The organism is Trichocoleus sp. FACHB-591 (assembly GCF_014695845.1).
In the GTDB taxonomy this organism is placed as follows: Bacteria; Cyanobacteriota; Cyanobacteriia; order FACHB-46; family FACHB-46; genus Trichocoleus.
On record NZ_JACJPA010000108.1, the window covers coordinates 113,166 to 163,212 of the forward strand.

45 protein-coding genes (1 of these 45 running past the window's edge) are annotated in these 50,047 nt (G+C 49.5%); 22 read left to right on the plus strand and 23 right to left on the minus strand.

The genetic code is table 11. From position 1 onward, the window contains the following. The 5 genes from H6F90_RS22610 to H6F90_RS22630 all read left to right on the plus strand — a co-directional run. Window positions 1-67, plus strand: partial view of a polyamine aminopropyltransferase gene (locus H6F90_RS22610; RefSeq protein ID WP_190554397.1) — the end only. Its footprint begins 1,553 nt before the window's first position; only the last 67 of its 1,620 coding nucleotides appear in the window; the start codon falls outside the window, past its left edge; it ends in the stop codon at window positions 65-67. 16 nt (window positions 68-83) lie between these two features. Next, on the plus strand, window positions 84-677 hold the full coding sequence (locus H6F90_RS22615; RefSeq protein ID WP_190554398.1) for a DUF4178 domain-containing protein: 594 nt from the start codon (window positions 84-86) through the stop codon (window positions 675-677). Continuing rightward, window positions 667-1,110, plus strand: a complete 444-nt coding sequence (locus tag H6F90_RS22620) for an S-adenosylmethionine decarboxylase family protein (RefSeq protein WP_199296103.1) — start codon at window positions 667-669, stop codon at window positions 1,108-1,110. The genes H6F90_RS22615 and H6F90_RS22620 overlap by 11 nt, the downstream gene beginning before the upstream one ends. 144 nt (window positions 1,111-1,254) lie before the next feature. Then, entirely contained in the window at window positions 1,255-4,587 is a 3,333-nt protein-coding gene (locus H6F90_RS22625; protein ID WP_190554399.1) for a PAS domain S-box protein, read from the plus strand. Between the two features lie 18 nt (window positions 4,588-4,605). Then, the gene (locus H6F90_RS22630) at window positions 4,606-5,274 is read left to right on the plus strand and encodes a DUF6882 domain-containing protein (RefSeq protein WP_190554400.1); all 669 of its coding nucleotides are present in this window, start codon (window positions 4,606-4,608) and stop codon (window positions 5,272-5,274) included. A gap of 6 nt (window positions 5,275-5,280) precedes the next feature. Here the strand turns inward: H6F90_RS22630 and H6F90_RS22635 are convergent, their stop codons facing one another. Then, window positions 5,281-5,859, minus strand: a complete 579-nt coding sequence (locus H6F90_RS22635; protein WP_190554401.1) for a GNAT family N-acetyltransferase — start codon at window positions 5,857-5,859, stop codon at window positions 5,281-5,283. A 65-nt stretch (window positions 5,860-5,924) separates the two neighbouring features. Beyond that, complete coding sequence (locus tag H6F90_RS22640; RefSeq protein WP_190431249.1) at window positions 5,925-6,314, minus strand: hypothetical protein; 390 nt, start codon at window positions 6,312-6,314, stop codon at window positions 5,925-5,927. A 224-nt stretch (window positions 6,315-6,538) separates the two neighbouring features. Between H6F90_RS22640 and hslO the strand changes: the two genes are divergently transcribed. Both hslO and H6F90_RS22650 read left to right on the plus strand, forming a co-directional pair. Beyond that, complete coding sequence (hslO, locus tag H6F90_RS22645; protein ID WP_190554402.1) at window positions 6,539-7,435, plus strand: Hsp33 family molecular chaperone HslO; 897 nt, start codon at window positions 6,539-6,541, stop codon at window positions 7,433-7,435. A gap of 164 nt (window positions 7,436-7,599) precedes the next feature. Then, window positions 7,600-9,684: a chromosome segregation ATPase gene (locus H6F90_RS22650; RefSeq protein WP_190554403.1), complete on the plus strand. Its 2,085-nt coding sequence runs from the start codon at window positions 7,600-7,602 to the stop codon at window positions 9,682-9,684. Here the strand turns inward: H6F90_RS22650 and H6F90_RS30205 are convergent. The 5 genes from H6F90_RS30205 to H6F90_RS22685 form a co-directional block, all read right to left on the minus strand. Next, window positions 9,681-14,009, minus strand: coding sequence for a glycosyltransferase (locus tag H6F90_RS30205; protein WP_199296104.1), 4,329 nt, complete (start codon window positions 14,007-14,009; stop codon window positions 9,681-9,683). The genes H6F90_RS22650 and H6F90_RS30205 overlap by 4 nt on opposite strands. 17 nt (window positions 14,010-14,026) lie before the next feature. Continuing rightward, entirely contained in the window at window positions 14,027-16,276 is a 2,250-nt protein-coding gene (locus tag H6F90_RS22670) for a tetratricopeptide repeat protein (protein WP_190554404.1), read from the minus strand. Window positions 16,277-16,339: 63 nt separating this feature from the next. After that, the gene (locus H6F90_RS22675; RefSeq protein WP_190554405.1) at window positions 16,340-18,667 is read right to left on the minus strand and encodes a glycosyltransferase family 41 protein; all 2,328 of its coding nucleotides are present in this window, start codon (window positions 18,665-18,667) and stop codon (window positions 16,340-16,342) included. 35 nt (window positions 18,668-18,702) lie between these two features. Beyond that, entirely contained in the window at window positions 18,703-20,217 is a 1,515-nt protein-coding gene (crtD, locus tag H6F90_RS22680) for a C-3',4' desaturase CrtD (RefSeq protein ID WP_190554406.1), read from the minus strand. Window positions 20,218-20,507: 290 nt separating this feature from the next. Then, window positions 20,508-20,681: a hypothetical protein gene (locus H6F90_RS22685; protein ID WP_190431255.1), complete on the minus strand. Its 174-nt coding sequence runs from the start codon at window positions 20,679-20,681 to the stop codon at window positions 20,508-20,510. A 63-nt stretch (window positions 20,682-20,744) separates the two neighbouring features. Between H6F90_RS22685 and H6F90_RS22690 the strand changes: the two genes are divergently transcribed. Together H6F90_RS22690 and H6F90_RS22695 are read left to right on the plus strand one after the other, a co-directional pair. After that, window positions 20,745-22,052: a pitrilysin family protein gene (locus H6F90_RS22690; protein WP_190554407.1), complete on the plus strand. Its 1,308-nt coding sequence runs from the start codon at window positions 20,745-20,747 to the stop codon at window positions 22,050-22,052. Between the two features lie 20 nt (window positions 22,053-22,072). Beyond that, the gene (locus tag H6F90_RS22695) at window positions 22,073-22,978 is read left to right on the plus strand and encodes a fructosamine kinase family protein (RefSeq protein ID WP_190554408.1); all 906 of its coding nucleotides are present in this window, start codon (window positions 22,073-22,075) and stop codon (window positions 22,976-22,978) included. A gap of 28 nt (window positions 22,979-23,006) precedes the next feature. Here the strand turns inward: H6F90_RS22695 and H6F90_RS22700 are convergent, their stop codons facing one another. Beyond that, window positions 23,007-23,591, minus strand: a complete 585-nt coding sequence (locus H6F90_RS22700; RefSeq protein WP_190431258.1) for a DUF3611 family protein — start codon at window positions 23,589-23,591, stop codon at window positions 23,007-23,009. Between the two features lie 681 nt (window positions 23,592-24,272). Between H6F90_RS22700 and H6F90_RS22705 the strand changes: the two genes are divergently transcribed. Beyond that, complete coding sequence (locus tag H6F90_RS22705) at window positions 24,273-24,635, plus strand: PadR family transcriptional regulator (protein ID WP_190431957.1); 363 nt, start codon at window positions 24,273-24,275, stop codon at window positions 24,633-24,635. A gap of 168 nt (window positions 24,636-24,803) precedes the next feature. Then, window positions 24,804-25,337, plus strand: a complete 534-nt coding sequence (locus H6F90_RS22710; RefSeq protein ID WP_190554409.1) for a cofactor assembly of complex C subunit B — start codon at window positions 24,804-24,806, stop codon at window positions 25,335-25,337. Between the two features lie 174 nt (window positions 25,338-25,511). On the opposite strand, the gene H6F90_RS22715 is transcribed toward H6F90_RS22710, so the two are convergent. Continuing rightward, window positions 25,512-25,829, minus strand: coding sequence for a DUF3155 domain-containing protein (locus H6F90_RS22715; protein ID WP_190431260.1), 318 nt, complete (start codon window positions 25,827-25,829; stop codon window positions 25,512-25,514). A 353-nt stretch (window positions 25,830-26,182) separates the two neighbouring features. Here H6F90_RS22715 and H6F90_RS30855 point away from each other — a divergent pair, with 353 nt between their 5' ends. Continuing rightward, window positions 26,183-27,685, plus strand: coding sequence for a GAF domain-containing sensor histidine kinase (locus tag H6F90_RS30855; RefSeq protein ID WP_190554410.1), 1,503 nt, complete (start codon window positions 26,183-26,185; stop codon window positions 27,683-27,685). 160 nt (window positions 27,686-27,845) lie between these two features. Here the strand turns inward: H6F90_RS30855 and H6F90_RS22725 are convergent, their stop codons facing one another. From H6F90_RS22725 to H6F90_RS22740, 4 genes are all read right to left on the minus strand, one after another. Further along, window positions 27,846-29,105, minus strand: a complete 1,260-nt coding sequence (locus H6F90_RS22725) for an S-layer homology domain-containing protein (protein ID WP_190554411.1) — start codon at window positions 29,103-29,105, stop codon at window positions 27,846-27,848. A gap of 378 nt (window positions 29,106-29,483) precedes the next feature. Further along, entirely contained in the window at window positions 29,484-29,915 is a 432-nt protein-coding gene (locus tag H6F90_RS22730; RefSeq protein WP_242016724.1) for a surface-adhesin E family protein, read from the minus strand. Window positions 29,916-29,939: 24 nt separating this feature from the next. Continuing rightward, window positions 29,940-31,220 (minus strand): ARC6/PARC6 family protein, encoded by a 1,281-nt coding sequence (locus tag H6F90_RS22735; protein WP_190554412.1) that lies wholly within the window; start codon window positions 31,218-31,220, stop codon window positions 29,940-29,942. A 236-nt stretch (window positions 31,221-31,456) separates the two neighbouring features. Next, the gene (locus H6F90_RS22740) at window positions 31,457-33,046 is read right to left on the minus strand and encodes a glycoside hydrolase family 57 protein (protein WP_190554413.1); all 1,590 of its coding nucleotides are present in this window, start codon (window positions 33,044-33,046) and stop codon (window positions 31,457-31,459) included. 157 nt (window positions 33,047-33,203) lie between these two features. Here H6F90_RS22740 and H6F90_RS22745 point away from each other — a divergent pair, with 157 nt between their 5' ends. After that, window positions 33,204-34,016 (plus strand): hypothetical protein, encoded by an 813-nt coding sequence (locus H6F90_RS22745; protein WP_190554414.1) that lies wholly within the window; start codon window positions 33,204-33,206, stop codon window positions 34,014-34,016. 230 nt (window positions 34,017-34,246) lie between these two features. Continuing rightward, window positions 34,247-35,614, plus strand: coding sequence for an EcsC family protein (locus H6F90_RS22750; RefSeq protein WP_190554415.1), 1,368 nt, complete (start codon window positions 34,247-34,249; stop codon window positions 35,612-35,614). Window positions 35,615-35,619: 5 nt separating this feature from the next. Here the strand turns inward: H6F90_RS22750 and H6F90_RS22755 are convergent, their stop codons facing one another. Further along, window positions 35,620-35,868, minus strand: a complete 249-nt coding sequence (locus tag H6F90_RS22755) for a VOC family protein (protein ID WP_190554416.1) — start codon at window positions 35,866-35,868, stop codon at window positions 35,620-35,622. A 150-nt stretch (window positions 35,869-36,018) separates the two neighbouring features. Between H6F90_RS22755 and H6F90_RS22760 the strand changes: the two genes are divergently transcribed. Then, complete coding sequence (locus H6F90_RS22760) at window positions 36,019-36,411, plus strand: hypothetical protein (RefSeq protein WP_190554417.1); 393 nt, start codon at window positions 36,019-36,021, stop codon at window positions 36,409-36,411. A gap of 93 nt (window positions 36,412-36,504) precedes the next feature. Further along, window positions 36,505-37,362, plus strand: a complete 858-nt coding sequence (locus tag H6F90_RS22765) for a slipin family protein (RefSeq protein ID WP_190554418.1) — start codon at window positions 36,505-36,507, stop codon at window positions 37,360-37,362. Window positions 37,363-37,486: 124 nt separating this feature from the next. On the opposite strand, the gene H6F90_RS22770 is transcribed toward H6F90_RS22765, so the two are convergent. The 4 genes from H6F90_RS22770 to H6F90_RS22785 all read right to left on the minus strand — a co-directional run bounded on the left by H6F90_RS22770 (window position 37,487) and on the right by H6F90_RS22785 (window position 39,564). Further along, window positions 37,487-37,978 (minus strand): YajQ family cyclic di-GMP-binding protein, encoded by a 492-nt coding sequence (locus tag H6F90_RS22770; RefSeq protein ID WP_190554419.1) that lies wholly within the window; start codon window positions 37,976-37,978, stop codon window positions 37,487-37,489. Window positions 37,979-38,013: 35 nt separating this feature from the next. After that, on the minus strand, window positions 38,014-38,427 hold the full coding sequence (locus tag H6F90_RS22775; RefSeq protein WP_190554420.1) for an MAPEG family protein: 414 nt from the start codon (window positions 38,425-38,427) through the stop codon (window positions 38,014-38,016). Window positions 38,428-38,446: 19 nt separating this feature from the next. Further along, entirely contained in the window at window positions 38,447-38,950 is a 504-nt protein-coding gene (locus H6F90_RS22780) for a DNA recombination-mediator protein A (protein ID WP_190431271.1), read from the minus strand. An 83-nt stretch (window positions 38,951-39,033) separates the two neighbouring features. Further along, window positions 39,034-39,564 carry a PadR family transcriptional regulator gene (locus H6F90_RS22785; protein ID WP_190554421.1) on the minus strand — a complete coding sequence of 177 codons (531 nt, stop codon included), beginning with the start codon at window positions 39,562-39,564 and terminating at the stop codon, window positions 39,034-39,036. A gap of 132 nt (window positions 39,565-39,696) precedes the next feature. Here H6F90_RS22785 and H6F90_RS22790 point away from each other — a divergent pair, with 132 nt between their 5' ends. After that, window positions 39,697-41,157 carry a carotenoid oxygenase family protein gene (locus H6F90_RS22790; protein WP_190554422.1) on the plus strand — a complete coding sequence of 487 codons (1,461 nt, stop codon included), beginning with the start codon at window positions 39,697-39,699 and terminating at the stop codon, window positions 41,155-41,157. Between the two features lie 9 nt (window positions 41,158-41,166). Here H6F90_RS22790 and H6F90_RS22795 read toward each other — a convergent pair whose 3' ends face one another. Then, complete coding sequence (locus tag H6F90_RS22795; protein ID WP_190554423.1) at window positions 41,167-42,258, minus strand: DRTGG domain-containing protein; 1,092 nt, start codon at window positions 42,256-42,258, stop codon at window positions 41,167-41,169. An 86-nt stretch (window positions 42,259-42,344) separates the two neighbouring features. Continuing rightward, window positions 42,345-42,719 (minus strand): type IV pilus biogenesis protein EbsA, encoded by a 375-nt coding sequence (gene ebsA / locus H6F90_RS22800; protein ID WP_190431275.1) that lies wholly within the window; start codon window positions 42,717-42,719, stop codon window positions 42,345-42,347. 367 nt (window positions 42,720-43,086) lie between these two features. On the opposite strand from ebsA, the gene H6F90_RS22805 reads away from it, so the two are divergent. After that, window positions 43,087-44,061 (plus strand): radical SAM protein, encoded by a 975-nt coding sequence (locus H6F90_RS22805; RefSeq protein ID WP_190431276.1) that lies wholly within the window; start codon window positions 43,087-43,089, stop codon window positions 44,059-44,061. Continuing rightward, the gene (locus H6F90_RS22810; protein WP_190554424.1) at window positions 44,015-45,481 is read left to right on the plus strand and encodes a glycosyltransferase family 2 protein; all 1,467 of its coding nucleotides are present in this window, start codon (window positions 44,015-44,017) and stop codon (window positions 45,479-45,481) included. Before H6F90_RS22805 ends, H6F90_RS22810 begins: the two co-directional genes overlap by 47 nt. 81 nt (window positions 45,482-45,562) lie before the next feature. On the opposite strand, the gene H6F90_RS31630 is transcribed toward H6F90_RS22810, so the two are convergent. Further along, window positions 45,563-47,959: a DNA polymerase III subunit gamma/tau gene (locus tag H6F90_RS31630; protein WP_199296105.1), complete on the minus strand. Its 2,397-nt coding sequence runs from the start codon at window positions 47,957-47,959 to the stop codon at window positions 45,563-45,565. A 315-nt stretch (window positions 47,960-48,274) separates the two neighbouring features. Continuing rightward, on the minus strand, window positions 48,275-48,538 hold the full coding sequence (locus H6F90_RS30220) for a hypothetical protein (protein WP_199296106.1): 264 nt from the start codon (window positions 48,536-48,538) through the stop codon (window positions 48,275-48,277). A 51-nt stretch (window positions 48,539-48,589) separates the two neighbouring features. Here H6F90_RS30220 and H6F90_RS22825 point away from each other — a divergent pair, with 51 nt between their 5' ends. Genes H6F90_RS22825 through H6F90_RS22835 form a run of 3 tightly spaced genes read left to right on the plus strand, consistent with a single transcriptional unit; the run spans window position 48,590 to window position 49,585 of the window. Continuing rightward, window positions 48,590-49,024 (plus strand): transposase family protein, encoded by a 435-nt coding sequence (locus H6F90_RS22825; protein WP_190554425.1) that lies wholly within the window; start codon window positions 48,590-48,592, stop codon window positions 49,022-49,024. After that, entirely contained in the window at window positions 49,024-49,362 is a 339-nt protein-coding gene (locus H6F90_RS22830) for a hypothetical protein (protein WP_190554426.1), read from the plus strand. Before H6F90_RS22825 ends, H6F90_RS22830 begins: the two co-directional genes overlap by 1 nt. After that, window positions 49,334-49,585: a transposase gene (locus H6F90_RS22835; protein ID WP_190554427.1), complete on the plus strand. Its 252-nt coding sequence runs from the start codon at window positions 49,334-49,336 to the stop codon at window positions 49,583-49,585. The genes H6F90_RS22830 and H6F90_RS22835 overlap by 29 nt, the downstream gene beginning before the upstream one ends. Window positions 49,586-49,859: 274 nt before the next feature. Here the strand turns inward: H6F90_RS22835 and H6F90_RS22840 are convergent. After that, on the minus strand, window positions 49,860-50,047 hold a 188-nt coding region (locus H6F90_RS22840; protein ID WP_304941011.1), incomplete at its 5' end, for a transposase family protein.

Consider the following 50,047-nt stretch of genomic DNA (forward strand, 5'->3'; position numbering starts at 1 on the left):
CAATCGCTTAGCGAACCCAGTGCTGGTGAAGTATCAAGCTGATCCACGTTGGGCTGCTTATCACTAAGGAAGAGAGGTGGAGGATGATCACATTAGTTTGGCTTGGCGTGATTGCAGTGGTGGTAGTTGGTGTCGTTTTGGTCGTGCGCCAATCCCAGGGGCGTTTACCCAACCCAGGCGATCGCGCTCAACTACGCCCTCTCGCCCGCACTATCTTCAGCTTAGAAGTGGGAGATATTGTGCAATACATGGGCACCGACTGGGTCGTGGAGGGCAAGCTCACCTACGACAGCAAGGGCTACACCTGGTTGGAATACTTGCTGCAAGACGGCGATCGCCTCCGCTGGCTTTCGGTAGAAGAAGACGATCAGGTGGAAGTGAATTTCTTGGAGCCAACGCAAGGGTTAGATATTCCTAGCACGCCTCCGACTCAACTGACGTTTGGTGGTGTTGCTTATCGGCAAGTGTCAGCAGGTACAGCCCGAATGACTCGTGTAGGAACTACCCTAAACCGCCAAGCCGAACAATGCCGTTACTTCGACTACGCCGCCTCTGATGACCAAGTGCTCTCAGTGGAAGATTGGGAAGGAGAGCTGGAAATCACGGTAGGCAATCGCATTCGTCCTACGGCTCTGACTCTGCTACCTGGAGATGGCCGCCGAGTTTATGGTGTCTAGGTTTCTCCTCTTTTACGTTTCTCTGATTTTTCCAATTTTTATAGATGATTGGCGATCGCTCATGACCTCCCCTACACTTAGCTCTCACCATCTTTCTGCGATTCTTCCCGCTGCTGCTGTTGTGTATCACTGGACAGAAGCTGATTTTCTCAGTTTGCTAAAAAGTGTCGTTGGGCAAGTAGGGCTAACAATGGTAGGAGAGGTGGCGTTTACCTTTCAGCCCCACGGCGTTTCTGCGATCGCCCTGTTAGCAGAATCCCATGTGGCTCTGCACTTCTGGCCGGAGAAAGCCAAGGTCACGGTTGACATTCACGTTTGCGATTTTGAGCAAGGCAACCAGGTCAAAGCCGAACAATTGGCGCAACTGCTGAGCTTACAAATTACCGGAAAGAGTTGTGTAGAGCATTGGCACTGCTTGTCAATCACCAGTTAACCCTGCTGTAGGGAAAATGAAGGCTGTTGCAAGTCGATGCGTGGGTAGCTTTTTTTACCTCTTTTGGCTGTATGTAAGCCGATTTGAACTTAGGGGGAATTATGAAGGATAGCATCCGCCTAGCGATTCTCGGCACTACCAACCATGCAGACTTCGGTAAACGATTTAACCTTGTCCCAAAGCTTTCTGATGAAAGTGATTAATGGGATGCCTGACCCCATCTTTATCAAGGATCGTCAACACCGATGGCTGTTTCTCAATGATGCCTTCTGCGAGTTTTTGGGTCATAGCCGCGAGATTTTGCTGGGTAAATCAGATTACGACTTCTTCCCGCAACAGCAAGCAGAGGTCTTTTGGCAACAAGATGAGCTGACCTTCACGACGGGTAGGCCCCAGGAAAACGAGGAAAGCTTTACTAATGTCTATGGAGAAACCTATGTCATTGCCACGAAAAAATCAGTCTTTGTGGATGACACAGGCAACACTCTGCTAATTGGCAGCATTCGCGACATCAGTGCAGCGAAGCGTGTCGAAAACGAACGCAAGCAAATCGAAGCTGAGCGTCAACAATCAGCTCTGGCTCTACAACAGCGCGAAGAGCAGGTGCGCTTATTCATCGAACATACCCCTGCGGCAGTGGCGATGCTCGATCGCGAGATGCGCTACCTGATGGTGAGCCGCCGCTGGCTAGAAGACTATGGTTTAGGCGATCGCGACATTCAAGGTTGTTGTCACTACGACCTCTTTCCAGAAGTCCCCGATCGCTGGCGGGAGGTGCATCAACGTTGTTTGGCAGGAGCGGTGGAGTGCTGTGACGAAGAAGTGTTTGCCAGAGCAGATGGCACCGCAGATTGGCTGAAGTGGGAAGTGCGGCCTTGGTACGAGCGCACTGGCGAAGTGGGCGGCTTGATCATGTTTACCCAAGTGATCACCAAGCGCAAACAGGCAGAATTGGCCCTGCAACAAGCCAACGAAGAACTAGAGTTTCGCGTAGAAGTCCGAACCGCCAAATTGCAGCAACTCGTCGCTCGACTCCAGCAAGAGATTTGCGATCGCGAAGCCAGTGAAGAACGCTTCCGAGCCATTTTTGAAAACTCTGGTCTGGGAATTGCGGTGGTTGGGCCAGACCTAAAGTTTCGCCAAGCCAATTCTTGCTGGCAGCGACTGCTGGGCTACGGCGAAGCAGAATTACCCACCATGACCCCCCAAGACCTGACCTTGCCGGAAGATTGGGCGATCGAAGCACCCTTGTGTCTAGCTTGCATTGCGGGCACCAGAGACAGCTTCCAGCGAGAACGCCGTTTTCTTTGCGCTGACGGTACCTTAGTCTGGGCCAACTTAACCGTTTCTGCCATTCGAGATGCGAGGGGGCAGTTTCAATTTTTTGTGGCGATGGTCGAGGACATTACCGAGCGCAAACGGGCAGAAGATGAACGCCAGCAAGCAGAATCAGAGCGCGATCGCTTCTTTACCCTGGCTGGCGATATGTTGGGCATTGCTGGAGTGGATGGCTATTTCAAGCGGATCAACCCCGCCTTTGAGCACGCACTGGGTTACACAACTGAGGAGTTGACGGCTCAGCCATTCATCGATTTTGTCCATCCTGAGGATCAATCGACGACCGCTGCCGAGGCGGCCAAACTTCTCAGTGGTAAAGGCAGCATTTCTTTCGAGAACCGCTACTGTTGCAAAGATGGCTCCTACCGTTGGCTCTCTTGGACTTCCACACCCTACGCCCAAGAAGGGCTGATCTACGCCACTGCTCGCGATATTACCGAGCGCAAGCAAACCGAAGAAGCGCTCAAAGCTAGTGAAGCCCAGTATCGTGACTTAGTGCAGACGGCTAACTGTATCATTCTCCGCTGGGATACAACTGGCACAGTTCGGTTTATTAATGATTACGGAGCCCGCTTTTTCGGCTTTGCCACAGACGAACTGATTGGTCAGAATGTCGTTGGCACCATCGTTCCTGAAACCGAAACCTCTGGCCGAGATCTGCAAATGTTGATGATCGCCATTCATCAGCATCCCGAAGACTATGCCCACAACGAAAATGAAAATCGCTGCCAGGATGGACGACGGGTATGGATTGCCTGGGCGAATAAACCGATTTTGGATGAACAAAATCAACTGGTAGAAATCCTGTCGGTGGGCACGGATGCGACCGAGCGCAAACAGACGGAAGAAGCTTTGCGTCAGAGCCAGAAACGCTATGCCACTTTGGCTGCCACGGTTCCGGTGGGCATCTTTCGGACCGATGCCGACGGTGGCTGTATCTATGTCAATCAGCGCTGGTGCCAAATTACGGGTCTGACTCCCTCAACAGCTAAGGGTAGCGGTTGGGCGGGGGCGATTCATCCCGAAGATAGCGATCGCGTCTCGCTCGTATGGCAACAATCTATCCAGGCTAAACAGGCCTTCCGCCTGGAGTATCGCTTTCAGCGTCCTGATGGCTCCATTTCCTGGGTTTTTGGTCAGGCGGTGGCAGAAAAGGGCATTGAGGGCGGAGTCGTAGGTTATGTAGGCACCGTGACAGATATTAGTGAACGGAAGCTGGTTGAAGAAGAGCGCAAACAAGCAGAAGCGCAATTGCAACAGCAAACCACAGACCTCGCAGCCGCCCTGCAAGAACTCCAGCGCACCCAGGCCCAAATGGTGCAAAGCGAAAAGATGTCGAGCCTGGGGCAATTAGTGGCAGGAGTCGCCCATGAAATTAATAACCCAGTCAACTTTATTTATGGCAACCTCAGCCATGCTCGCACCTACACGCAAGATCTGCTGGGCTTAGTGCAGCTTTACCAGGAACACTACAGCACGCCAGTTCCAGCGATCGCCGCTGAAGCGGAGGCCATTGATCTAGAGTTTCTGCTAGAAGATTTGCCAAAGCTGCTTGATTCGATGCAGGTGGGAGCCGAGCGGATTCAGAAGATCGTGACTTCGCTGCGGACTTTCTCGCGCATGGATGAGGCAGAGGTGAAAGCAGTAGACCTACACGATGGCATCGACAGCACCGTGATGATTTTGCAGCATCGCCTCAAAGCTAAGAGCGATCGCATTGAAATTCCAGTGATTAAGCATTACGGCGATTTGCCACGGGTAGAATGCTACGTCGGCCAACTGAATCAGGTGTTTATGAATATCTTGAGTAATGCCATTGATGCACTAGAGGAGGCGCTAGAGCAGGGTAAGCATTTTATCCCCACGATTCAAATTCAAACCGAACTAACTCCTCATCAGGAGGCAATCATTCGGATTTCAGACAATGGTTTAGGCATTCCTGCCGCCATCCAGCAACGACTCTTTGATCCTTTCTTCACAACTAAAGCGGTGGGCAAAGGCACAGGCATGGGGCTGTCAATCAGCTATCAAATCGTCACCGAAAAGCATGGTGGCTCTCTGGCTTGCACCTCCCAACTGGGTCAAGGCACCGAATTTATCATTACAATTCCGTTGCACCAAGCCGCTCACCTTAACTAAAAACTATCAGAGCTAGCAATGGTAACGACATTTGCAGAACTTTTGTTGACTCATGGAGCCGCAGCTTTCGATCAACAGTTGTGTTTGAGTGAATTGCTCGGCGAGCATACTTGGTGGTTTGACATGGAAGCTGGCACGTTGGAGTTTAATGAAACTTTGACCTTTCCAGTGCAAATTCTAGGCAGTGAGTCAGATAGTAGCCAAACCTGGTTGTGGAGCTGGGCTAATGCAGAGAGTCATATTCCTGAACAGTTGTTGCAAGATGCATTGGAGTTAGCGGCTTTTGGCGATCGCGCTGCAATTGCTGAACTTAAGCAACCACAACTATCGCTTAGCGATGAAATCAACGGCCATGCTTTATCAATGGTTGCGAGTGGGCTTTGCCAAGCTAATGCTTATTACTGCGCTCCCTATGCAGGTGGAGCTTTGTTCGTCTTACTCAAACAAGCCGATTATCGTTGGCCGATTGATGACCCGATCGCCCGAATTGCCTTTGTGTTTCCCCAGTTCATCTCAACTTTTGCACTCAGCAATCATCGCCAAGCCTTTGCCTGTTACCTCAGCTTTTACAACTTAGAAATTTCAGAGCGAGAGAACTATGTACTGGGACGATTTAACGGCGATCGGGCGATTACCGCAAAATTCGATCAAAACCAGCGCTTGATTGAATTGACAACACAAGATTAGGGCCAATTAACCGAACTTGTCTTTCCATTCGGGACGGAGGAGACCGTAAAGATACATATCGTGGCGATCGCCGCTGCGGTGGACAAACTCTCGATAGATGCCTTCGCGCTGAAACCCAAGCTTCTCGTATAGGGCGATCGCGCGATCGTTGTAGCTAAAGACGGTGAGTTGAATGCGGTGCAAGTTTAGCTCCTCGAAGGCAAAGGTCAGCGCCAGTTGCATCGCCTCAAAGCCATAACCGTGGCCCCAGTGTTCCTCCCCAATGGCAATGCTGATCCAGCTCACTTGGTGATTCCACAGGATGCCGTCTAGTTCTACATAGCCCAGTAGCGTGTCGTTGGTGCCTATGGTCGCAGGTTCGGTTGGAGTGGCAGAACGCACCGCAAAGATGAAAGCATGATTAGATTTTTGGCGTTCTTCTAACCATTGACCTAAAAACGCTTCAGAGTAGGGGTAAGCAGGCTGAGCATCTAACAACCGTAAAAAGTCAGATTGTTGATACCAATGCGCCAAAGCGGGTAAATCTTGGGGCATCCAACTAGTTAATCGGACTCGGCTTCCAGACAGCGAAGTTTTAGCCAGCATGAATCACTACACTCCGCTGCCTACCCGTTCTGTCACTGGCTCTATAACCCTGAAACTGAAAGGCATTAGCTGTCAGACTGTCTGGCTAAGAATTGCCGCAAACTCAAAAGCGCCACGGTTTGCCCCGCATTTAGCGGTAAGAGCGAAACCCCTTCTAGCCGCGATTGCAGCCAGCCATCGCCCCAACACCACTCATGGAAGCCATCAACGCCTTGGCTCAAGAGCAAACGCAGACAATTCGGTTCCGCTACATCTACCTGATGCTGAATTGCGATCGGACCTAGCCAACTGGTGAATGATAGCCCAGCATGCAACTGTTCTGGCAATCCGGGGGATAAGCGTTCTGGCCACAACCACTTTTGCAGTTGAGCGGGTTGGAGCAAACTATCCCGAATGTTAGCGGCTGAGGCATTCACCTCAATTCGCAAGTTGCTTTGTTGAAAAGTACCCCACATAAGCTTGAATGGCGGCTCCGCAGATCAGTTGGTTCTCTAGTTCTTTCAGTATGCCAAGTTCAGGCAGTTCTTAGCCGAACCGTGAGCAACGCGATCGCTTTGGCTGCGTCCCTGGCTTGCTTCAGGACCAGAAAGACCTTAGCGAGATCCTAGCGATCGCTGCCAAGGCCATCAACCCACAACTTAGAATAGAAATAGTGAATTAAGAAATGTAAGGTTTTTTCATGGCGGATCAGTTAATGCGGGCAACTGCGGCTGATGGCGGCATTCGAGCGGTAGGAGTGATTACAACTCGCCTCACCGAAGAAGCTAGACAGCGGCATCAGCTCTCCTATGTAGCAACAGCAGCTCTGGGTCGTACCATGTCCTCCGGATTGCTGTTGGCCTCCAGTATGAAACGGCCCGGATCGCGAATCAACATCCGGATTCGGGGTAACGGGCCTTTGGGCGGCATCTTAGTTGATGCGGGCTTAGATGGAACGGTTCGAGGATATGTAGATAATCCAGAAATTGAGCTACCTCCCAATGACAAAGGCAAATTGGATGTTGGTGGTGCGGTAGGTCACGAAGGTTATGTGTATGTGGTGCGGGATGTGGGCTATGGCTATCCCTACTCCAGCACTGTAGAGATTGTCTCTGGTGAGGTTGGTGAGGACATCGCCAACTATTTAGTGACTTCTGAGCAAACTCCTTCAGCCTTGGTGGTGGGCGTATTCGTCGGTGCGGAAGGTGTAACCGCATCAGGAGGCTTGTTGATCCAAGTCTTGCCTAAAGCGACTCGTGATGAAGAACTAGTAGCAACTCTAGAGTCTCGCATTGGCCAATTGTCTGGGTTTACCCCGCTGTTGCAAGCAGGCAAAACGCTGCCAGAAATGTTTGAGCAGTTGTTGGGGGATATGGGATTAGAAATCTTTCCAGAAACTCAGTTGGTTAGGTTCCACTGTGGTTGCTCCTTCGATCGCATGCTAGGGGCGCTCAAGATTTTGGGCGAAACGGAACTGCAAGACATGATCGAAAAAGACAACGGCGCTGAAGCTACCTGTCACTTCTGTAATGAGGTTTATCAAGCCAGCAGTGATGAACTAGCGCAACTGATTTCCGAGTTGCGAGCCGAATCCTAACGAAAGTCCGGGAGGCTAGAGAAAGTCTACGAAGAGTGTCATCTAAACCTAAAGATTTGACTTTTTGGGGCTTGAGGAGGGTAGGATGACAACTACTGCATTTGCTTTGGAGCAGCCAAAGCCGTTGCACTACGAATTGTTAGGTGGGAGTTGTTAGGTGGGCTATGACCAGAGATCGCGGAACTCCAGACCGTAGGCCAGCCGATCGGCCTCTCCGGATAAAGAATTCAAGCAACCCCGACCGCCCCCCTGCTCCTCGCCCCTCAACCCATCCGACTCCGCGTCCTGTGGTCAGAGCTGTGCCTCCAGACCCAGTTCGGCCTGTGGTTTCGACGCTCGGTCAGACGGAGCAACCTGCTTATGCCGTACCGGGGTCTGCTCCCCCGCCGCTGACCCAGCCCCCCAGCCCCCGCGATCGCAGACGGTTACGATTGCCCACAAGCATAAGATTTTGGGGCTTGACTACCTTGTTGCTTACGGGAGGAGCGGCAGTTGTCTCGGTGGCGTTGTTGGTCCGATCGCCTGCGTTGCCGAATTGCCCCTCGATCTTCTGGCCGATGGCATCTGCTTCCATGCGGCTCTACTGTGCTCAAGTTGCAGCCAACAAGCAGACCGTGAAGAATTTGCTAGAGGCGATCGCGCTAGTTCACAACTTGCCTCTCGATCACCCTTTGCGGTCCGATATTGACCGCTCAATTCAACAGTGGTCATCAGATATCCTCAACTTGGCTGAGACTTCTTTCAACGCCGGCAAGCTCGAAGAAGCGATTGCTACGGCCCGCAAAATTCCAGAAAACACATCGGCTCATGCCCTCGTGAATGAACGGATCGAGCGCTGGCAATTGATTTGGGAGAAGGCAGAGGCGATTTATCAAAAATCAGAAGCTGCTATGCGAGAGCGCAAGTGGCATCAAGCGTTTACCGAGGCAGTGCGCTTGCTTTATGTGGGTAATACCTATTGGGAAACCACGAAGTATCAAGAACTTAACGAACGCATTCGAGTTGCTAAGGAAGAAGGCAACAAGTTAGCCAAAGCCGAAGAACTGGCCGATATTGGTGGTCTCGACAATTTGCTCAAGGCGATTAAGCTAGCGGAGTCGATCAGCCCTAACAGTTACATCTACAAAGAGGCACAAACCGCGATCGCCAAGTTTGGTCGCAAAATGCTGAATTTAGCCCAAGCGACCCTAGAAGAACGCAACGCGACAGAAGCGATCGCCATCGCCCGTAAGATTCCTGATAGTGCCAACTTAGAGGAAGAAGCGCAAGACTTTATTGATCTGGCTGATGCTCAAGCTCAAGCCTGGCAAGGGACGGTCGCAGACTTAGAAGCCGCGATCGCTCAAGCTCAAAAGCTCGATCGTAAGCGTCCCATGTACGCTAGAGCCCAGCAGTTGATTACCCGCTGGCAGCGAGAAATTGAAGGTGTCGCCCATCTCGATCGGGCCCGTCAATTAGCGCAAGGGGGGACTCCGAATGCCTTAGGATCGGCGATCGCAGAAGCTAGCTTAGTCAACCGCTCCAATCCTCGCTGGGATGAAGCTCAGAAAGAAATTGCTCGCTGGCGCGGCCAAATTGAAACGACGGAAGATCGGCCTTACCTCGATCGCGCGGATGAATATGCCTTGGCGGGAGATGCTAACTCGCTGCAATCCGCGATTAATGAGGCCAGCCAAGTCGGTCCAGGTCGCGCTTTGTATGGTGAAGCCCAAGACAAAATCCGCCAGTGGACCAGGGAAATTCAGCGGCAACAAGACCAACCCTACTTAGATCAAGCCCGAGCCTTCGCGAGCAGTGGAGATTTAACCAGTGCGATCGCTACCGCCGACCAAATCACTTCTGGTCGGGCGCTCTATGATGAGGCGCAGGATGAAATCCGCTCTTGGCGCAGCCTGATTCAAGCAGAGCAAAATTGGCAGGAAGCTCAAAGCTTAGCGACTGCCGCAACCCCAGATGCCTTAGCAGCGGCGATCCAAAAAGCGGATCAAATTCCCGCTTCCAGTTCCCTACGAATTGATGCTGAAGCCGCCATTAATCAGTGGAGCCAATCTATTTTAGTGCTGGCCCAAAACCAAGCCAACTATGACTTGCCCAGCGCGATCGCGATCGCCCAAAAGGTCCCTGCTCGTACGGAAGCCTATGCTCAAGCCCAGCTCCAAATTGGCGAGTGGAGGAAAGCTCTACAACCCCCTGAACCTCCTAAAGTTCTTGTAGAACCCACGCCTCCACAGATTCGCCCGATCAACTAAAGTCTGGAGCCACTCCCTTGAGCCACCTGTTGATAAAAGGACTCTAGGGCTTTCACGCAACTTGAGTCATCAAAAAGCTGGGCATGGCCTTGGGTAATGCGCTGCTCGATCTCCTGCCGCCACGCAGAATCCAGCCCTAGCTTAACTGCGATCGCCACATATTCTTCTGGGTTAGCCGCGATCGCCTCTGGGATGCTCAAAGCTTGCAAAATTCCTGCTGCATGTCGTCCTCGCATAAATTCGCCTGGGCAAGTGACGACGGGTAAGTTGCATGCGATCGCCTCTAGGGTGGTATTGCCGCCAGACCAGTCAAACGTATCCAAAAAGATATCGGACAAAAGATTGAGCTGCAAATACCCTGCTTGGTTCTGTCGAGGCAAAATCACACAATAGTTCTCGCTGTTTAGACCTATTGCGGCGAAAGCCCGCTGTAAGCGCTGACGAAACTTTTCAGTGACAGCAGCACTAAAGTGAGCGAGAAAAGCAAACTGGGTGTGAGGCACTTGTTGCGCGATCGCGGCAAACACAAAGTCGTACTGCGGCAGGTACTTGAACAGTGACTGACAAGACAAATAGACCACCGCATCGGGGCGCAATCCAAAATCAGCTCTAGTCTTGATTAGCTCGGGAATAGTAGGTTTGGCATAAGCAATACCGATTTGGGGTAGCCGCACCAATTGCTCGGAGTAGTGTTCCTCACCGTTCTCAGGCTCCATTAGGTCGCTAGAGAGGAAATAGTCAACCGTGGGTAAGCCCGATGTCACTGGATGCCCCCAAGTCATACACTGTACCGGAGCTAAGCGCAGACTGGCAATCTGGCTAGCCTTGGGATGCATGCCAATATCGAGAAACGTGAGTACGTGTAGTTCATCGTTTAGAATTTGCTGACACATGCCTGTCAAATCGCCAGAAATCTGATGAAAGGCATCGCTGTAACGTTGAATTCCCTGCGTAATTGCGTCCTGCTCTCGATTCAGAGAATAGCAATGAATTTCAAATTTTTCGCGATCGCAATGACGCAGCCAGCCCAAAAACAACTTGCCTACTGTATGCAACCGTAGACAGTCTGAGAGATAGCCAATGCGAATTTTGCCACTCGGGCTTAAAGGTGGCATCGGTCGATCTTGCACCCACTGGGGATAGTTGGTCGCCATAATCTGATGCACCAACAGCCCGTATTGTTGTTGTAAAGCGCGATCGTTTTCACCCTGGTAAGCCAGGTAGAAGTTAGCGTAACGACTAATGCCTTCGAGGGCGTTTTTGCTGGCTTCCGGTGTAGACAAGTCGAGTTCAGCCCCGATGCGGGCCAAGCCTTGACTGAACCGCTGCCGAGATACTGCAATCTCCTCAGTAGTTGCGTACAAAATGGGCAAAGTTAACTGCTGGGCCAGCTTGAGAGAAAGATCATTCGGTAACAAACTCAAAGCTTCGGTCGCAGCGGCGATCGCGGCTTCAGTTTGGCCGTCATCTCGCAAGGCAGAAATTAGGTCAAAGTAAAGCTTTGTGGCGGTAGGATAAGCCTGTACCGCTTCCAGGTAGAGCTGAATGGCCGCGTCGTACTGCCCCAAGCGCTGAAAACAATCACCTAAGCACTTATAAACTCGCTGAATCAGTTCTGGGGCAACTCCTGTTTTCTCAGACCTGAGGAATTTCTGATACCGCTCGATCGCCGCTTGGTATTTGCCTTGACGGTATAAAGCAAACCCTAGATAAAAGTCGGCTTGCATGCGAGACTCATCTGCCTTGGCTTTGTAGGCAGTGCCCAAATCCTGGAGCGCAACCGGATCGCGAGGACTCAATTGGTGAGCTTTTTCCAGAGCTTGAATGGCATCTTCTAGCTGATGCTCTGCGATCAAGCTTCTGCCCATCCGCTGGTACTGCTCATAGGTTTCGGGGTTTGCGGGTGGCGTGGGTAATGGGAGCGCTACAGGCTGAGGTGGCAGAGCCGCTTGGCTGCCAGAGGTGGTAACAGGGCTAAGACCCGAACTGGTTTCAGGGCTATTATCCAGAGCAATTAAGCGTCGATTATCCACCGCTGCGATTGTCATTGGAGCACTGTAGGGTGTTGATGGAGGTGCTTGCTGAGCTGCTGCCATCAACGTTTCACTCACAGTTTTCGCCATCTGGAGCCAAGAGAATTGTTTAGCCTGCTCTAAGCCTGCTTTGATCAGTGGGTCGCGCAAAGTTGGGTTCTGCACATTTTGCAGCGCGGCAGTCAGTCCTGCAACATCTGAGTCCTTGACATAAAGGGCAGCTTGACCCGCTACCTCTGGGATGGAACCATTGGGGCAAGTAATGACCGGACAACCACAAGCCATTGCTTCTAAAATAGGTAGCCCAAAGCCTTCGTACTGGGAAGGGTATACGAGCGCGATCGCTCCAGCGTAGGCCATTCGTAATTCGGCATCGTTGAGTTGCAGCAGATGAACTCTGGTGCCTGCGGGTAAGCAAGCACTCAAATCAGGTTCCAGCGTGGGGTTTCCACCTGTGCAAACAATACTGAAGTCGGCAGCATTCGCGAGTTTGGCAAAGGCTTTGCAAAACAAAATGGTGTTCTTGTAGCCGTTTCTCGTGCCCACCATCAAGAAATAGGGCTGCGTAATCTGGTGCTTCTGTTTAAACTCATTCACTTCTGCGTCACCAGCCGGGACAAAACTGGGTTGTACCCCACAAGGCGCAACGGCGATCGCTTCCGGAGCAATGTAAGGAAAGAGTTTAGCTAAGTCCCGTGCAGTATTTTGAGAAATTGCGATGTAACGGTCAGCATGCTGAATGGCATAGTGCTTGACCCGCCACATAAACTCGTCTACATCCCAGCCAATTTGCTCCGGAATCATGTCATAGGCCATGAATACCGAAGGCGTTGAAATCGGGGTGGTGTAATAAGTGGAAATAAATAAGCTAGCCTGCTCCTCGTCACAAATTTGCTGAAGAATGGCGCGATCGAGAGCAGCATTGCTATAGCTATAGGGTGGAATGAGGCGATAGCGAATCCCAGGAACTCTCGGCGCAGAACCATTACGGTCTAACACTAAAAGATGATCAGCAAAATTGCTTCTAGACCATTCCACTAACAAGGTTGACCAAACACGAGCAATACCAGTATTAGAAAACTGAAAGAACATGCCATCAATGACAATCTTAGGCATTTTATTCAGGTAATACTTTTGAATAAAAATGCCACGATTACGGACATGCAACTTCAATTGATTGAGCCGTCCATCTCGACCTGTTGTGTTTTGGTTGTGGGTAAATAATTGATGCTTAATCTCTTCGGGAATTGGAGTGAGCGAATACCCACTGGATTTAGCGCGATGACAGAAGTCAACATCATCCCAATATCCTGGCCCATAGTCTTCACACCAACCACCAAAGCTTTCTAATACCTGTTTTTTGACACACAAAGCCCAGCCTTCTAAATAAACTTCCCCAGTTTCAGTTTGCTTAGGGCCTGGGCCTGCCAATCCTTCGCCAGCAAGCTGACATAGGTAGGGAACTGGAGCAGTTAGCACCTCAATGTCGTTATTAAGAAATAAAATATATTCGTTGCTGGCAACTTGAATTCCTTGATTATTTGCTGCGGCAAAACCTCGGTTTTCAGAATTACGAATTAACTTAATATTATGAGTCTGACAAAATCTCTTTAGAGCATCTCTGGTGGGAGGCTGACTACCATTGTCAACAAAAATAATTTCAATGTCCGATAAATGTTTTAAGTTGCGTTCCCAAATTTCTAATAACTCACCGTGATCCCACCAAGGTACAACGATACTCGTGGAATAAGCCACCTTATCTAAAAGATTTGTATTTTTAGGCGCTTTACTAGCTTCCACCCAAAAACAGCTCTGTTCGTGGGACCAACAATCTGCAATGCTAATGTCGCGAAAGCCAGCTTTTGCGAGCAATTGACGTAATCGAGGAGCCGTAAAACCAGTTTTGTGAAACTCACCCGGATGGCTTTGGAGACCAAAGATAGTATCAAGCTGCCAGCCCCAACGCTCTGATTCGGGTTTGTCAAGCCATTGCCGCAGGCACCATTCCAAGTTGGGCAAATTCATGACGAGTTGGCCTTCCGGCTTTAGAACTCTAGCCCATTCTTTTAATACTTGAGGCACCTCATACTTACTCAGATGCTCTAGCATGTGCTCAGTAAAAATTTCATCCACGCTATTTGGAGGAAATGGCAAATTAAAAACATCCATTTGGGTGATGTTTGGACCAGCTAAATATTGGTCTACATTGATATACCCTGGTTTGATTTTGCGGCCACAGCCCAAATATAGTTTTAAGGGATTAGCTGTTTGGTGAATGGATTGATTAATCATTGGGTTTGAATTCAAAGTCATCTTGAATTGGAAGCTAAAGAAGCTTGTTGATGAACGACTTGCTGATAAAAATTCTCTAAGGCTTTCACACAGGTAATATCGTCATAAAGGCGGGAGCGGGCAGCCTTAATTTTTTGGGAAACTTGATGACGCCACTTTGGGTCTAGACCTAAACGAGCTGCAATTTGAATGTATTCTGTCTCGTTAGCAGCGATCGCCTCTGTCACTCCTAATTGTTTGAGCACGGCGTAGGAGTGGCGGCTACGCATCATTTTTCCAAGGCAAGTCACCACAGGTAACTGACAAGCGATCGCCTCTAGAGCAGTATTGCCTCCTGACCAACTAAACGTATCTAGAAACACGTCAGCAATGCGATTTAAGCTTAAGTAGCTATTGTGCCCTTGGCGAGGCAAAATCGCGCAGTAGTCAGGGCTTTTGAGGCCATACTGAGCAAAAGCTCGCTCTAAACGCTGAGAGAACTTTTCAGTAATCGCAGCACTTTTGTGCGAAATAAAAACAAATTGTGCTTGCGGTACTTGTTGAGCGATCGCGGCAAAAATGTAATCGTATTGAGGGAGATATTTGAATAGGGTTTGACAGGATAAATAGAGAACTGCATCTTCTCGCAAGCCAAAATCAGCGCGAGTTTTTGTGGCTTCACTTAGGTCAGGTGGACTGTAGGCAATACTAATATTAGGTAAACGTACTAGTTCTTCTGAATAGTGTTTATCTCCATCTTCAGGTTCCATCAATTCACTTGATAAGAAATAGTCAATAGTGGGAGAGCCTGTAGTAACTGGATGTCCCCAAGTAACGCATTGAACTGGAGCCAGACGTAGGCTAGAAAATAAGCTCATATAAGGATGCATTCCTACATCCAGAAACACTAAAATATCAAGCTCGTCTTTTCTGATTTGTTCACCGACTGCTTGGATGTAATCCAATTCGATCGCTTCCTTAACAGGTAGATGACGAAAAACATCACTAGAAGCTCGGAATTTTTCCGTATGCTCATCGGAATGGGGATGCAAGTGATAGGAGTAAATCTCAAAGTTTTGGCGATCGCTATGCCGCAACCAGCCTAAAAATAGCACTCCAACTGTTTGCTTCCACATACAAGCAGAGGCATAACCAACCCGAATTTTTTGCCTAACACTTGGTTTTTTAGTCGCTAAAGGTTGCATCAATTCAGGATATTGCACAGCCATTAGTTGATGAAGTAACTGAGCAAATTGAACTTGCTGCTCCAGATCATTTTGGCCTTGGTAATGCAAATAGAAATTGGTTTGAGACCCTAAGCCCCTCAAAAAAACAGCGCGACTTTCTGCACTATTAACATCAGCTCTTGATTGCACATATTGAATCAGCTGAGCTAAACCTTGGTTAAACTGCTGTCGATAAGTTGAGATCTCTGTGCTTGACTCGTACAGAATTGGCAAAACTAGGTGGCGATCGCGCTCAAACAGCACCATATCCGGAAAGAGTTGAGCGGCTGTAGCGGCTGCGGCGATCGCACTTCTCGTTTGGCCGCTGTTCCGTAAAGCTGCAATCAGATTAATGTGAAAGTCAGGCTTTTGGGAATACTGTTTTACTGCGGCCTGATAAATTTCGGCGGCTCTCTGGGAGTGATTGAGGCGTTGCAAGGAGTCGCCTAAATAACGATACACTCGCTCAATGGCCTCTGAGGCGATTGCTGGCGTCAGAGATGCGAGAAACTTCTCGTAAGGAGCGATCGCGGCTGCATAATTCCCTTGACGGTAATAGCTAAATCCTAGATAAAAATCAGACCTCAACTCTGATTCATTAGCTTGCAATTCATAGGCTTGCCCTAAATCACTTAAAATTTTGACATCACGAGGATTGCGATCGTGAGCAATTAAATAGTTGCTAATAGCAGCGTCAAACTGTGATTGAGTAACGAAGATTCGTCCTAAAGCTAAGTAAGCCTCTACCAAGTTGGCATCTAGCTTGATCGTGTTTTCATAAGCTTGAATCGCTGATTCGGTTTGCTGAAGTTGCTCAAATACCATACCTAAACGGTAATGATGCAGAGCCGTGAAGCGGCTGATTTCTAACGCTTGTGATAGCGTTGAAAAAGCCTCTTGATGACGACCCATTTGATAATAAAGATGTCCTAAGTCACTCCAGATTTCTGCTTGCTTAGGCTCTAATTGTAGAGCTTGCTGATATTTCTGTTCTGCTGCTGTCAATGAATTTTGCTTTTGTAGAGCTGTTGCTTCCTGATACAAAATTTGCCAATTTCCCATGCTGTTCTTTTACCCTAGGCAGCTCTAAACTAGAAGTAGTTATAATGACCAAAACTTATTGCTTTAGTGGTTCCCAATGACGCGCTGATAGAAGTCCTCTAAAGCTTTGACACAGGTTAAATCATCATAAAGAAATGACTGGCGATCGCTCATTTGCTGCACAACTTGACTTCGCCAATCACAATCCAAACCCAATTTAACGGCTATTTCAATGTATGCGGCTTCGTCTTTAGCAATTGTTGCAGTTACACCCAATCTCTGCAAAATCGCGTAAGAATGCCGTCCTCGCATAAACTCGCCGGGGCAAGTGACGATAGGTAAGTTACAGGCGATCGCTTCCAAGGTAGTGTTGCCGCCAGACCAAGTAAAAGTATCTAGAAAAATGTCTGACAGCAAATTAATTTGCCAATAGTCAGTTTGGCTTTGCTTCGGCAAAATCACACAATGCGATCGGTAGTTAAGATGATATTGGGCAAAAGCAGCTTCTAAACGTTGTTCAAATTGCTGAGTTAATTCTGGATCAAAACCAGAAATAAAAATGAATTGAGCTTGCGGTACCTGCTGAGCGATCGCCGGAAAAATGTAATCGTATTGAGGGAGATATTTGAATAAAGATTGGCAGCACAAATAGGCGATTGCATCTTGCGGAATCTGAAAATCCGGCCGTGATTTAGTGAGGGGTGGCAGTTGTGGTTTGGTGTAACTAATACCGATATTGGGCAGACGCACTAACTTCTCTGAGTAGTGAGCTTCTGCGGTTTCTGGCTCCATCAAGTCACTAGAAAGGAAATAATCGATTGTGGGGGAACCAGAGGTAATCGGATGTCCCCAAGTGACACATTGAATTGGGGCGAGGCGCAATCCAGCCAGTGAGGTCACAAAAGGATGCATGCCAATGTCTAGGAACACCAAAATATCGAGTTGATCGGCCCGAATTTTGCTTCCAATATTTTGAAAGTCTGCCTCTAGAACCTCTTGCAAAGATAAATGATTGAACTCATAACTATGCTGGCGGATTTGCTCTGTTACCTGGTCAACCGCTTGCCCCAGGTGATAGCAGTACAGCTCAAATTGGTCTGAATTATGATGACGAATCCAGCCAATAAAAAGTTTGCCAACTGTATGCTGCCACAGGAAACTTGAAATATAACCAACTCGGATTTTTCGTTGCTGATTAGACTGTAAGAAATGAGGTTGTGCCTGAAGTGGTTTGACCCAATCAGGATAGTTGGCAGCTATAATTTGATGCATTAGCTGCCCATACTGAACCTGGAGCACTAAATCATCTTGACCTTGATATTGCAAATAAAAATTAGTTTGGTAGCCAATTCCTAAAAGCGCTTTTTGGGCTGCTTCAGGTGTTGTTAAATCAATAGTTTTTACTAAGTAATTTAACCCTGAAATAAAATGCTCTCTCCACTGTTCAATCTCGGCTGCATTCTGATACAAAATGGGGAGCATTAGTTGCTGTGCCCGCAACAGATGAAGATCGTCAGGAAGATGTTGTAAGCCCTGAGTAGCAAACGCGATCGCTTCCTTCGTTCGTCCAGAATTTTGCAGCAGTGCTATCAGCTCGTAGTAAAACTCACTAGCTTCTGGATAGCTTTGAATCCCTTGGTAATACAGAGCGATCGCCTCGGCAGATTGCTCTAGCTTTTGTAAGCATTCTCCCAAGTACTTATAAGCCCGCTGCATTGTTGGGGCGGCGGCTTCAGGGTTGGGAATGTGGATGAATTCCTGGTATTGCTCTGCTGCTGCTGCATACTTTTCTTGGCAGTAGAAGCTGGAACCCAAGAAAAAAGCGGCTCTGGCTTGATAGCGACTAGCTTGTAGATCCAAAGCTTGACCCAATTCTTGCAAAGTCTGGGGGTCGGCAGGATTGAGCTGATGCGCTACTTCATAAGCTTTAATCGCTTCTGGAAATTGAGCTTTAGCCGCCAGCACTTGACCTAGCTGGAAATAGCTCTGAGCTTGCTGGGGATGAACGGCGATCGCCTGCTGATACACCCCTTCCGCTTCATCGAGCTTATTGGATGCCATCAACAATCGCCCTAGTTCGCTGTAGGCATCACTCAATTTTTCATCGAGTTGAATAGCGTTTCGGTGGGCTTGGACCGCCTGATCGCGATCGCCTAGTTTCTCCAGAACTAAGCCTAATTTGTAGTGATAGCTAGCTTGTTGGCGATTGAGTTCGAGAGCTTTCAGCAGCGCTTGAGCCGCTAATTGGTACTGCCCCGTTTGGTAATAAAGCCAGCCCAAATCGTGCCAAACTGCGTCTGCTTGACTCTGGACTCGCAAAATGGCCTGATATTGCTGCTCTGCTGCTTGAAAGCGTCCCTGTGCTTGAAGGGAGACTGCTTCACGATGCCGCGCTGCCCAAGTTGACTCCATAGGAATTCGCGATCGCCAGAGAAATCATGGCAAGCTCACGACCTGCCCTTCTCTGAGTTTGCCTCAATTTGCCGAACAACTGTCAGAGCTGAGTAACTAACTCCTGCGGTGCCTTCGCCCGGATGAGTGGAGTCACCTACCAACCAAAGCTTCTGAATCGGCGTGCGGTTGGCAAACCCGAAGGGGCCAAAGGTGCTGACTCGCTGCCCAATCCCACCTACAATGCCCTGTTCGCGTCCGGTGTAGTGGGCAAAAGTTCGGGGCGTGGCCGATTCTTGGTGCAGGATGCGCTCTGGGGTTAGGTGGAAGAATTGACCCAGCCGAGCGATCGCTGTTTCGGTATATTGCTGCTTCAAGCTTTCATAGTCGGGGCACTGCCACCACAGCGTCGGATCGGTAAAAGAAGAAGCCACGATAGTAGCCTGGCCTTCTGGGGCACGGCCATCCCCAGGATGGCTCACCGAGACAAACAACGAGTTATTTTCCCCAATTGGCCCATCGTAATCGTAGAGAAACTGAAGATGGGGCGGGCATCCGTCAGGAATGGCACTTTGCTCCACGCCGAGATAAATCACAAACGCTCCAGACGCTTGAGGCAATTTATCAACTCGTTGTTGGTAACCCAAAGGAATGGCTTCGCTCAGCAGCGGCACCAAGTTTTGCACCGTGACATTTGCCACCACCTGATCAGCGGGTTCTGTCCAAACGTCATTGGTTTTCTGGTTGCGAATCGTGACTGCTTTCACCACCCCTGCTTCTACGTGAATTTGCTCGACGCTGTGGCGCATCAGTAAACGGCCCCCATCTCGCTCTAGAGCTTGCACCAAGCGATCGCTGAGCACCTGCATACTGCCCTGTAAGTGAAACAACCCGTGGGGCGCTTGAGACACTCCTAAAGCTGTAGCTGCGTAAAGCAGAGCTGTGTTCTCCGCGTCTACTTGGGAGTAAAGCTTCAGTTGCAAATCTAAGAAAGTTCGTAGCCGCAAATTGTCAGCTAGCCGATAGCCACGCAACGCATCACCCACCGTCGAAAAAGTATGGGGCAAAGTTAGAAGCGTATCAGGACGGACTGCCTTGGTGAGCTGCCAAAAATCCCAAATATTGCGGGGCGGCAAAATGGGATCGCGCCCTTGGAACGCCCAACTGTAGCGAAACAAATCAGCTAAAAGTTGCCAAAACGGTTCGCTGCCCGGAAATTGTCGCTGTCGCTCAGCTCGCCACTGGTCTGGATCGCGCCAAACATTAATCGGATCAGTTTCACCTGGGAGCAAAACGGCGCAGGCAGGGTCGCAGGGTGTTGCCTCCGGAGGCTCAATTTCTAGCTCACTAAAAATCCGATGATGAATGCCGCCCGGTTCTAACCCCGCAACTTGAGTCGCTCCCACATCAAAGGTAAAGCCGCGACGCTTAAAGGTAGAAGCACAGCCCCCCGGCACTAACGCTTGGTCTAAAACAAGAACTTGATAACCACGATGAGCCAGTAATGCGGCTGTGGTCAGACCGCCAATGCCTGCTCCTACCACAACCACGCGATCGCCCTTGCTGCCCATAAACGCAAATTCTTAACTTCTTTATATTTCTTAATAAATTATAGGCAGGTGCTGTTTTTTCTGGAACGAAAGGGGGTTTTGAACTGCCGTCTTGAACTTACATTAAAACCAGCGATCGCCCTGCTGATAACGCATTAGAGGCAGTGCAGCAAACCAACTTCAACAAATACAAATCGTTTCTACATGGAATCTTGAAGAAACGGCTCAGTTCTCAGAGGGTGCTCAGACTATAGTGGCGGTAGAAATGGTTGCCCAAATTGAACCCCAATTAAACTCAGGGTTTGTTAGACTCACACCGAATCGCTCAGACGGCCATTGCATCTTCTCACCGTCGTGGTTTTGGCTGCTGCTTGGCGGATGCCATGTCGAATTTCATGCAGTTTCTTTAGCGTTGGTTTTGTTCTGCTTAGCGATCGCTTCAGCTCCACTAGCAATTTCACGAATTGTTGTGGACTTGTAATCATTTAGCTAACAGCACTCCTGCGCTTACTAAGATAGATGAAGAACTCAGCTTGTTCGGAAGATTCATGACCCCAACCCTGATCAAATCGCCCCAGGCTCCCCGACTGAACGCACCCACGGTTCGTCGCTTAGCGAATGGCCTGACGATCGTTGCAGAGCAGCTACCGATTGAAGCGGTCAACCTCAACCTCTGGCTGAATGTAGGCTCAGCGATTGAGACTGATGCCATTAATGGCATGGCCCATTTTCTAGAGCACATGGTGTTCAAGGGAACCGCGCAGCTAGCGAGTGGAGAATTTGAGCGCTTGATTGAGGAGCGGGGCGCAGTGACGAACGCTGCCACCAGCCAAGACTATACCCATTACTACATCACGACGGCTCCCAAAGACTTTGCCGAGCTAGCACCTTTACAAATGGATGTGGTGCTGAATGCAGAAATTGCAGATGAAGCCTTTGAGCGAGAGCGATCAGTGATTTTAGAGGAAATTCGCCGCTCAGACGATAATCCGCGTCGCCGTACTTTTGCCAAAGCGATGGAAGTCGCTTTCGAGAAGTTACCTTATCGCCGTCCCGTGCTTGGCCCTAGTTCTGTCATTGAGCAACTAACTCCCCAGCAAATGCGGGACTTCCACACCCAGCATTATCAGCCCCACTCGATGACTGCGGCAGTGGTAGGCAATTTGCCTGTAGAGGAGCTGATCCAGATTGTGGAAACATCCCTCGCCCAGGTACAAGCGCATCGGCCCGCGATCGCCGCTCAATCTTCTCTCCACGATTTGCCCAGCTACAGCCTAGAGCCTGCCTTTGACCGAATTGTGCGGCAAGAAGTCGTAGATGATAGCTTGCAGCAAGCTCGTTTGGTAATGGCGTGGCGCGCCCCTGGATTAGCCGATCTCCAAGAAACCTATGCGCTGGATATCTTGGCCACCATTTTGGGTCAAGGCCGCACGGCTCGCTTAATCCGCGATCTGCGGGAAGAGAAAGGGCTTGTCACCAGCATTGCTGCCAGCAATATCACTTTTGAGATGCAGGGAGCCTTCTACATCTCGGCCCAGCTGCCAGCGGAAAATATCCCAGTCGTAGAAGCCGCGATCGCCGAGCATATCCGTCGAATTCAAACTGAGCCCGTCACCGAAGCAGAGATTGCCCGCGTTCGGACTCAAGTAGCGAATCGATTCATCTTTGGCAACGAAACCCCCAGCGATCGCGCTAGCTTGTATGGCTACTACCAAGCAATGGTGGGAGATTTGGCTCCAGCCCTCAACTACCCCGCGCACATTCAAGCGTTGGATGCGGTCAGTTTGCAAGCCTCGGCCCAGCGCTACCTATCCACCGATGCTTACGGAGTAGTGGTACTGAAACCTGCAGCCTAAATCAGAGTCTAACCAGCGTTATGTGGACGACCATCGCTGCCCAGATCACTCAAGCTACAGGATACGAATTCCAAGTCAGCAATCAGCGCTCTGTAGGGGGCGGTTGTATAAACCAAGGCTACGCTCTACAGGGTTATCTGAAGGGCAAGCCTAGCTCTGGCAAGTCATCTGACCCAACTGCTTGTACTTACTTTGTCAAGTTAAATCAAGCGGCCCAGGTTGCTATGTTCGAGGCCGAGGCTTTAGGGCTACAACAAATGCGAATCCAGCCGACGATCCGGGTTCCTGAACCGATTTGTTGGGGCGTGGCAGAAAACTCCGCTTATATAGTCTTGGAGTGGATTGAGTTGGGACGGGGCGATCGCCAGTCTTGGGCAGCAATGGGCCGCCAGTTAGCTGCCATGCACCAAGTAACCAGTCCAGCGGGTTTCGGTTGGGATCGCCCTAACACCATTGGTTCCACGCCCCAAATCAATCCTTGGACAAAAGATTGGGCAGAATTTTTTACTCAACACCGCATTGGTCATCAGTTAAAACTAGCTCAGCGACGGGGAGGGCACTTTCCTCAGCAGGATCGGTTACTAGCCGCTATTCCTGAACTGCTAGCTAATCACCAGCCGCAACCTGCTCTCGTGCATGGAGACTTATGGTCGGGTAACGCTGCGGTGGCTGCAACTGGCGAACCTGTGATTTTTGATCCTGCTACCTATTTTGGCGATCGCGAGGTAGACATCGCCATGACCGAACTATTTGGGGGCTTTCCACCGGAGTTCTACCAAGGCTACAACCAAGCTTGGCCTCTAGAGGCAGGCTACAAACAGCGAAAAACGCTCTATAACCTCTACCACGTCTTAAACCACTTCAATCTCTTTGGCGGCAGCTACGAATCACAAGCCAACCGGATGATTGAGCAAATCTTAGCCTAGGCACTGCTACCCCTGGCTCGGAGAATTTCTAGCGATTAACCCGATTTAGCAGCCAAAAAGAAGAAACCAGTCCCGCAAAGTGACCCGCGATCGTATTCGTGTTAGCTTGCACCACAAAAAAGTCGAGGGGCTGAATAGTCGGAATATTATTTACACCATATAAAAGAGGAGAATTTTGAGGCTGGGCGATCGCTCGGGCAATCAAGCCACCGACAATGGCCTCTGCTCCTACAATGGTCAACAACATGCCAACCAGATTGAGCACAATGCCAAGTTGTAAAAGTTGAATCGTATCTGCCTTACTAGGGCGCAGGCTAGTATTAGGCGCTCGTAGTTGACGAGAGATCCGCACATATCGAAATGACCAATAGATGCTGATCCCTAAAGCCACCAATCCACAGACAGCAAAGAAAATGCCAAAGCCAGTCCCCGCTCGCGTGGCATTGGAAGCCGCTCCAGCTCGCCCGCTAAAGCTAGCCAGAATTAAAACCCCGGTAGAAACAACCCCTAAGACTGCTTGGATACTAAGGCTAATCCAGCCAGTCCAGCGAAAGTTAGTGGCAATTTGACGAATTGCAGGAGGAATTGCAGAAGAGTCTGGCTGATTCAACATGATGCTCTAAACGGGCGTAATAACCTGGCTGTTCATCTATCCAAGGTAACTAAAGCATAACTTTATTTGTTATCAGGCTCAGCCATTTGTGGGGTAGGTCAAAAAAATTGTTTTAACGACCTTGGGTAAGAGTTGCAAAGTGATGAATTGCCTACAGAGCGATCGCTCTAATCCAGCCTATTTCTCTATTCTGCAACCCTAATTGCTATCCTTAACCTCGCCTATACCCTTAGTTGCTCCTCAGATTTTAATCCATGCAGATCATCCATTTGGATGAAAGGTGAAATCTGATGAAAATCTGGCAGACGAACTCAGAATTAAATGTCTAGAATTAATATTACGCCCTCTAATTACTTGAGTAGAGGGGATGAAGGACGGGCACTCTAGTCTGTAATTACCAAGCTAAATTCAACATGACTCTCTGAATCTAGTGTGAGAGTTAACGGCACTATCTAGAGCTTTTCGAGAATATGCATCTACTCTCCTTTAAGTCATGCCAAGCTCACTGTTCTAGAAACTAGCCGCGAGTTTAGGCACCACAGGCTTACACCAACTAAGGGCAAATAGATAGCAACAGAGGACTAATCAGATGGGTTGGCACTCTTGCGCTATTGCTGTTGTCTAAGACTGTAACGTCAACACCCTAGCTTTAAAGTGGATTGATTAATTATGGGTTTAACCATGCGATTTGAAGATATCTACCAGTTTTTCCAAGATCCCCCACCGATCTATCTCAATAAAGAACTCGCCGTTTGTTACGTCCTGTCAGTATTGCAGCGAGGGGATTCTTACGGAACCGAGTTGATTCAACTTTTAGAGAACGAGTATCGCACCTACCGTCTCTCAGATACAGTCCTTTATAGCGCTCTAAAATTTCTGGAGGATGAAGGAGCCATCCAGGGTTATTGGCGCAAGGTAGAAGGACGCGGACGGCCACGCCGGATGTATCAAATTCGTCCAGAGTGGTCTGAGCGGGCTCAAGAATTATCTCGTCTCTGGCAAGGATATGCAACTGGCAACTTGCCACCCGGTGACAACAACTAAGCTTGGTGGGCCGTAGTTCCTAGAATCTGTCGTAAGGCTGCGATCGCGCTAGTCCCAAACAGAGCTAAGGTTGTGCGGTCTCACCTACTACCAACTAGAAGCAGATTAAAACCTTTCTATACTTATGTAAAGTATAGGGATATCGTTTGTTGTTCCTACCCCATCTTTATGAACGCTGCCATTCTGCCATCTATATTCGTGATGACCTTACTGATGGTGGTGGGTCTCATGTTTTTCATTCGAGCTTCCGTCAAAGACAGAACGCGAGCAGTACAACTGATTGCAGAACAGGCAGAGGAATCGTTACTCAACCGAGTGCAACAATACTTTGACCAACGTGCCTACAAAGTTGCAGCTCTCGATCCAGCCCAAAACCAAGTAACATTTCAAGGTGTAGTACGGCCTAGCTGGTTTTTGGCCGTCTTTTTAACGATATTGGCTGCTGCAGGCATTTTGTGCTTGGCTCTAGTACTGTCAATGCTTTTGCCTGGATTGACCCAGATTTTGCTAGGGACTGTGCTTATGGCACCTCTAGCAGGCTTCTTTTACTGGCAAAAAGCGAAACGTCCAGAACAAGTTTCCCTCAAGATTGAACCCCTTGAATCAGAAGAGTCTCAATCTTGGAGCCGCGTTACAGTCACAGCTCATCGAGATGAGTTGGCTGAATTGCAGCGAGCCCTTAACTTAAGAGCTTGTGACTAATTTGCTTCTCCTGCCCTACCATCTAGAGAAAGCTTGAGGGCTAAATCAAATGACCCCATTCAAACGTTGTGGTTTGAGTGGGGTCCTTGTTTATATCAGTCCAACTGATTTCCCGTGTCAGCAAAGTATTAAATGTTCCCAACAGACTCATTTGCAAGCTCGACCAATTGAGCTTTAGTGACTGGTGACAGCCACAGGTGCATCTTCTGTATCACCAATCAATACTCTCAAACTGGGAAACAAGAAATGGTTCTCTTCGACATACTGCGCACTGAAGAGCCCTTTTTCAGCCCAGAAGTACCGGTCCGTGGTATGCTCGTTCCGCCTTACAAGTAGCAAAGCTGGGGGAAGAATAGCTTGTGCTTGAATGAATTTTCGAGCAGCTGTAACTGGTTTTTCTTCGCCACTTTCAATGCTAAACTGAGGCACTAACTCCAGAATCCTGCGCCCTTCTAGGCGACGACGACTTTTGCGCTTGCGTCTCCTGGCCAATCTCGATACCTCCTCTTTCTGCCGACAGGTGTAGTGATAGTTACAAAACCGTCGCAAGTATATCGGCTTGAGTTCAAAATTTCAACTTCTTTTAAGTCGTTGATACAAAACTCTACAACTGGCTTCAACAAAGACTAGATAGACCTTTTGAAAGGTCCTATCAGCCGGATGAACGCCTAATAATCTTAATAAGACTTTGAAATTCTTTATATTAAAAACACAAAACCAGACTAGAAACTCATAAAGAGCCGATAGATAGATGTATATGGTGGCAAAACATGCTCTACAACGGAGCGTTAGTTCAGGGAATGTAGAAGGGTTTGTTTTGAGGTAAACCATCTGCGACTGTCTGCATGCTGATACCTACTAGCTCAGAATTTGTGGCGCTTTGTCGCGCTCAGGTAGAGCTCTTGACCCAGGGGTTAGGAGCCTCTCTCAGCGTGGTTTACCTGACCGAAGAAATGGCGGATGGCACTGAGGCCAAGCTAATTCCAGTAGTGGCTTATCCTGAGAGCGCTGCTGCTTGGGATGATGAGCACTTTTTATTGCCTGCCGCAGAAGCAACACTGCCGCGCTTGCTAGCGGCAGATGCTAGCCCTGCTACGTCTACTCAGTCTGCTTTGAGCCCACCGTTCTTGGCAGAGGATGAAGTTGGCCCCAATCCAGAGCAATTCCATAACGAGGCTTTACAGCACCAACGCCAAGTTGTATTGCCTTTGATGCATGAGGGCATGGTGATGGGACTGCTCGTGACCGAGCGAGACGATCGCGCTTGGAGTGAACAAGAGCGATCGCAAATTGAACAAGTGGCCCATACCTTAGCGTTGGGCTGTGTCTTAGACCAACGTAGTCAATGGCTAGAACGGGAACAGCATCAACAGCGACGGCTCCAGGCTCAGCAATATAATCTGTTCGACACCTTGTTACATCAGTTTCGCAATCCCTTAACGGCGATGCGAACCTTTGGCAAGCTCTTGCTGCGACGCCTTGGCACTGGAGACCCAAACCGGGATGTGGCCAGTAGTATTGTGCGGGAGAGCGATCGCTTACAGGAGTTGTTACAACAGTTCGATCAAGCCATTGATTTGGGTAGAGCTGATTCAACGCCTTTAACACTCGCTCCTGCTCAGACAGATAGTTCTACACCACCCAATAGCGCTGTGCCTGCCAGTTCGCAGTTTGAGTCGTCGGTTGACTTTGCCATTGACCGCTCTGAGTCAAGTGTCAATCGGGCGAGTAGTATTCGATCTGGGCCTTCTGTGCCTTTACTGCCCGCGGCTGGATTTCTGACAGGTGCCAATCTCAAGCTAGAGCCCTGCGCGATCGCTAGTATCCTAGAGCCTTTGGTTGCTTCGGCTAGCGCGATCGCCCAAGAACGAGAACTAGTATTGTATACCCATATTCCATCTGACTTGCCTTGGGTGAAAGCCAATGCCAAGGCGCTCCGAGAAGTATTAAGCAACCTGTTGGACAATGCCCTGAAATATACACCCGCGCAAGGGCAAGTCTATGTGGAAGTCAGTACAGGCTGGTCTGTGCCCCTACCCCGCAGCCATGCTGACTGGTTAGGCATTGCTATCTGGGATACAGGACCAGGGATTCCTCCTCAAGATCTAGCGCATTTGTTTGAGCGGCACTACCGGGGGGTACAAGCCCAGACTGGGATTCCGGGGACTGGGTTGGGCTTAGCGATCGCCCATGATTTGGTGCAGCAAATGCAAGGCGAGATTCAAGTGTTTAGCCCCGCGCAGCAAAGCAGCATTGTGCATTTTGTGCGGCCTCTCCCCCTTGCGGTAGGACCAGGAACCGCTTTTGTCGTTTGGTTACCGCTAGCTTCAACGGCCAAAGCCGCCTAAAAAAGCCCTCAAACAAAAAGCTGCTAAACAAAAACGATCGCAACTACGAAGGTCACGATCGCTGTTTGGTTGAGTGGGAAGTTGCGTATCTAAATTGGAGTGCTTAAGTCAAACTGAAATGTTTGCAGTTTAACTATGGCGCTTATGCCGCTAATTGAGCTTACTGATTGGTAGAACCGGTGGGGAGAACCAAATCAGAGTTCAGCGTTAGATTCAGGTCTTGGTCGGGATCAACTCGAATCAAGGTAACGCGATCGCGGCCTAGGAAGAGTCCGATCAGACCACCGATGCCAGCACCACCCAACACTTCTTCCGTGGCGATCGCTCGGTCTCCAGTCACAGCAGCCACCGCTGCGGCAGCAGCAGCACCCAAAGCGGCATCCTTGACGATGGTGCCCGCACTAGCGCCCTTACGCACCTCTTCAGTCGTGGTGATTACTTCAGAGCTAGCATTCAGTTGAATTCGCTGACCACTGGCCAAGACGAGTTCTCGGGCAACGAACTGAGAACCACCTTCAGCGGGGCGCAACTCACCAACTACTCGGCTTCCCGATGGAATGAGTACGGTCCCTTGAGAAGTGGTGATGTTTTGAGCAACTGTGAGAGTCAAAGGCGCGGTTTCATCGGGCGTGACTAAAATTCTCTCAGCTTCGCCATATTTCACCGGAATGGTGGTGCCAGAAGGAATTCTGACTTGAGTTGGCGTCTGGACAGGGGGACGCTGGCCTACGACATAGGGAGAGGTGATGGCCGTTGCTTGTCCAGAGCTAACCAAAGCTTGGTAAATAAAAGCTGCAACTTCAGCTCTGGTCGCGACTTCGTTAGGATTCAGCAGTCTGATGTTGGGGTAGTTAACCACAATCTGCTTGTCTGTGGCCGCCGCGACGCTGCTCCGAGCGTAGCTGGGAACTTCAGCTGCATCAGTGTAGTACTGTTGCAAGACGGTTTCTACTTCAGTGCTAACGGAGTAGTCTAAGCCGTTTGCCAAGGAAACCAAAACTTGAACACGAGGAATATTTTGGTTGGGTCGGAAGACGTTACCAGGGTAGCCAGCTAGGAAGCCAGTTGTATAGGCTTCCTGAATCGCGCTATAGGCCCAATAGCTCTGAGATACGTCCACAAAATTTACAGCAGACCGCTCTTGAGACCGACTAAAGGCTTTGCGGATCATGGCCGCGAACTGAGCGCGAGTTACAGGCTCGTCGGGACGGAATGTGCCATCAGGGAATCCAGCGATGACATCTCGCTCAGAGAGTTCACGAATAAAACTAGCGGCCCAATAGCTAGAAGAAACGTCAGAAAAGCTAGTGGTTTGTGCTTGAGCAGGCATCATCATAACCATTGGGGCAGATGCGCCGGCAATGGTGCTCAGGGCTAAAAATGCAGCGGTTCCAGACTGCCAACGGTTGAAGCTAGACATATTGAGGGCGTTCTCCAAAAAACAAGAAGCAAATCCGTTATCTTAATCAACTAGACCTTATTAGAGGTAATTTGTTCCTAAAACTATCTAGGGTTAGAAATTCAGTGATTTCAATGACAAATTACCTAGAATCCTGCAATTTCTGGCCTAAGTTGACATTTGACATTCTTAGCTTATGGACGTATGGGGAACTCAATTAGTTTCTCCAATACGGAGAATTTAAGCGGCCAATTTTAGGGTTCCTAGTAAAAGGGATACAAGTGCTCTGACCCAAATTCGGGCACCAAAGCAAAAATGGGAGCTGAAGCAAGTTCAACCCCCATTGATTAGGACCCATTGATAGGACAGCGATCGCCATCCGTCTTATAAATCTTGTGCTTACCCTGCTTGGGGCGCGTTGGCGCAAACGTAATTAATAACTGCTTTGGCACTACTGCCTGTGGCAGGGTTAGCGAGTCTACCGCGATCGCTATAGTCAAACTTCTGGAGCACTTTGCGGCTCTTGTCGTAGGCGGTGAGCCGTCGTAGCCGAGTAGTGCCTGCCTTGCAGTCTACAGAGCGGTAAATTACAGCGCCGTAAACAGGTTGGTTGACTGGGGAATCTAGAAACACGTTGTTAGGCTGCTTGAAGTCACGGTACTCCCAATACCACACGCTACCGCTGCGATTCTCAATGGAACTGGCATCGACTAGAAAGCGATCGCCCACTGAGTTGACGGTGACTTGGACCCATTTTTCGGCTAAGGCTGTGGGAGCGTGAGCCAGTAGAGCGGCAGTCACAGCTAATTTGAGCAAATGTCGCATAAGCATTGAGTCTTTCAGGAACGGCTATGTTTAATTGTCCTGGGCGTTGGTGCCAACCGCACGTTCTAAAACTGAACCATCCACGGTTTTATAATCGGCAATTTTCCAGGCTCCATCGATTGATTCCAAGCTATAGCGAACCAGTCTGGTTTGGAAATCGGTTTGGCTCGGATCAACTTTGCCGTCACGGTACAGGGTGCGGTCTTCAGTGATTTTTAGCTCTACCGTGGCTTTGTTTTGGTCAGCCACAAATCGCTCGACCGACTCTACTTTCTGCACGCCAAAGCGGTAGTAAGCTTGGTTGTCTTTGAGCCAGGCGATCGCGCCATCGTCCCTAACCAAGGAACCATACAGTTCTCCCGTGGTGAACTGCTGCACAGGTTGCCGATCGAAAGGAGGAGCGAAAATGCGTGACTTGGCTGCCAGCCATTCTGTAATCAGCCCCACCGCTTGATTCTGTGAGAGAGCTGCATTGTTGGCTGCGCCTGTCTGAGTGGGCACTACCACTCCTGAGGTTTTCGGGGAGGAGCCATTTTGGTTCCTCGCAGGTTGGGTGGCTGGTGGCTGAGCAGAGTTTTGTTTAGTAGGGGCCGAGCCAGAACGGCTCCGGGTTAGATATCCCTCTACATTCTGAACTGCCTTTTGAGCATAGGTATCATTCGGGCGCTCATCCACGGCTCGCTTAAAGTTCAACAGCGCTGAAGGGTAGTCTCCCTTCTTGGTTGCGGCATAGCCAGCCTGCATGTAGCGCTCATATTCGTTTTGAGAAGCAGGGGAAGCCGCATTAGCAGACGTAGAGGAGGTAGAAGCAGAATTAGAAGTAGAAGCGGCGTTCCTAGAAGCAGCCCCAGGTCTAGAGGCGGCGTTGGGTGACTTCAGTTTCTGATAAAGACTAAGCACTTTGTTGGTATAAGGACTGGTGGCGGCGTTGGTGTAGCGGGTTGAATCGCCCGTCATCCACCAAGCGGCGACTCGTTGCACTGCGATCGCTTCACTATTGCCACTCGCAGGATACTCATCTTGCAAGGCATCTTTGATGATGCAGGTGATAATAGTCCGCGCCGTGTTGGCGTTAGCGCCAAATTGTTCTGGAGTCACTTCTCGACCCGTACAAAATTTTGCCCAACGAGGAATATTTCCCGGCTGCACTTGCCAATCGCTGTACAAACCATCCTGAGAGGTTCCGGTTTGCGGAGCGGCTTGTCGAATTGCTTCTACGAGTGCGTTTACCTGAGCGCTCGAGACTTGCGCTTGCGCTGGCAAAGTCCACAGTCCCAAACTGACAATCAGTCCACCCAGAAATAACTTCATAGCTTGCCTCGTACCAACTCTAAGCAACTCGCAATAGTAGAAGTTAAAGCAATTATACAAATTTGTCTTTCCCTCATCAGACAGACCCTGAGGGAGATTAGTAAGTTCCAGGTGAGTACCATCCTAAAAAAAGGGTGGATTTGATGCCCAGATCTCCCTGAACTACTGGAGGTCTATGGCTCAATCCACCCCTATTAAGATATAGATAAATCCATTCGGGCCATTACACGAGTTGGTTAAAGCGGTCGATAGGCGCGGTAGTTGATGCTGGGGAAGATGTTGTCAATCTCCTCAACTTTTTCTAGCCAGCCTGAATCAACTTTGCCTTGGTTTAGGTCGTCGTAGAGTTTGTTAAAGCGCATCAGGTGCGATCGCGTCCGGCGGACCGCATAGGGCACCATTGTCCCAGTCCGCATAATGAAGGCCCAGTCAGAAGATTGCGCCAGCAGCAGTTCGCGAGCGGCTTGGTTGAGGGCACGCCACTCTAGTTCATCGGCAGGCTCTCGTTTGCCCAATTCAATCATCCGCTCCGCCGCTTTGTGCAAATGCGGGTAGATCCAGGCGTTGGTTTCATTTAACCAGTATTCGTGGAAGCCTTTGTAGCCCCAGCTTGACTGCGAGGGCTTACAAACCTGCTGAGTTGGGTTTAAGCGCAGGTAGTCGGCTAAGTGGGTCATCTGATAGGTTTGCTGGTCGTACCAAGACTTGCGGAACAGGTAGTCAATAAACCAAGGACCTTCGTACCACCAGTGACCAAAGAGTTCAGCATCATAGGGTGACACAATGATCGGCGGTCGCTGCATAATGCCATGCAAGTGCTCCACCTGACGCTGACGGTTGAACATAAAGTTGCTGGCGTGGTCTGCCGCTTTTTCCTTCGCCCAATAGGGGTCGTACAAAGCTTTGTCCCCTAAACCCAGCCCGCGTCCAGTAATCTTGTGGTACTTAATGCCTACGTTCTTGCGCTGGCCGTTGGGCATAATGTAGGGCTTGATGTAGTCGTAATCGGCTTCCCAGCCCAAATCTTTGTAAAACTCGCGGTATTCCGGTGCACCAGGATAGCCCACTTCCGAAGACCATACCTGCTGCGAAGACTCATGGTCCCGTCCAAAAGCAGCAACCCCAGTTTCAGTAAAGATGGGGGCATAAGTACCAAACCGGGGCCGAGGGCGAGCGTAGAGAATACCGTGGCCATCGGTGAGGAAGTAGCGCAGCCCTGCGTCGGCCAGCATCCGCTCTACTCCTTCGTAGTAGGCGCATTCTGGGAGCCAGATGCCTTTGGGCGGTTGACCGAAGTTTTCTTCGTAATGCTCGCAAGCGACTTTAATTTGGGCCCACACGGCTTGCGGATACATCTTCATGAGCGGGAAGTAGCCGTGAGTTGCCCCGCAGGTAATAATTTCTAAGTTATTGCTATCTAGAAACTGTTTAAATCCTTTAACTAAATCGCGATCGTAGTGCTCCCAGGTTTGCCGAACTTCCTTAAATTCTTTGGCGTAGTATTCGGCGAGGTAACGAATATGCCCGTTGTGCTCGTTGTGATCAATTTCCTTCTCTAATAACTCTTCTAGTTGAGCGAGATGGTGATCAAAGCGTTCCTGTAATAGTGGGTCACGCAGCATAGACACCAGGGGCGGCGTCATACTCATCGTGATTTTGAAGTCAACCCCATCCCGTTTTAAGCCTTCGAATACCCGCAACAAGGGCACGTAAGTTTCAATAATTGCTTCATACAACCACTCTTCTTCCAGAACGTAGTCACTTTCGGGGTGTCTGACAAAAGGTAGGTGCGCGTGCAGGACGAGGGCAAGATATCCGATGCTCATAGAAATTCTAGGATAGACCGTTGTTTGATTCGGAATTCGGACTTACAGGATGCAAAGATTGTAAAGCGAAATTACGACAACAAGTAACTTACCGGGGAAGGCTGTGCTGTCTACACCTAGAAAAGTATCTTGAGAAGCAACTTAGCGGTTGATAGCAGTGGCTCAGTCTAGCAACTCAGCGCGATCGCTGTTTTTTATTGTTCACCCACCTGTTGTAATGCCGGGAAGTTTCTCTGATATGCAAAAGTCTGTTCTCTTTGTTGTTTGGGTGGTCACGAGCAGTCTGTGGGCAAGTCAAACAGCTCAAGCTGGAAGTTCCAAAGCTTTTCTAGCCCCAGTGCAGACGCCACTGCCAGCCCAAACTCAGCCGCGATCGCTCTTAGTTGCTGATGAGGTTGCGCTCGATCAAGCTCAAAACAGCAAACCAACTAAACCAACCCTGATGTTGCAAGACTTGCCACCTGGGTTTCAGCCACTCTCAGGACCAGAGCTGACAGAACTGAGCCAAAGCTTGTCGGCAGGCGGGTATGAAACTGAAAGCTTGTTTGCGTTCCAAGAAGCCGAACATTTCGAATACATCATCGGCTTCACCACCCCCCTATCGACACCAGAAGCACAAGCTGCTTTTGACTCAGAACTACGGCAAGCTGGTTTTCTAGAGCAATTTGCCCAAGGATTTCAACAGGGTGCAGCTGGCATTAAAATTTCCAACAAAGGCGCTTTGAAGAACTTAGATGGTATTGGTAATGCGATCGCAGGCTTCGGCTTTACGAGTAACATTCAAACTATTCCAATGCGAATCGAGTTAGTCGTCTTCCGGCGAAACCAAATCGGCGCGTTTCTTTGGATTATGTATCTTGACGGCGACAAACCCGTGATTTCAGTAGGTCAAGTTGCTCAAAAACTAGACAGTCGTGTATTAGATGCTGCTAAAGCTACCCAGGTACCGCAAGTAGTATTGGACCAGTAAACCAATAGATTCTGCATAGAGCGGATATGGATCTGTCTAAATTAATAGATTTGACTGCAAAAGTTAGAGTATCAAAAGTGATAGGAACGCCGTACTTTTTCTGACTCAGAGGAGATGAAGAAGTAGTCTGGGTCAACCTTTAATAGATCTGTGAGAGTCGCCGATATAGCTAGCAGTCGTGAGAGCGATGCTCAGTTTTGCCTACTTAGTCGTCTGGAGCACCCTTGATCATGACTGATCATGCCGCCAATTCTTCCACTCCTCCCGTCAATACGCCTCCCACAAATGTGACTGGTCAGAATGCAGCTGCTGCTCCGGAGGTTGTATCTACCCTAGATACTCCAGAAGCGATCGCAGAGGCACAGCTACCAATAGATGCACCGATAGATGCAGAAGATGGAATCGCAGAGCTTCCTGCCAAGCAACACGCCTCGCTGTGGTCAGCCGTAACTCACAATCTGCACAATCTGAGTGATACGGTCAGTAATCGGGCCAATCAAGTTGGGAAGGCAGCTCGAAGCACAGCTACAGGAGTGGGAGGTGCGATCGCCCATACGACTCTAAAAGCTGGCCTTCAAGCGGGTAAAGCTGCCGTCGAACTGGGGGAAATCACAGCTAAGCAAACTCAGCAACTCTTGACTCAGGCAACTCAAGGGGCAGGAGAAGCCGCAGCCTTCGTCGGCAATAACCCAGTTTTACGCAAAGTTGGCACTCGCCTTAATTGGGGTTGGTTGCTAGATGCCACCAATCAGGTTGATTTAGCGAAAGCTGAGGCTGCTGTTCAGGACTTGCGACGCCAGCACCCCAACCATAGCCCTAGCCAAATTTCTCATACGCTCATGATGCAGAAAGCGGTGTATGCAGGGGGCGTGGGTCTAGCAACCAGCATGATTCCGGGCGTTGCCACAGCGCTTCTGACAGTAGACTTAGCAGCGAACATGGCTTTGCAGGCCGAAATGGTCTACCAAATTGCCGCAGCCTATGGCTTAGACCTACGTGACCCAGCTCGTAAAGGCGAGATTCTAGCTATTTTCGGGGTGGCTTTGGGTGGGGGCCGTGCGCTCAAGCTGGGGCTAGGATTACTGCGAAATACGCCGATCGCCGGAGCCTTGGTAGGGGCGAGTGCGAATGCTGCCATGCTGTACTCGCTGGGTTACGCAGCTTGCCGCTTTTACGAAGCCCAACTCAACGAAGATGTCTCAGACGCCAAACTCTCTGAAGTGCAGCAAGCGAGCCAAGAGTATTTGCAAGTGGCGATCGCTCAGCAAGCGATTATGGATCAAGTTTTGGTGCATATGATTTTAGCCGGGACCGACAAACGCTCTTGGGACGAAATTCTACCGACCCTGAAAACGCTCAATATACATCCTTCATCTCTAAAGACCATCGCCGAAAATTTGCAAAATCCCCAACCTTTATATCTTCTGCTGAATCAACTCAATCCCGATTTTGCCGTACCTCTATTAACCCAGAGCCGAAAAATTGCCTGTCAAAATGGCAAGGTCACACCCCAAGAAGCTAAGATTTTGGAAAGTATCGCCGAAAAATTTGAGATTGAATCCTCGGATCATGCAGCCTGTCAAGACGACGCTGGTTAGTGCTCCTATAGTTCAAGCGGCAAGCCATCTGGATCTTGAAAAAAGGTGAACCGTTTCCCGGTGAGCGGTTCAGGAAACGAAAGTAGCTCGATTTGGTCGCGATCGCCCACCTGCAAATCCAACTTATAAGAATCACACTCCGCCCGAAACGTTTCTTTGATAATTGGAAACCCTAGAATCTCTACATAAAAATGTTTGGACTGCTCGTAGTCCGAGCAAATAATTGATACATGATGAAACTTGTTTATTTTCATCTCAAGCTCCAATTTGTTGAATATTAGAGGAACTCTCGCTAGAGCTTTATACCTCCTGTATCAAAAGTCTATTATTTATTCTTATTGAGCAAAAATTTGTGTTGTTATTTCGGGAAGCTTAGCTCATTAGCTAATTTTTGGAATACCAACATGAGATTTTTGAGTGCTTTAATTGGATTCACAGGTGGTTTAGTTGTAGCGATCGCCCCATCAACGCTGACTCAAGCCACAGACAACTCCTTAAGCTACTCAGCATCCCTGGGTTTACCAGGTAACTACAATGGTCCTGCTTGTATTCAATTAGGCCAGTGGGATGGTAGTGCAGCGATCAATTTAGAAGCCAACAAATTTTATACTGGCATCCAAATTTCTAACTCCAGCATTAGAGTTACGAAAGCCTTAAATATCAACATTAATCAAAATCTAGGACAAGTAATTAAGCTGTCTAGCGATCGCGCCTTTTACCCAACCTTAAATCAAGGACAGTGCAAAATCAAAAGTGGAGCTTTGCAAGTTCACTCCTTAAACTGGTTCCGACGATGAAAACCTCGCTCAATCATCCTTAAGCAATTTCTCGGAATTTTCTCTCAATAGCCCAGATTAGAATACAGGTATCCAAGTTTGGATTAGTCCATCATGGGACAAACCTTATTAGTTTTAGGTATTCTTTTCTTCTTAACCACTTCGGGCCTGAAAATGGACCGGGAATACCAGCGCGGGGTAATTTTCCGCCTAGGTCGAATCAGGGGAGTTAAAGGCCCAGGAATGTATTGGATTATTCCTTGGGTTGACCAAAAATCTCAGTTAGATATCCGGACCAAAACCGTTAATATTGAACCCCAAGAAACTGTCACTGCTGATAGTGTCACTATTAAAGTAAATGCAGTTTTGTATTATCGAATTATCGACCCTGCTAAAGCCATCAATAAAGTTGAAAACTATGAGATGGCAGTTTATCAAATTGCTCTCACAACTTTACGGAATGTTGTAGGGCAAAACATCTTAGATGATGTGCTACAAAACCGCGACAAAATCAACTTCAAAGTTCAAGAAATCGTGGATGAAATCACTGAACCTTGGGGCGTGGTAATCGAGCGGGTAGAAATGAAAGACGTAGAAATTCCGCCCAATATGCAACGAGCAATGGCCAAAGAAGCCGAAGCTATCCGAGAAAAACGGGCGCGAATCATCAAAGCAGCCGCAGAACAAGAAGCTTCCGTTAAATTAGCCGAAGCCTCCAAAAACATTACCGAAAATCCATCTGCCCTAGAACTGCGACGCTTGCAAATGCTGACAGAAATCGGGGCCGAGAATAACACTACCACCATCATCATGATGCCGTCAGATTTTGTAGCGGTCGCCAAGCGCTGGGCCGAAGGTGGCGCAAACGGCTCTACTCCCGAACCAACCCCCTACCAAGGCACCGCTATTCCCTTTGTCGCTCCAATAGAACGTCCCCTACAGGATGCTTCAGAAAGCGATCGCCCCACCTAAAAACTCTTGTACCTTCTATTCCCTGCCCGTAAGCAAACCATTCATACCCTTTTGGAGGGAACCTGAGGGACGTAACCGTCCCTCAGCGGGGGTTTGGGGGCAAGCGCCCCCAAGGCATTTGATTTTAGCGATAATTATTAAACTGCAAAGCCACAGGCAAATCTTCCTGCTTTAGCCGTTGAATCACCGCCTGCAAATCATCCTTATCCTTTGCAGACACCCGCACCGCATCTCCTTGAATCGATGCCTGCACCTTCTTAAACTCATCACGAATCAGCAAAGAAATTTGTTTTGCAATCTCTTTGCTGATTCCTTTCTTTAACTTAATTTCCTGCCTAACTCGGTTGCCACTCGCCGACTCCACGGTGCCATAGTCAAAGATTTTGAGCGACAGATTACGCTTTGCAGATTTTGTTTGTAGCAGCGTATGGACTGCATCAAGCGTAAACTCGCTATCTGTATTAATCGTAATGACATCTTCACCAAGCTCGACCGTCGTCTTGGTGTCTTTTAGGTCAAAGCGGCTTTTGATCTCACGAATTGTTTGATCGATCGCATTCACCAACTCTTGACGATCGAAATCACTCACAACATCAAATGAAGAAGTAGCAGCCATAGAACCACAAAGAATATTAAACGTTCAAATTTAGATTAATGCAGGGAAGTCAAGCTCGTACCCATCAATGTGGCAATACACAGAGTACCAATGCCAAACATTAGCGATCGCCCCAGCGGAATATCCAGAATGTAAAACAGCGAAAACAGCAACCGTGCCACCAAATACGCGATCGCCGCACCCGCCACCCAAATAGAATCTTGCTGCGTCACATAAGCCATCAAAGCTGCTGCCGCAAACAACATAAACGATTCAAATGAGTTTTGGTGTGCCCAAGTTGCTCTCTGAGCGTAAGGCGGTAACTTCTCAAATACTGCTCGTGGCACTCTAGAATCATACCCAACCTGTAGCCGACCATAGGCGACAACCAGAAAGGGAATATAGATAAGCAATGCAGCCCCAGCAATGCTGTAGAGCAGAAGTGCTGAAACTGGCAATGGCAGAGACATTGTTTACCTCAACAAAGAGTTAGTCAAAGTAAAACAGGGTGATAATTCGGCGCTGCTCTTCAGCGTCTTGACAGGTTTTGAGCAACGTCTGACTGTCATGGAAGGCAAAGCAAATGAGCTGCTGGCAGCGAGAAACAATCTCTAGGTTGCACAGCGCACTTGCTTCAGCCAAAGTTAAACTGTCATTCTCTGGGTTCTCTACCAGGTGCATCACCTGGGCCAATTGTTCGCGAGATTCGCGGGGTTGGCGCTCCAAACTTTGAGGCAGAATTACCGTCAGCAAGTTTGGGTCAGCCCGCATGGCACCCCGAATCGCTGCGGAATTGGTTCCTGTTGCCCCGGAGGTAATGAGACGATTACCGGATAGCACCAAGGCATAACTCATCATTTCAATTAAGTGTTGATGAGTAATTGGAACGTGACGGGACCCCAGCAAGGCGATGCGTTTAGACCCTGTTTGCTGAATGGTCGCCAGCTCTTGTAAGAAATCGTCTACTTTAGGCAAATCTATCGATTGACTCAAAGCCAGTCTCAGGCTGAACAACCTCGCTATTTTACCAGACAGAACCTTGATTTAACTGCCTGTATGCTCAAGTCGCACATAACTCAGCTGAGTAGCTGCATAGCTTCCTCACACCAAGCTATCCAATCTGACTCATAGCCGATGCCTTTGCGGAGAGTCAAGTAGCGAAACTGAGCTTCTATCGGTAACGCTTGAGGGTTAGCAAAATGCTGCTCCTCAATGCTGCGATAGAAGGCTAACTGTTTGGCATGTAAGTCGCGACGTCGCTCTAGTTCTTGCAAGATCACGTCACGGGGCACTAAGTTGCCTGAAAACATTTTGACTAACAAGGCTTCTCTAGTTGGGCTGGGGTCACTAGCTTGCCCCAGCCAATTAATCAATTGCTGCTTACCCAGTTCGGTGACGTGATACAGCTTTTTATCTGGTCGGCCAGCCTGAGCGATCGCTTCTACCTCAACCCATTGCTGTGCCTCTAGCTTGCCTAACTCCCGATAAATCTGCTGATGACTGGCTTGCCAGAAAAAGCCGACAGAGCCGTCAAATTGTTTTGCCAGGTCATAGCCACTCTGAGCAGAGTCGGTTAAAAGCACCAAGATTGCATGAGCCAAAGACATAGTTCTTAATAATTGGCATATGCAATTTTTTGCATATAAACTGGTTTGCATATTCAACTTATTGCATATCAATGTATCTCGAATAGCTTAAATCTCAAATTTCAGCCATTTCAACCCTGGAGTAACTGTCTTATGGTTAGTACGGCCCAACCGACGCAAACTCAAACAACATGGTCTAAGGCGATTCCCCCCACCAGCACGAATGCGATCGCTCAACCTATAAAAGAATTTGGCCTCACGCCCTTATCGGTGATTTCGGGGGCAATTCCTCCCGGATTAAGGGGTTCACTCTATCGCAATGGCCCCGCTCGCCTAGAACGAGGTGGCTACGATGCCCAGCATTGGTTTGATGGCGATGGCGCAATTCTCGGCGTGCATTTTACCGATAGTGGTGCCACTGGAGCCTACCGCTTTGTTCAAACAGCAGACTACCAAGCAGAAGCCCAAGCAGGTCGCTTGCTCTATGGCGGCTATGGCACCATGCCCTCAGGCTCCCTCTGGAATCGGCTGACGAAAGGGACAAAAAATGCTGCGAATACCTCGGTGCTAGCTCTGTCGGACAAACTTTTAGCGTTGTGGGAAGGCGGACAGCCTCACGCCCTAGATCTCCAAACCCTAGAAACATCAGGCATAGAAAGTTTAGGCCAATTGGGTGGAGAAAAACGCTATTCGGCTCACCCGAAACAAGACCCGCAAACTGGCGAGATTTTTAACTTTGGTGTGGGTTACGGCAAAACAGGCATACTGCACGTTTATCGCAGCGACAAAACAGGCCAAATTCGCCAGCACAACGCGATCGCCCTAGATGGTTTCCCCTTAATTCATGACTTTGTCCTAGCAGGGCCGTATCTGATCTTTTTCATCCCCCCTGTGCGGCTCAATCCTTTCCCTGTCCTGCTAAAACTGCAAAGCTACAGCGATGCCCTGACCTGGAAGCCCGAACTCGGCACTCAAATTTTAGTTCTCGATCGGGAGACTCTCGCTGTAGTGAGCCGTGGCGAAGCAGATCCTTGGTATCAGTGGCACTTTGGCAATGGCTATGTAGACCCCAATGGCGTAGTTGTTGTAGATATAGTTCGCTATCCAGACTTCCAAACGAATCAGTATCTGCAAGAAGTCGCAACTGGGCAGACTCACACGATCGCTCAAGGTACTTTATGGCAACTCCGACTCCAGCCTGAGTCAGGTAAGGTTCTAGCCATGACAGAACTGCTCGATCGCGGTTGCGAATTTCCCGTAGTGAATCCCCAAGAAGTCGGGCAAGCCTCGCGCTTTACCTATCTCTCCGCTCATCGTCCTGGTGCGGATATTAGCCAAGAGATGTTTGGGGCGATCGCTCGTTTTGATCACCAAACCGGGCAAAGCATGACTGCAGATTTAGGCGATCGCTGCTATCCCACAGAACCCATCTACGCGCCAGATTGCGAAAATCCTGACCAAGGTTGGATTCTGACTGTAGTGTTTGACAGCAAAGCAGATCGCAGCGAAGTGCAAGTGTTTGCTAGCGATCGCCTGAATGATGCTCCGGTTTGTCGGCTAGCGTTGCCTAGTATCATTCCCTTGGGCTTTCATGGTACCTGGAAACCAAACTAAGCCAAAAACCTACTGGAGGGTTACAGCGGGTTCTAGATTCAATTTTGCCATGAGCTGATTAATGTCAAAATGCTCCGCTACCATTTGCTGGACATACTGCATCTTGATCGGCTCATGCAGACGCACCTGACCAAAGGCACGGTCAATGATTTCTACCGTGGTTAGTGTATCAAGGTCTACGGAGAGAATAGGAATTTCCAGATCATCTGCGCGACTAATAATGGTGCGTGAAGGTGGCAAATGCCCAGTCAAAATCAGGCATTGCGTCGAGGTTTCCAGGGCGGCAAGCTGAATATCTGTGCGATCGCCTCCCGTGACCACCGCCATATTTCGTGCTTTTTGGAAATACTTCAAAGCGGAGCTAACATTCATCGCCCCGATCGTCAGGCTTTCCACCATCAGATCTAAGCGATCGCCTCGGCAGAGCACTTCAGCATTGAGCTGATTGACCAGCTCGCGCACACTGACACTCCGCAGTAAATCACTACGCGGAAATAGCCCTAGCACCGGAATTTCATGCTGCGCTAAAAAGGGCCGCACCACCTTGTCCACCGTTTCTAACTGCTCTTTGGGAATATCGTTAATTAACACACCAATCAAGCGATCGCCCAATTGCTGCTTGGCAGCCAGCAACCCGTCCACCAGCAGCAGCGAGTGACAACGCGCTACCAATAACACAGACGCATCCACCGTTTCTGCTACTTGGAGGAGCGAGAGATCAAACAAACTCCCCTCTTGCAGCGTTCCTGGCCCCTCTAAAAGCACCAGGTCTCCTCCCTGCATCTGCAAGTATTGCGTCAGGATTTGGCGATAATTGGTGTGGTCCAAACCTTGAATCCGATTTTGCACTGTCTGCTCATCCAAAGAGAGCAACGTTGGCTGCAAGCGATTTTCAGATAAATTTAGAACTTGAGAGAAAAACCGCACATCTTCATCCAGCGCATCCGTTCCAGATTCGCTTAAGCAGGTGCCCAAAGGCTTACCATAGGCAATGTCTAGGCCTCGCTCTTTCAACTGGTAAGCCACACCCAGGATCATGGCTGACTTACCACTGTAAGCTTCCGTTGATCCTACTAACAAATATTTCGGGGACTTTGGCACGTCCTCACTCCTGAATTAACCGCTTTGAACTTCGCTTGCTATCCCCTTTATTGTACGGTGATAGAATGCTCGACTCGGAATTTGACTTAGTCCTCTAAGCGCAAGAGCTTGCGGTAGAAGGCTTGCGAGAAATCAGCATTGCGACTGCGCTTGAAGGTCATCAACAAGTCAATCAAGCAATCGACAAACTCAAAGTTAGCCATCATTAATTCGTAGCTCAGCTCCGCATTACCTTCAAACTGCATCCGGCAACGAGTTAAGTCTGCGGGCAGCATGGATACGTTCCAAGTAGCAATAAATGGAATCCCATCCCCGCCCTCAATTTTGCGCTGTCCTTCTAAAGCTCCCTTCTGATAAAGGCTGATGGCAAGGGGCAGCACATTTCGCTTGTTGCCCTGATAGTAGGGCATGTAGACGTTGACATCCCGGCTAGCAGCTGGCTGGAGTTGTTCGATGGACATGCTCGAATTTTCCTTAATTTCGGCTTTATTCAAACCCCGTGACAGGCAAGATACCTAGAAATTTTCTTGGTAAGTTGATGACTGCCAGTAGATAGTATTCCCGATTCCTCTCAGTATTTAAACACCTGAGCGACTTGGTCTTGGGTGAGCTTGCCTGCAACTTGACTACGACGCTCCTTAATTACGGCAGAGCTGGCAATTAATTATGGCTTTGCTGTAGTATTCTGAGTTGACCTAATGCACTTCGATCCAGACGCTTCGAGTTAGGCAAACGACCCGGATTCCAGATGCCTCTGCTGAATTTTTTTCTGCATCTGGAGCCAGATTGCCTATTCTGATATTTAACACCTGCTTCAGAATTAAAGTTATGGCACCTCTGGTTGCAAATTACTACTTGACCTATCGCTGCAACGCCCGCTGCCACTTTTGTGACATCTGGGCATTGGAGCCGCCACATGAAGCGAGCTTTGAGACTATCAAGCAGAATCTCCAAGATCTACGACGGCTAGGAGTTAAATATGTAGACTTCACAGGTGGTGAACCACTGCTGCGAGCCGATGTAGCGCAGATCTATACGGAAGCAAAGCAGCAGGGCTTCCAGACCAGCATGACGACGAACACGATTCTCTATCCCAAGAAGGCGAAAGAGATTCAAGGTCTGGTTGATTTTCTTAATTTCTCACTGGATGGTGGCGACGCTGAGACCCATGATCAGTCGCGGGGTGTGAGAATTTTTGACACCCTAGTTGAGTCGGTCAAACTCGCTCATTCCTTAGGAGAGCACCCGGTTCTTAACCATACAGTGACGGCTCAAAATTATGAGCGGATTGGCGAAGTGGGTGAGCTGGGTCTGCAGCTAGGGGCGCGCGTTTGGCTCAACCCTGCTTTCACCGCTCACAGCAACTACAACGATAAGAAAAACCCAACGCCTGATATGGTGGCCGCGATCGAAGCAGCTGCTAAGAAATTTAACAATGTTGGTTACAATAAGGCTGCCCTGGCTTTTATTGAGGCTGGTGGTAATGACACCAAAAATCCACGCTGCAAAGCGGTGGATGCTGTGATCGCTATTTCACCCGACGACAAATTGCTCCTACCCTGCTATCACTTTGCTCAAACGGGTGTCCCGATTGAAGGACGGCTGTATGAACTTTATCGCCAAAATGAGGTGGTAGAGGAATATCGTCAGTCGCAGGGCAAACTATCTGTCTGTGAAGGCTGTACGGTTTGGTGCTATCTCATTCCCAGCTTCTTCAAGGGTGTAGATAAATATTGGTGGTTGAATCAAATAACCTATGCGGGAGAATTCCTGGCCCGGAAACGATTCCTTCAGCGAGTTTGAGTCCCTTGGCTCTCTTTTAACTGACTTATCGGAGGTAGAAGAGGATTTAGAAACTCCCTCTTATAAGGGTTTTAGAGGTCGGCGACGCAAAGCTGCTTTTACACTCACAATGATTTGGAGTGGCACGATCGCCCTCCATTTATTTTCTTGGGGCATTTGGGTTGTGATTGGCTTAACCACGGTTGTTGGAATCCACGCCCTGCGGATCATGCTGGCTCGACCTTTACCAACTCCAGAACCTTTGGCAGAAGTGGATCAAGCAGATTGGCCTTACGTCTCTCTGCTGGTTGCGGCCAAAAATGAAGAGGCAGTGGTTGGCAAGCTGGTCAAGACGCTGTGTAATCTGGATTATCCTGCCGATCGCTACGAGCTTTGGGTGATTGATGACAGCAGCACCGATCGCACCCCAATTTTGCTTGATCAGTTGGCTAGAGAGTACCCGCAACTTAAGGTTCTGCATCGAGCGGCAGGCGCGGGCGGTGGCAAGTCGGGAGCTTTAAATCAAGTTTTACCCTTAACTCAAGGGGAAATTCTGGCTGTTTTTGATGCAGATGCTCAGGTGTCTCAGGACTTGCTGAAGCGTGTATTGCCTCTGTTTCAACGGCCTCAAGTGGGTGCGGTGCAGGTGCGAAAGGCGATCGCAAATGCTGGCACCAACTTTTTGACCCAAGGGCAATCGATTGAAATGGCGCTGGATGCTTTTTTCCAAGAGCAACGCATTGCTTTGGGAGGAATTGGTGAACTGCGAGGGAATGGTCAGTTTGTCCGACGCTTAGCTCTAGAGCGTTGTGGCGGCTGGAACGAGGAAACCATTACCGATGACCTAGACCTCACCTTCCGCTTACACCTCGATCAGTGGGACATCGATTTTCTAGCGGTGCCTGCGGTTGAAGAAGAAGGGGTGACTCGCTCGGTAGCCCTTTGGCATCAACGCAATCGTTGGGCAGAGGGAGGTTATCAACGGTATTTAGATTACTGGCGTTTCCTGGCTCGCAATCGTCGGCTTAGCCCTCGAAAGACGTTTGATTTATTCGTTTTTTGGCTGATCCAGTACATTTTGCCGACCGCTTCCGTCCCCGACTTGTTGATGGCGATCGCTCGTAATAGCTCACCTCTCCTCAGCCCGCTGGCTAGCTTAACGCTAATGCTCTCGTTTATGGGCATGTTTGTTGGTTTACGCCGTTACCAGCAACCTAAACTAGCGGCAACTCCAGTCGAGGCTCGGGCAGATTTAGACACTTCTTTCTGGACGAGGCTGTCGCAATCTTTGCAAGGAACTATCTATATGTTCCATTGGTTGGTGGTTGTAGCCAGCACGACCGCGCGTATTTCAGTGCGACCGAAGCGCTTGAAGTGGATCAAGACCATCCATCAGGGCACTGAAGATGAAGTTTGGCTGGATCTGCCAAAGCAAACCTAAGCGGACGAAAGGGCAATCGCGATCAAGACCGCTGCAAATGGATTTCTGAAAACGGTTGGTGTTATGCCAGCCGTTTTTTATTTAGAATGGCACTTCATCTGCTTCTGCGCCTGGATCGGTTTCATCCCACTCGCTAATCGGGGGCGCGACTACTAACTCATTACCGTCAGAAGTCCAACCGCTCTCCAAATCAACTACCTTGCCTCCGAAAAACTCTGCTAGCCGCTTGGCTGCGCGTGTGACTTCGTCTTCTTCTTGCCAAGGAATGTTTTGCAGTGATGGCGGCTCGATCGCAGCATTCGCATCTGCTGTCGCAACGGGTTCTGATGGAGCAGCGGTGGTAGATGTAGTTTGGGTCGGCTGGGAATAGCTCGACTCAGGAGCAACAACAGGACGACTAGCGTTTTGTGGCCCTGGGGTTGGAGGTTGAGAACTACTTTGTGGTGGTCTTTCGGTCAGTCGAGGGGGCTGAGGTGCGATCGCTCCAGAAGATTGAGCATTGTTCTCAGGAGGTGTTTGGATGGCAGGCGCGGGTTCAGCGGCAGTGGCTACGACTAGAGCTACTTTGACGGGATATCCCACGGCTTTCTGAAACGCTTCCTCGACTATTGGCAAACTGCGCTGAGCAATCTTAACTAAAGGCTGCGATCGCACTCCCACTTTGGCTTGTTGTTTGTCCAGCCCTAGCAGATAGCACTGTTGACCCAATAATGCTTGTGTACCCCGTAACTCAATACAACCTAGAACTTTTTGCCATAACTGCTCTAAGTTCAGCGATGGGACGGCTTCGGTTGCTGGCGTCCCTCTGTCTATCGGATCAACGAATGGTGGCTCTTGTGCAGCTGCTTCTTGCCAATTATCGAGTTCGCTAATGGAGGTAATCAGAGGTTCAGGCTCTGTCAATTCGATTGCTGTGGTTTCTACAGCGGCGATCGCTTCATCAACTTCTACATGAGTGGTTTCAACCACATGAGCTGCGCCATTCTGAGCGGTTTCATGGACTACAGTTTCAGTGACAACTGCCGCTTGAATATGACTGCTGGTTTCTACCGTTTCTGAAATCAATGCAATAGTGGGCTGAGGTGCAGAAACTAACGCACTCAAGGCACTGCGAAACTCCTGATCATGCAAGAGGGCCTGAGCGATCGCACCTGCCAGGACTTCCAAATCTGCCGCTGGAGTAGAGAGCTGATATTTGCTGGCAACCTGAGTCAACAATTGCTGCAACTGACCAGCCACACTAGGTGTTTTGCCATTAGACGAGCTGATCGCTGTGGGTTTAACAGGTAAGGAAGTTGAAGATGTTGGGACAGGTTGAATTGTCGGTGGAACTGGAATCCATTGGGGTGCAACGGGAGCAGCACTCACGACAGACGTTTCTACTCCTAACTCAGAAGGCAACAAACCTAACAGCGTCACTTCCAGCCATAGACGCGGCTGAGTCGTGTTTTTAATTTGCACCTCGGCAGCTCGGAGATACTTTTGCCCCTCTAGAATTAGAGCGATCGGGAGCTGCTGAGCAAACTGACACAATTGCGCCCAAGTCGGTGGCGTAATCGCGACTAAATCTCCTCGACTCGGCGCAGTTCTGGCAATGAGTAGATCGCGGTAGAAACTGGCTAGATTTTGTAGGACGATCAGGGGTTCTCGACCCCGATTCATCAAGTGACGTGCCCCATCAAGAACTTGAGCAGGGTCGTTGGTGGCGATCGCTTGCAACAAAGCCAACAAGTCTCGCTCTGGCACCGCTCCAACCAAATCCCAGACTCGCTCAACCGTCACTTGTCCTTCTAGCAAGCTCAGTTGATCTAATAAGCTCTCGGCATCCCGCAGTCCACCCTGAGCAATTTGCCCCACCAGTTGCACCGCATCAGGAGCAATGTTGATCGATTCATTGTGGGCGATCGCGCTTAAGTGATGCACCATCGCCTCTAGGGGAATGCGCCGGAAGTCGAACCGTTGACACCGCGAAATAATCGTAGGCAGTACCCGCTGCGGATCAGTTGTCGCCAACACAAACACCACGCGATCGGGCGGCTCCTCCAACGTCTTCAGCAACGCGTTGAATGCGGCGGTACTAAGCATATGACATTCATCGACCACATAAACCTTGTGGCGACACTGAACCGGGGCAAATTGCGATCGCTCGATCAATTCCCGAATGTTGTCTACGCCCGTGTTGCTGGCTGCGTCGATTTCAATTACGTCTAGCGCAGAACCATTGGCGATCGCTCGACACACTTCACATTTGCCGCAAGGGGTTTCTGTGGGTGCGTCACTTTGCAGGCAGTTCAGCGATTTAGCCAAAATTCGGGCGCTGGAGGTCTTACCCGTTCCCCTCGCTCCTGTAAATAGATAAGCGGGAGCAATCCGCCGCTGCCGCAAAGCATTGGTGAGTGTCGTGGCGATCGCTTCTTGCCCCACAAGTTCTGCAAAAGTTTGGGGCCGATATTTGTGGTGTAGCGGTTCGTAGGGCATTGATTTAAGGGCAGTCCCAAAGCTCGGGAGTCAAAAAAATCTGCGGCAATGGCAGAGCAGATATCAGTATAGAGTTCTATACTCTAACCACTGCAATCCTATAGTTTGAACGCAAGTTTTCCATGTAGCAAAACACTATGCCACAGAAGATCGTTTGAAAGGTTGAATAGTACAAGCGTTTCAGTCTATTTTATCGTAGTGATTTCGAGATTGTGTGAGGAATGCGATCGCCCTTTCAACTCGCTTGTTGCAGTTCGGCGTAGTGCCAGCGGGTAACATTCCCTTCGGTGTGGCTGACCAAGATGCCGAGAGATTCTAGGCTTTCGAGATGGTCGGCGATCGCTTGTTTTTTCGGGCGGCTCCTTTGAACTGCGCTACGACTTGCTCTACTGTCCACTCGCCACCATTCGTTCTGAGTAGATCACGAATGGTGGCGAGTTGATCTTTGGGTTTCTTGGGCCACGCGATCGCTCCTTCTCCGATTGCACTATGACTGACCTCTCCCCCAACCCCTCGCCGACGCGGCGAGGGGCTTTGATCTTGCTCCCCTTCCCTACCAGGGAAGCGGGGTGGTTTCAAAGTGAACAGAGGAAAATGAGGATGGACTGAATCCTATCAATTCATCAGTCCATGTCCCTCATTACTCAATTAAAAACCATCCCTGACCCACGAGGTCAACGAGGCAAACGCTATCCGCTTTGGCTGCTGATGTTTCTCGCTTTGCTCGGCAGCTTGTGCAGCTACTGGGGCTATCGTCCTCTAGCAAAATTCTGCTCCAAGCATCAGTCTGCCTTGGCTCCATTGCTAGAGTCGGACTTGCAGACACCGCTGCTGCCTTCCTCGTCCACCTTTCGTCGGTTGTTTCTCCTTATCGAAGCCCAAGCTTGGGTGGATGCCTTCAATGTTTGGGCGCTCTCCCACGCCCCAGAGTGGGCAGAATTGGACTGGGCGATTGATGGCAAGAGTATCAGATGCACTTCCAGTGGGGACAAACTTCCGCGCAGGACTTTGCTTGCCTGGTGTCGGTGTATGGGCAAAGAAGCGGAGTGGTGCAGTTGGCCTTGATGTTCAACCGCAGCGAGAGCGAAATTGCCGTGGCGAAGCGCTTGGTGCAAAGCGTTACAACGGCTCCCACCCTGGCCCAGTCCTTACCCCTTGGCTTCAATCTGGATGCTCTGCATCTGCAAGTCGGCACCTTAAACTTGCTCGAGTCCCGGCATTGCTCCTATGTCATTGCCCTCAAAGCTAATCAAAAGCAGCTTTACCAACGGACTCAACGCCTCGTGCAGCAACAGGCTCCTCTGGCTCAAGCTAGTCATCGCGAAACCCAGCGTGGACGTCAGACTCAGCGAAGCATTGGTGTCTATCCCTTCTATGACAATCTCCCCAAACGCTGGGCTTAAGCAGGTCTGTCGGATTGCTGTGGGTTCATCGTCGAGGCACTCGCTCAGGCCAACCGTTGAGGAAGACCATTTCTACCTCAGCAATGCTCAGCACGAAGCCGCCGTCTTCCTAGAGTGGATTCGCAGCCATTGGCACATTGAGAATGGTCTGCCTTGGGTCAAAGATGTCACCTTCAAGGAAGATGACCCACCCCGACGAGGGGGGCAGGCTCCGATTAGCTAGGCTGTCGTTCATTTGTTCTTCATCACCTTAGCTCGTCGTTTAGGGATGTGGACGGTGCCTGATTGCCAGAGCGATCTCGCCAATCAGGTCCATGAGGTTTTTTCTTGGCTAACATGAAACCATCCTGCCCTCCCTACCAGGGAAGGGGCCGGGGGTTAGGTTTAAATTGAATACTAGGGGTAAACTTCTAAATTTTGCGAAGGCTCTGACGAAATTCTTTAACCGCTGCTAGAGGCTGGGGATAGTTAATGGACCTCTTGTAGATTAGAACCAATCACTGAGCTTGAGACTGCTCATAGTTGTACAAAGCAGCAATCAAATTGCATCGCAGCCCAAAGCGACGACAGCAATTGCGATAGCACTCAGCCAAGATTCTAAAAATCTTCAAGCAGCGATTGACCTGCTCAATCACGACCCGATCGCGAGCTAAGGTGCGATTGTAAGCTTTGTCCTCACAACTCG

Bases quoted from the DNA above. Each gene is read 5' to 3' on its own strand.
- H6F90_RS22825 (WP_190554425.1), top strand. From the start codon at position 48,590: ATGTCCCTCATTACTCAATTAAAAACCATCCCTGACCCACGAGGTCAA.
- H6F90_RS22755 (WP_190554416.1), bottom strand. From the start codon at position 35,868: ATGAAAATAAACAAGTTTCATCATGTATCAATTATTTGCTCGGACTAC.
- H6F90_RS22675 (WP_190554405.1), bottom strand. From the start codon at position 18,667: ATGGAGTCAACTTGGGCAGCGCGGCATCGTGAAGCAGTCTCCCTTCAA.
- H6F90_RS30205 (WP_199296104.1), bottom strand. From the start codon at position 14,009: ATGATTAATCAATCCATTCACCAAACAGCTAATCCCTTAAAACTATAT.
- H6F90_RS22740 (WP_190554413.1), bottom strand. From the start codon at position 33,046: ATGAGCATCGGATATCTTGCCCTCGTCCTGCACGCGCACCTACCTTTT.
- H6F90_RS22705 (WP_190431957.1), top strand. From the start codon at position 24,273: ATGCGATTTGAAGATATCTACCAGTTTTTCCAAGATCCCCCACCGATC.
- H6F90_RS22630 (WP_190554400.1), top strand. From the start codon at position 4,606: ATGGTAACGACATTTGCAGAACTTTTGTTGACTCATGGAGCCGCAGCT.
- H6F90_RS22810 (WP_190554424.1), top strand. From the start codon at position 44,015: ATGCGGGAGAATTCCTGGCCCGGAAACGATTCCTTCAGCGAGTTTGAG.
- H6F90_RS22620 (WP_199296103.1), top strand. From the start codon at position 667: ATGGTGTCTAGGTTTCTCCTCTTTTACGTTTCTCTGATTTTTCCAATT.
- H6F90_RS22830 (WP_190554426.1), top strand. From the start codon at position 49,024: ATGTTCAACCGCAGCGAGAGCGAAATTGCCGTGGCGAAGCGCTTGGTG.
- H6F90_RS22700 (WP_190431258.1), bottom strand. From the start codon at position 23,591: ATGTTGAATCAGCCAGACTCTTCTGCAATTCCTCCTGCAATTCGTCAA.
- H6F90_RS31630 (WP_199296105.1), bottom strand. From the start codon at position 47,959: ATGCCCTACGAACCGCTACACCACAAATATCGGCCCCAAACTTTTGCA.
- H6F90_RS22835 (WP_190554427.1), top strand. From the start codon at position 49,334: ATGACAATCTCCCCAAACGCTGGGCTTAAGCAGGTCTGTCGGATTGCT.
- H6F90_RS22685 (WP_190431255.1), bottom strand. From the start codon at position 20,681: ATGATTACAAGTCCACAACAATTCGTGAAATTGCTAGTGGAGCTGAAG.
- H6F90_RS22730 (WP_242016724.1), bottom strand. From the start codon at position 29,915: ATGCTTATGCGACATTTGCTCAAATTAGCTGTGACTGCCGCTCTACTG.
- crtD (WP_190554406.1), bottom strand. From the start codon at position 20,217: ATGGGCAGCAAGGGCGATCGCGTGGTTGTGGTAGGAGCAGGCATTGGC.
- H6F90_RS22690 (WP_190554407.1), top strand. From the start codon at position 20,745: ATGACCCCAACCCTGATCAAATCGCCCCAGGCTCCCCGACTGAACGCA.
- H6F90_RS22735 (WP_190554412.1), bottom strand. From the start codon at position 31,220: ATGAAGTTATTTCTGGGTGGACTGATTGTCAGTTTGGGACTGTGGACT.
- H6F90_RS22725 (WP_190554411.1), bottom strand. From the start codon at position 29,105: ATGTCTAGCTTCAACCGTTGGCAGTCTGGAACCGCTGCATTTTTAGCC.
- H6F90_RS22805 (WP_190431276.1), top strand. From the start codon at position 43,087: ATGGCACCTCTGGTTGCAAATTACTACTTGACCTATCGCTGCAACGCC.
- H6F90_RS22750 (WP_190554415.1), top strand. From the start codon at position 34,247: ATGACTGATCATGCCGCCAATTCTTCCACTCCTCCCGTCAATACGCCT.
- H6F90_RS22670 (WP_190554404.1), bottom strand. From the start codon at position 16,276: ATGGGAAATTGGCAAATTTTGTATCAGGAAGCAACAGCTCTACAAAAG.
- hslO (WP_190554402.1), top strand. From the start codon at position 6,539: ATGGCGGATCAGTTAATGCGGGCAACTGCGGCTGATGGCGGCATTCGA.
- H6F90_RS30855 (WP_190554410.1), top strand. From the start codon at position 26,183: ATGCTGATACCTACTAGCTCAGAATTTGTGGCGCTTTGTCGCGCTCAG.
- H6F90_RS22770 (WP_190554419.1), bottom strand. From the start codon at position 37,978: ATGGCTGCTACTTCTTCATTTGATGTTGTGAGTGATTTCGATCGTCAA.
- H6F90_RS22615 (WP_190554398.1), top strand. From the start codon at position 84: ATGATCACATTAGTTTGGCTTGGCGTGATTGCAGTGGTGGTAGTTGGT.
- H6F90_RS22640 (WP_190431249.1), bottom strand. From the start codon at position 6,314: ATGTGGGGTACTTTTCAACAAAGCAACTTGCGAATTGAGGTGAATGCC.
- H6F90_RS22635 (WP_190554401.1), bottom strand. From the start codon at position 5,859: ATGCTGGCTAAAACTTCGCTGTCTGGAAGCCGAGTCCGATTAACTAGT.
- H6F90_RS22695 (WP_190554408.1), top strand. From the start codon at position 22,073: ATGTGGACGACCATCGCTGCCCAGATCACTCAAGCTACAGGATACGAA.
- H6F90_RS22710 (WP_190554409.1), top strand. From the start codon at position 24,804: ATGAACGCTGCCATTCTGCCATCTATATTCGTGATGACCTTACTGATG.
- ebsA (WP_190431275.1), bottom strand. From the start codon at position 42,719: ATGTCCATCGAACAACTCCAGCCAGCTGCTAGCCGGGATGTCAACGTC.
- H6F90_RS22760 (WP_190554417.1), top strand. From the start codon at position 36,019: ATGAGATTTTTGAGTGCTTTAATTGGATTCACAGGTGGTTTAGTTGTA.
- H6F90_RS22785 (WP_190554421.1), bottom strand. From the start codon at position 39,564: ATGTCTTTGGCTCATGCAATCTTGGTGCTTTTAACCGACTCTGCTCAG.
- H6F90_RS22625 (WP_190554399.1), top strand. From the start codon at position 1,255: ATGCAGACTTCGGTAAACGATTTAACCTTGTCCCAAAGCTTTCTGATG.
- H6F90_RS22775 (WP_190554420.1), bottom strand. From the start codon at position 38,427: ATGTCTCTGCCATTGCCAGTTTCAGCACTTCTGCTCTACAGCATTGCT.
- H6F90_RS22765 (WP_190554418.1), top strand. From the start codon at position 36,505: ATGGGACAAACCTTATTAGTTTTAGGTATTCTTTTCTTCTTAACCACT.
- H6F90_RS22650 (WP_190554403.1), top strand. From the start codon at position 7,600: ATGACCAGAGATCGCGGAACTCCAGACCGTAGGCCAGCCGATCGGCCT.
- H6F90_RS22790 (WP_190554422.1), top strand. From the start codon at position 39,697: ATGGTTAGTACGGCCCAACCGACGCAAACTCAAACAACATGGTCTAAG.